Genomic DNA, 43,553 nt, shown 5'->3' on the forward strand with positions numbered 1-43,553 from the left:
CCGCCGTCCTGCCGCACGCGCTCCACGGCATGGGCGGTGTCGGCAAGTCGCAGATCGCCGTGGAGTACGTGTACCGCCACAGCGGTGAGTTCAACGTCATCTGGTGGATCCCCTCGGAACAGGAGAACCTGATCCTGGGCGCCCTGGCCGACCTGGCCCGCAGCCTCGGCCTGGAAGTGGGACCGCAGGCCAACGCCGCGGTGCCCGCCGTGCGCGAGGCGCTCCGCACGGGCAAGCCGTTCGACAACTGGCTGCTGGTCTTCGACAACGCCGAGGACATCGAGGCCGTCCGGTCGTACTTCCCGAACGGAGGGCCCGGGAAGATCATCGTCACCTCCCGCAACCGCGAGTGGGAACGCGTCGCCACGCCCCTCAGCGTCGACGTGTTCGACCGGGAGGAGAGCGTCGCGCTGCTGCAGCGCCGCGCCCGCGGCCTCAGCTTCCGTGACGCCGACCGGCTCGCCGCGGCGCTCGGTGACCTGCCTCTCGCGGTGGAGCAGGCGGGTGCCTGGCACGCGGCCACCGGTATGCCGGTCGACGAGTACCTCAGCCTGCTGGAGGAGCGACGACCCGAGATCCTCGAACTCGACCCGTCCCCCGACTACCCGCTGCCGGTCGCCGCGGTCTGGGACATCTCCCTGGGCCGTCTCTCGCAGGACAATCCGGCGGCACGCCAACTCCTGGAGATCTGCGCCTGCATGGCGCCGGAACCCATCCCCCTCAACCTCTTCAGGGGCGGACGCAACGTCGAGGTCACCCCCGAGCTCGACCCGGTCCTGCGCGATCCCCTGCTCCTGGCCCGCGCTACCCGGGACCTCAGCAAGCTGTCGCTCGTGAGGCTGGACCACAAGACCGCCACCCTGCAGATGCACCGGCTCATGCAGAACGTGATCGTGGCGAGGATGGACCCGGGGGAACGGGCCAGGATGACGCGGGCGGCCCACCTGCTGCTGACGACGGCCAAGCCGGGCGCGCCGGCCTCCCCCGACCAGTGGCCCGCCTACCAGGCGATCCTCCCGCACGTGATCGCGTCCGGGGCGGTGGAGAGCTCCGACGCGTGGGTCCGTGACCTCGTCTACGACATGGTGTTCTTCCTCTACTACTGGGGGGCGCACGAATCGGGTGCCGCTCAGGCCCGGCTGGCCTGGTCGGCGTGGCGCGCCCAGTCCGGTGACGAGGACCTGCACGTCATCCGGATCACCAAGCTCCTCGGGTTCTACCTGCGGCTGCTCGGGCGGCCCGACGAGGGCGTCGTGCACAACGAGCGCGCGCTGGCCATCTCGCGCGGTGCCGACATCCCCGACGAGGAACTCATCGACTCCATGTGGCAGATGGCCGGTGCGCTGCGGCACCGGGGGGAGTTCCAGCAGGCACGCGGTCTGGCTGAGGAGGCGTTCACCCGGGCGAGCGATCTGTTCGGGCCCGAGGACCCCACGACCCTGAGTGCGGCGCACGACTACTGCGTGACACTGCGGCTGAACGGGCGCTTCGGAGCCGCCCGGGAGATCGACGAGGAGACCGCGCGACAGCGGGAGCTCCTCTACGGTCCGGCGAGCGGACTCACCCTCAACACGCTCAGCGCCCTGTCCAGCGACATCCGGGAGGCGGGCGACTACCTCGGCGCGCGCGCCCTGCAGGAGTCCAACTACCTCACCTACGTGACCCATTTCGGTGAGACCAACGCGTCGACCATCCGCGCCGCCCTCAACCTCGCCGTGTGCCGGCGCAGGGCGGGCGTGGTGGAGGGCGGCGCGGCACTCGCCGAGCTGACCCTGGAGCGGTTCACCACACGCTACGGCCTGAACAACACCGACGCGCTGGGCGCCGCGATCCACACCATGGTCGAACGCCGGCTGAACGGCGACCTCGCGGGCTCCCTGGAGCTGGGCGAGCAGACGCTCGCCGCCTACCGCAAGGTGCTTCGCGAGCATCACCCGTACACGCAGTTCGCGAAGGTGAACCTGGGGGCGACCCTGCGGGCCCAGGGTGACGTCGACAGGGCCGAGGCGCTGGACACCGAGGCGCTGCGGGCGCTGGAGACCTCTCTGGGGGCCTCGCACATCAACACGCTCGTCACGGGGATGTGCAAGGCCAACGACCACTACGCGCGGCTTGACTTCGCGCAGGCCAAGGACGCGGACGCGGCCGTCCTGCCGAAGCTCGCCGAGACCGCGGGGGCCGCCCACCCGCTGGCCCTCGCCTGCACCGCCAACCTCTCCCTGGACCAGCGCGGACTGGGGGACACGCAGGAGGCGGACCGGCTCAACTCCCAGGCAGTGGAGGGTCTCGCCCGGGTGCTCGGTGCGAACCACCCCTGGCACACCGCGGCCAGGCTCCACCAGCGCATCGAATTCGACGTCACACCGCTGCCGATGTGACGCCCCGGAGCACGACCGGACGACCGTCGGTCCGTCCACCGCCCTCGGGCGGTGGACGGACCGCAGCGACAAGCAACGGGGGCGTACGTATGACCACGGTGGTCTTCATCCACGGCACCGGCGTGCGCGAGCCTCATCTGACCGCCCTGCTCGCACGGATCACGGCGGGCCTTGCGTCGACGGCTCCCGGCGCACGCCTGGCGGCGTACGACTGGGGCGGGCGGTTCGGGGCGACGCTTGCCGCAGGCGGTGCGAGCATTCCGGCCGGGCCCGAGGCCGGGTGGGGCCGGAGCACCGGCGGTCCCGAGGACAGCGACGAGGCGGAGGAGTGGGCCCGGCTGTACGCGGACCCCACGGCCGAACTCGCCCTCGCGTCGGCCGGAGCGTCCCCACGCGCGACACCACCAGGTGCGGCCTTTCCGGACGAACGTCCGAGGACGCTCCTCCGCCGGCTCGCCGTGGAGGGGGATCCCCGGGTGGCAGCGCTCGGCCCCGGGCTGAGGGAGGCGGCGGCCGCTCTCGCCCGCAGCCCCCTCCTCCGCCCGGCCGCCGAGGCACTGGACCGGGAGGACCTGGCCTGGATGCTGGCCCGGGCACTGACCGCCATGGTCGTCGCCGCGGACGTCGCGGCCGACAACCCGGTGCAGAGCGGCGGTGACACCAGGGACGCGGCTGTCACCGCGCTCGCCGAGCACCTGGGCGCAGCGCCGGCCGGCACGGGCCGCGGCCCACTGCTGCGGATGGCGGGGAGGCCGCTCGTGCGCCTCGGCAGCCGCTACGCCGTGCGCCGTCGCCGGGCACTCACCGACGCCGCGCACCCGGCGGCCGGCGACATACTCAAGTACCTGGCCAGGGGTGAGGACCTGCGTCAGGGACTGCGGGACCTCGTGGCGGCCCTGGAACCCCCGGTCGTGCTTCTCGGGCACAGCCTCGGCGGCATCATCGCGCTCGACACCCTCATATCCGGCTCCCAGCCAGGAGTCGCGCTCCTCGTGACCGTCGGCTCGCAGGGCCCCTTCCTGTACGAGACGGGCGCCCTGCCCTCGCTCGCCCATCCGGACCCCCTGCCCGGTCACGTCCCCCCGTGGCTGAATCTCCACGACCGGCGCGACCTTCTCGGCTACGCGGCCGAACCCCTCTTCCCCGGCCGGGCCCGTGACGTCGCCACGGACAGCCGGCAGCCCTTCCCCGTGGCGCACAGTGCCTACTGGACCGACCCCGGCGTCTACCGCGCGATCGGGGAGCGGCTGCCGTGAGCCGCCGAGCCGTCCCGCCCGACCGCGTCTTCGCCCTCGTCGTCGGAATCGAGCAGTACGCCGCCGGCTCCGGCTGGGACCTTCCGGGACCCGCCCGGGACGCCCTGCGCTTCCGCGACTGGCTGAGGGCCCGGGGAGTCCCGGACAGCCAGATCCAGCTCCACCTCGCGCCGCTGCCCGGCAGTGTCCCCGGGGTTCCGTTCCGCCCGGCCGACCACGACTCGCTGAGGCGCGCCTTCATCGAGGACATCCCGGACCGCGGGGACGAGGCGCTGTGGGTCTGGTGGGGCGGCCACGGCGTGCTGGACGCGGACGACAACACACGGCTCCACACCTGCGACGCCACGTCGGCGGACCGGCGCAACATCGACCTCGAGTCCGCCCTCGCCCGGCTGAGAAGTGACGTGACCCCCGGTCACGGTGTCCAGATGTGGATGGTCGACACGTGCCGCACCTTCGACGAGGCGCACCACTTCCCGCAGTCGCTGCCCACGGAGCGCTTTCCCACCGGCGCACGGGTCGCCGAGCACGAGCAGATACTGATGTTCGCGGCAGGCCGCGGACAGCGGGCCGGCAACGATCCGGAGCGCCGGCTCGGTGTGTTCTCGGACATCGTCCTGGACGCGCTTTCGGACGAACTGCTGCCTGACCCCCAGACCCTCTTCGGGACCGTGAAGGCGCGGATGGACGCTCTGCGGGCAGCGGGCCCGACCGGCCAGGACTCCGGACTGAGGCTGGAGAGCCCGCAGCACACGTTCATCAGGCGGCCGGCCCCGGCGCCTGCGCCCGTGGCACCCCTGGGGCGGCTGATCGACGCACTGATGGCGTATCCACTGATGAACGACCGTGACGAGCGGCAGACCCTGGTCAACGAGCTGCCCTCGGCCGTCGTCGCCAGGATGCCGAGACACCCGTTGCCCCGCACGGACGTGATCGGAATCGTGCGCACCCTCAGAAGACGGCCCGACGGGCTGCGGCACCTGTACGCCGCAGTGACACTGCTCGACGACGACCCCGACCGCGCCGCCGGACTCAGCTCAGCGGTCGATGACGTACTGGCCGGCCCGGGGCCGGGAATGTGATCGGCTGGCGTGATCACACGGGTTTCGGGAAGCGGTCTCAGTCGTCATGATGGAGTAAACGGTGGCATCCTGTGCCACCGCTCGCGAAGGGGGAGCGCGTTGTACCAGCCGGTACTCGCCGTCGGCACACCTGATCACCTCGAGTCCGACCTCATGGATCTGGCCGATGTCGGCGTCGCCGATCTGCGCCGCCTCCCGGCTCCCCACGCGGGGCCCCGGCTCCTCGCCGAACTGCGGCGTGCGCGGAGCAACGCCATGGGAGGCGGAGGCGAACCGGGAAGGGCGGAATAGCCCGCCGCGACGAGCCGTCCATGACAGGGAGCGATGTGTACGAGCCGATCCGTATGCCCGGCCCACTGTTCGACGAGGTCGCCGCCGGAGGCGGTTCGCCCGAGGCCGTCGCGTTCCTGGTGCGCGGCGAACGTACGCGACGTCTCCTGCTGCTGCGCGAGCTCCTCGATCTCCTCGACGCGGACCCCGGCGTTCTCGGCCCCCTCGACGCGCGGACGGTCTGGCCCACGCTGGAGTCCGCCGCGGCCCGGGCCCCGCAGCCGGTCGAGACGCTCCTGCTGAGCCCTCAGGTCGGCAGCTGGCTCGCCCACACACTGCGCAGGCTGCACGGGACGGCCTCGGGACCACCCCTGTGGGCCGATGCCGGACAGATCGCCGCCGTGGCGGCGGCAGCCGCCGTGCGCGCCGGCACGGACGCCGGACTCCTCCTGCCGGCCCGGGGGACGTCCGTCAGCATCCCGGCGCTGGGCATGGTCCGGCTGCCCGGCCCGGACGACGGCGCCTACCGTGCCGTACACGCGTCGGTGTCCGGGGGCCGCCTCGTCGTCGGCACCGCGCACGGGCGGAGCGTCTCCGTGCGCCCGCTCACCGAGCCGGAGTCGGCCCACTGGCTGCCCGTGCACCGGCTGGAGACGGTTCCGGGGGCGGAGCCCGTCCAGCTCGACGACCTCGACCCCTACCGCGACCTGGACGAGCCGATAGCCCCCGACCGGCTGCCGCCCGGGGAACTGCGCGCGTGGCAGCGCCTGTTCGCGGACGCCGTGGCCATCCTGCGACGCGGCGGCGGCACCGGTCCCGGCAGTCTGCGGCCCGAGGAGATCAGCCGCATCGTGCCCTGGCACGCCAAGGAGAGCGGCACCGGGCTCCCCGTGCCGGCGGAGGGGCTCAGCGCCTCCACGGGTGACGCCTTCGCCTCCATGGTGATCGCCCGGCCCACGGACGGCCTCGCCCTGGCGGAGACCCTCGTCCACGAATTCCAGCACAGCAAGCTCGGCGCGCTGCTCCACCTCTTCCCGCTGCTCGACGACGACCGGTCCGAGCTCCACTACGCGCCCTGGCGCGCCGATCCCCGCCATCTGCCGGGTCTTCTCCACGGTGCGTACGCCTTCGTCGGCGTCACCGGCTTCTGGCGGGAGCGGACCGGGGACACCGGCGCACAGCGGGCCGGACGGGCCTCGTACCTGTTCGCGCTGCTCCGGCTCCAGACGCGTATGGTCCTGCGCACCCTGGCGACCCGCGCCCGGCTGACCGGGCCCGGACTGCGGCTCGTCGCCCGGCTGACCGCCACCGTCGACGGCTGGCTGAGGGAGCCGCTGGAGCCCTCGGCCGTGGTCAGGGCGCGGGCGTCGGCCATGAGCCACCGGGTGGAGTGGCGGCTCCGCAACCTTCGCTGTGCCGAGGACGACAAGGACACCCTCGTCAAGGCGCTGCGGTCCGGCGCCGCGCCCGTACGGGGCGGTGAGCCGCTGGTGGCGCCCGACCCCGGCCGCCGGTACTGGCGGGACGACCGTGCCCGCCTCTACCAGGAGCGGGAGTTCGAGGCCGGACGGTCGCCGACAGCCGATGAGATGCTCGTCGCGGGCGACGCGGAAGGGGCTCGTGCCGCCTACACCGCACAGCTGCGCGGCCCCGGGCCGTCCGACCCTCACGCACTGTCCGGCTGGCTGCTGGCGCACGCGGCTCTGCACCCTCGCGACCGGCGTCTGCTCGCCCGTCCCGAACGGTTCGCGGCGCTGCTGGACGCGTCCTCCCCCGAACACTGGACGCGCACCGCCCACTGGCTGGCCGCCAACGGCGCCGTCGTGCGCTGACGGAGAACGGGCCGGGGAGAGACCGGTACGGCGGTCGGCGCCCAGGACGATCATGGTTCCTGCGTGGTGATCCCCGAGTTCGGGTGATGCGAGGCGGTCCGAGGGCTCAGCTCCGGTAGCCGTGGAGAAAGACGTGGATACCGGCCGCGATCCTGTCGTCGATGTCCTCCTGTGCGGGCGCGCCGGAGCCTGGGCGGGAGGGGGCCGTAGCTGAGATCAGCGGCATGAGGTGGACGGGGAGTCATGCCGGATCGACTGCTGGGCAGGACCGGACTCCGTGTCTCCGAACTGTTCCTGGGCGCCTCCGACACGCCGTCGGCGATCACGTCCGCTCACCGGCGGGCCAGTTCCTCGGGTGACCCGCGCCAGGCGCCTGCGCGAGCCCACCGGTACCGGGCCCGGAGAACGGGCCGGGGGCGTCCCCGGCCCGTCCCCCCACGGGGTCAGCTCGACGAGACGTCGAACCCGTTGGTGGTGAAGTCCAGGCCGCCGGACGACGAGGTGATCTCGTAGCCGAACTGGACGTCCCCGATGGTCTCGTTGCCCCACCATCCCTTGGTGTCCTTGATCCACTTCAGGATCGGCAAGATGTCCACGGAGCCGGAGGAGGAGTCGGAGGTCCGCAGGAACGAGAAGACCTCGTTGGCGCCGTTGTCACCCTTGTAGACGGCCCAGGTGTGGCCCCCGAGGCTGACCGTGCCCTGGGACGTGCCGAGGGGGCCGACCGCGCCGTTGTGGTTCACCCAGAGCATGACCTCGTAGTCGTAGTCCGTGTCCCAGATGTCGTACGACGTGTTGTACGCGCCCGACGACGGCACGGTCACGTTGTACCGGCTGGTCAGCGACGAGAGCGACGTGATCGGCTTGTTGACGATCTTCTTGGCGTTCGGGTACGACTTGATGCCGCCGGTGTTCGGGTGGTTCGCCGTCACGCCCCAGTTGCTCGACGAGTTGGCCCAGATGGTCTGGGTGCCCGCTCCGGAGCCCCAGATGTTGTTGTAGAGGATGTAGCCGTCGGACGTGGTGTGGTTGCCCCACTGCTCCGACGAGGTCCAGATCGCGGCGTGGGCGGGAGCCGCCGCGAAGCCGATCAGCGCGGCCACGGCTGCCGCGGGGGCCAGCAGCAGCCTGGTCAGGGTGGATCGTGCCATGGGTGTTCCTTCCATGTGGGGATGGAGGACTGCTACCGCGGCCCCAGGGTGAGGACGCGGTCCACGCCGGCTGCCAGCTCCAGGGGAGCCGGGGCATGTCCGGCAGAGGTCTCGGTGAGGGCGAGCCCGTCGCCCGTACGCAGGTCGACACGGGCGTCGCGGGTGGGACGCAGCACGGCGGTGGCGCCGTCCTGGGACCACCGGAGGTCGAGGTGGGCGCCGAACCGTGTGCGCACCCCCCGGAGTTCACCGGCCGGGTAGGCCGCCGGGACGGCGGGCAGCAGCACCAGGCGGCCGGGCGTCGACTGGACGAGCGACTCGATCACGGCGGCGGGCAGGGTGTGCGCCGCGTCGGCGTTGTAGACGTTCCGGGACGGGTAGTGGGCGCTCATCAGCGAGTCGTGGAAGAAGTCGCCGCCCAGCACCGCGTCCAGTGCCGCGGACACCCGCGAGGGGTCCCGGAGCCGGGCCGCGACCAGGGCGTGGTGCAGGTGCCCGTGGGCGGAGTCGTTCTCCGAGCCGCGCAGCTCCAGTGCGCGGTGCGCGGCCGCCGCCGGCTCCGGGGTGTCGTACGGGTTGATCTCGTCCAGCGGCCACACCGGGTAGAGGTGGCTCAGGTGACGGTGGTCGTACGTCTCCCGCAGGCCCGGCCACGCCCACTCGGCGAGCGCTCCGTCCTCGTTCACGAGATACGCCGGCAGCCGGGCCGCGAGTGACCGCCAGAGGCCGGCGGACGGGTGCCCCGGTGCGTGTTCGGCGGCCGTCGTCAGGGCGTGACGGGCCGCGGCGATGTCCATCGTGGCGTTCACCGTCCCCCAGCTCGCGTTCGCGGGCCGGTTCTCGGGGGAGTACGAGGGCACGACCACGACATGTCCGTCCGGGTCCTCGCGGCCGAGGAAGTCCTCGTAGAACAGCGCCGCTTCGACGAGGGCGCCGGTCAGGGCGGCGTCCGGGGCGCCCGTCGTGACCTCGGCGTGCTCCAGCAACGGCTGCAGCAGCCAGTCGGCCCCCGCCGTCCACAGATGGAGCGGATAGGCGCGCTGGAAGTGCCGGGTGTGGCCCGAGGCGCCGTCCGTGTGCGACGGGGCGACGATGCCCCGTGCCCCGAAGAGCGCCCGGGCGTTGTCCTGCCAGTCGGACAACTGCGCGTGCACGAGGGCGGCGTGCGCCTCCGTGACCTCGGGGAGCGCGGCCGCCGCCGCGGAGGCGATCTGGAGGTTGAGGTTGGCGTTCGTGGTGAAGGCCCCGGACCAGGCGGTGTCCCAGTCGCCGGTCCACAGGCCGGTCAGCCGGGGCGGGAGGACCCCCGAGGAGGACAGCAGGTGGTAGCGGCCTGCCGCGAAGAGCCGTTCGAGGAGCGCCGGGGACTTCGGGGCGCGCAGCAGCTCGCTGCCGGGCAGTGCCCGCTCGGGCGCCGCGTCCCGCAGGGTGAGGGACGCGCGCGCGTAGGCGTCCCTGTGCAGCGGCCGGTGGCGGTCCAGGAGGGTGGCGTAGTCGTCGCGTGGCAGAGCGGCCCACAGCTCGCCGAGGTCGGGGCGCCCGGCCCCGCGGACGACCCGGGTCGTGAGGGTGAGGCTCCTGGCCCCCTCGATCCGGATGCCCTCGCCGGCCACGGAGACACTGCCCCCGTCCACCCGCGCCACGGTGACGCCCGTGTAGCCGAGCCCGCTGTCCGGATAGTCCACCCGCAGCGCCAGGCGGGCGCCCTCCGGGGTCAGCACGGTGGAGCGGCCGACCGCCAGCCGCGCGGGGGCGCCGGGCAGGCAGTGGTCGAGGACGAAGCCGGCGGTCAGTCCGAGGTCCGTGACGTGCTGCACGATCACGTCGTCGGCCCGCGACACGAAGACCCTGCTGCTCCACGCCTCGTACGAAGCGGTCACCTCGCCCGTCGTGAAGTCGACCTCGCGTCTGTACCCGGCGACAGCCTCGTGCAGCCCCCTGCTACGGCGCACGCACGTCCGGAAAGCCGGATGGAAGGGCTGCACCCACACCAGCGGCAGTCCCGCGCCGAAGTCCTCGGCCGCCGTCGTGTCACCGGACAGGAGGGCGTCCTGCAGGCGGCCGAGCCGGTCGGCGAGCTCCGGCGGACGCAGGTCCTCACTGCCGTTGGGCCGCACCAGCGCGTGGTGGTTGACGATCACGCGGTCGTCCGCCGGGTCGCCGTACACCATCGCCCCGTGGCGGCCGTTGCCGCTGAGGAACGCGTCCTCCCAGCGGGTGGCGGGGCAGGGCTCCCAGGTGCCGTCGATCATGCGGAGACGTCTCTGAGCACGGCGACGCCGTAGCGGTCCAGCCGCACGACACCGTCGGCCTCGGCCCCCGTGAGCAGGTCGAGGTGCCGGCCCGGCAGCTCCACCACGGCCGGCGTCCGGCCGTGGTTCAGCAGGAACAGCAGCCCGCCGCGCCGCACCGCCTCGACCCCGGCGGGCAGCCCCTCCAGCACGGGGCGTACGCCGGCAGCGGCCGCCGCCCGGACGAGCAGGCCGCGCAGCGCCCCCGGCTCGGGCAGTGTCGAGAGGTACCACGCGCCGCCCTTGCGGAGGACCGAGGGAAGACCGTCCAGCTCGCCCCCGCGGTACGCGGCCACCGTCTCCGCGCTGCCGTCGGGCTCCAGCTCCTCCGACCACAGGGTGCCTCGGAAGCCGTCGCACTCCACTGCCGCGCCGGCGTCCAGCGGCCACCACTCGTGCACCGTGCGGATGCCGAAGAGCTCGCGCAGCCGGGCGTCCATGCCACCGGGCCTGATCCGGTCGTCGACGTCCACGACACCGGTGAAGAATCCGCACACGAGGGTGCCGCCGCCCCGCACGTAGGCGACGAGGTCGTCGACCGCCGCGTCCCCGAGCAGCTGGAGCTGAGGCACGAGCACCATCCGGTACCCGCTCAGAGCGGACCCCGGGCGGGCGAACTCCATGCCGATCCCGGCGTCCCACAGCGCGCCGTGCCAGGCCTGGACCAGCTCCGTGTACGACACCAGGGAGGACGGCCTGCCCTCCTGGGTGCTCGACCACCACGCGTCCCAGTCGTGCAGCACGGCAACCTCGGCCGGGACGCCGGTACCGCTCACCTCGGGGCCGATCACGGCGAGTTCGGCCCCGATGCGCTTGACCTCCCGGAAGGTGCGTCCGGACTCGCCGGCGTGGCTCAGCATCCCCGAGTGGAACTTCTCGGCCCCCTGACGGGACTGCCGCCACTGGAAGTAGCAGAGCGCGTCCGCGCCGCGGGCCACCGACTGCAGGGACCACAGGCGGTTGAGCCCGGCCGGTTTGGGGTGGTTGACAGCGCGCCAGTTGACCGGGCCGGCCGCCTGCTCCATCACCATCCACGGACCGCCGGCCTGCGAACGGGTCATGTCGGCGAGCATCGCGTTGTACTGGCCGCCGCGCGGGTCCTTCGGGTCCGGGTAGACGTCGACGGAGACGATGTCCTCCTGCTCCGCCCACGCCCAGGCGTCCTGGCCCGACCACAGCGGCATGAAGTTGGTCGTCACCGGGATGTGCGGGGTGTGCCGGGCGACGATGTCCCGCTCGGCGGTGTAGCACTCCATCAGAGCGTCGGAGGTGAACCGCTTGAAGTCCAGCTCCTGCGCCGGATTGCGCATGTACTGCGCCCGGCGCGGCGGCAGGATCTCCGCCCACGCGCCGTAGCGCTGGCTCCAGAACGCCGTCCCCCAGGCCGCGTCGAGGGCGTCCAGGGTGCCGTACCGGGAGGCCAGCCAGCGCCGGAAGTGGGCGGCGGTCTCGTCGCACCAGCAGTGCGTGCAGTACTCGTTGTTGATGTGCCAGACGGTCAGCGCGGGATGGTCCGCGTACCGTGCCGCGAGGTCCTCCGTGAGCGACGCGGCATAGCGCCGGTACACCGGTGAACTCGGGCAGAAGTGCTGTCGGGAACCGTAGTTGACGACCGATCCGTCCTCGGTGCGCGGCAGTGTCTCGGGGTGGAGGGCCCCCATCCACGGCGGTGGCGAGGAGGTCGGAGTGGCGAGGACGACGCCGATGCCGTGCGCGTGCACGAGGTCGAGCAGTCGGTCGAGCCAGCCGAACTCCCGTGCTCCTGGGCGGGGTTCGATCATCGCCCAGGAGAAGACGCCGATGGTGACGGAGTTGACCCCGGCCTCCTTCATCAGCCGGACGTCGTCGGCCCACACCTCCTCGGGCCACTGCTCGGGGTTGTAGTCGCCTCCGAAGAGGACGCGGCCACGGGTGGCGTCGCGCAGGGACGGCATGACGTCTCGTTCCTTCACCGGGGGTCCGCGTACTGGATGCCGCGGCCGTTGGTGCCCAGATAGACACGGCCGTGGACGCGGGGGTCGCCGGTGATGACCTCGCCGGTCCACCCCCACTGGTGGGCGTCGTCGTTGATCCGGACCCAGGTCGCACCCGCGTCGTCCGAACGCAGCACGGCCACGTCGTCGTGCGTCGCGGAGACCCGCCCGGTCTGGAAGACCGCCGGGTAGCCGGCCCGGCCCCTCCCCGGGGCGGCCTTGCCGAAGCCGAGCGCGTACGAGGCCTGGCAGCCGGACACCGGGGCGAACGTGCGCCCGCCGTCCTTCGAGCGCAGCAGCCCGTTGTCCTTGGCGGACAGCCACAGGTCACCGGAGCGCCCTGGAGCAGCGGCGACACGGAACTGCGTGTCCCCGGACGGCAGGCCGGTCGCACCCGCGGTGAAGGTCGCGCCCCTGTCCGTCGAGCGGAAGAGCGTGCCCGTGTCCGTGTCGTACACGTAGAAGCGTCGCGGGTCGAGCGGGTCGGCGACCGGAGTGCCGCCCTTCGGGAACGTGCCCACCTCGGCCCATGTCGCACCGCCGTCAGCGGAGCGGTGTGCCGCGTACTTGGTGCCGTCCCAGTGCGCGAACGACCAGAGCAGCGTCGCGCCGTCGGCGGAGACCGCCACCGGGCCGGGGGCCGAAGGGGCGATCGCGGGCTGGGAGGCGAACGGCTGCCAGCTCGCCCCGCCGTCGTGGGAGTACGCGCCGGCCGAGTCGGAGCCCGACGGCCAGCCCGTACGGACGACGTACGACGGTTTCAGGGCGGCCAGTGCGAGCCCGGTCGCCGTGCCGAACACCGGGTCGGACGCCATCCCCCGCGAGGGCGAGGTGGTCAGGGAGTCGTGGCGCATGACGCCGATGTCCCCCAGGCCGCTGAGGAGCCGGGTCCCCGTGGGAGGAGCGATCAGCTGCCGCACGGACGACTCCTCCAGTCCCCGGATCTCCGGGGCCCAGTGCACCAGGTCGCGCGTGCCGAAGATCGTCGCTCCGGTTCCGTACACGATGTGCCGCGAGTCGTGCGGGTCCACGGCCACGGCCTGGATCCACCAGCCGAACTTCGGCTCGCCGCCCCACTTCAGGTAAGGGGTCTCCGAGACGTCGAGGACCGCCGTGTCCTTGAGGGAGGTCCAGCTCGCCCCTCCGTCCGTGGAGCGGAACAGGGTGTCCACCGGGCCCCAGCGGTTGTTCGTGGAGACGACGACCGTCCCGGGGCGCGCCGCGTCCACCGCCACCCCGCCGTACCCGAACGCGTCGCCGGCGCCCGGGGCCACCGGCGTCACGTCCGCCCAGGCACCCGTCACCGTGTCCAGCTTGTGCACCGAGCCGTCGGCCTGGTTGTTGGGGCCCGGGCCGTCCGCGTAACTGACGTACAGCGCGCGGGTTCCCGCGTCGTAGGCCGCACGGACCGGTACGCGCGTCGCCGCCCCGGAAGGCTGCCCGGGGACGGCCTCCCAGCCGCCCGACGCGTTCGTACGGTAGAGGGACGTGCCGCCGTCCCCCCACCCCGCGTACACCGTCCGGCCGGCCGCCACCAGCAGGGTGACGCCCTGGCCGCTCGCCGTCGCGGTGGCGGGGAACGAGGTGTCGGCGGCCCAGGTGGCGCCACGGTCCGTGGAGCGCAGCAGCCCGTCGTGGCGTGTTCCGAGCCAGAGTGTCCCGCTGTCGCGCGGGTCGACCAGGAGCCGCTCGCCGCAGCCCCGGCCGTCCTCGTTCGCCCCGAGGCGGACGGTGAGATCCGTACGCGCCCAGGTCGCGCCGCGGTCCTCGGACCTGAGCACCGCACCCGGGGACGCGTACGCCTGTGTGTACGTCCCGAGGGCCAGGTAGAGGCGGTCGGGGTGGGCCGGGTCGACCGCCATCGCCTCGACGCCCATCAGGTTCCAGTCGTCCCAGCCGATGTGGTCGGTGAGCGCCGTCCACCGGGACCCGCGGTCGTCCCAGCGGTAGGCGCCGCCGATGTCCGTGCGGGCGTAGGCGAGACCCCGCACCGCCGGATGGAACAGGATGCCCGTCACGAAGCCCGTCCCGCCGATGGCCGCGGTGCGCCAGCGGTGCGGCTGGGCCCGCGCGGACCGACGGGCGGCGGAGGCCGTGCCTGCCGCCGGCAGCACGGAGGCCGAGGCCGCGACGACCGCGGCACCGGCCAGTACGGTCCTGCGCCGGGGGTGCGGGGCGGGTTCTGGCTGCGGGACGGACGAAGCGCGCATGACGAAGACCCTCCGGTGGGGGAGTGACGGGTGAGTGCGGTGCTTGAGGCGGTGCTCAGCCCTTGACGGCGCCGGTGAGCATGCCTTCCTTGAAGTGCTTCTGCACGAACGGTGAGAGGAACGCGACCGGGATCAGCGCCAGCACCATGACCGCCATCTGGATGGCGAGCAGCGACAGGTGTCCGGTGTTGATGACCTGCGTCAGACCGGTGGGCCGCTCCTGCTTGAGGACCAGCTGGTTCATCACGTTCTGCAGCGGCATCATCTCCGGGTCGCTGATGTAGATGGACGCGTTGAACCAGGCGCTCCAGTAGCCGACCGCGTAGAAGAGCGTGATCACCGCGATGACCGCGCGGGACAGCGGCATGATGATCTGCCACAGGATGCGGAAGTCGCCCGCCCCGTCGATGCGGGCGCTCTCGACGAGCTCCTGCGCCGTGCTCATGAAGAAGGCGCGCAGCACCAGGATGTTGAAGACGTTCAGCGCGCTCGGGAGGATCAGCGCCAGATACGAATCGGTGAGACCGAGTCCCTGGACCACCAGGTAGGTGGGGATCAGGCCCGCTCCGAAGAACATCGTGGCGAGCATGAACAGCAGCAGCGGACGGTGGAGCACGGATCCCGGACGGGACAGGCCGTACGCGCACATGACCGACACGGCCATGCTGAACAGCGTGCCGACCACGGTCACGCAGATGCTGACCACGGCGGCCCGGGTGACCTGGCCGCCGCCGAGGAGTTCCTCGTAGGCGACGAACGTGATGCCGCGCGGGATCACCACCAGCCCGCCCGCGTCGGTGATGGTCCGCACCGAGGACAGGCTGGTGACGATCACCACCCAGAGCGGGAAGAGCACGGCCAGACAGGTCAGGACCAGGACCACGCCCTTGGAGGCGAGGCCCGCCTTCGTCGGCTCCTCCTCCCACACCGGCCGCAGCCGGCCACGTGTGCCGGGCTTGACCCCGGCCACACCGGTCATTCGGTAGAGCAGGCCGCTCACTTCTTGTACACCCCCTGCTCACCCATGAGATGGGCGACCTTGTTGGCCCCGAGGACCAGCAGCAGACCGAAGATTCCCTTGACGATGCCGACGGCCGCCGCGTAGCTGAAGCCGCCGTTGGTGATGCCCACGTTCCACACGTAGGTGTCGAGGACCTCGGAGGCGCCCGGCCCGACGGCGGTGCGCTGGAGCAGGATCTGTTCGAAGCCCACGGTGAGCGCGTTGCCCACCTGGAGGACCAGCAGGAGGGCCACGACCGGGCGCAGGGCGGGCAGTGTGACGTGCCACATACGGCGCCAGCGGTTCGCTCCGTCCATCGCGCTGGCCTCGTAGAGCTCCGTACTGACCGAGGCCAGCGCGGCGAGGAAGACGATGACACCCCAGCCGGCGTCCTTCCAGATCATCTCGAAGGTGATCAGGAACTTGAACAGACCGGGGTCCGTCATCAGGTCGAAACCCTCGTGCCCGTGTTCCCGCAGCGTCTGCGCGATAAGTCCGGCGCCGCCGAACATCTGCTGGAACACGGTGATGACCAGGACCCAGGAGAAGAAGTGCGGCAGGTAGAGGATCGCCTGCGCCACCGCGCGGACCCGGGGCCGCACGAAGCTGTTGATGAACAGCGCGAGCAGGATCGGCACCGGGAAGAACAGCGTCAGCTGCAACAGGAAGATCGTCAGCGTGTTGCCCAGTGCCGACCAGAACAGCCGGTCGTTCACCATCTGCTGGAACCACTCGACGCCGACCCAGGGGCTCTGCAGAATCGCCTGGAAGGCGTTGTCCGCGATGTACGGGTCGTAGTCCTGGAAGGCGACGACGTTGCCCGCCAGGGGGATGTAGGCGAAGACCAGCAGCAGCAGCATCGCCGGCAGGGTCATCAGCAGCAGCGTCCGGTCGCGCCGCAGCCGGTGCCTCAGGGGCACCTTCGCGGTCACCCGTACGTCTCCGGGCGCCGCCCCGTCCTTCTCGGCCGGCGGCGACGCGGGGGAGCCCTGCGCGCGCCGGTCATCTGTGCTCAGAGACATGTCAGGAAGCCGACTCACCGGTCTCGTCGAGCAGCTTCTTGTACCAGTCGCGGAGCTTGTCGCCGCCCTTGGTCTTCCAGTCCGAGACCTGCTGCTGCATGTCGCTGACCTTCTTGCGCCCGCGCACGATGTCCTTCTCCAGGGACTCGAACTGCGCGTTGAGCTCGGTGTACCGGGTGGGCTCCTGGATCTGCATGCCGTGGAACAGCGGCTTCCTCAGGTGCGCGCCCTGGCGCTGCTGCCACTCGATGACGCCCTTGGCGACGTCCGGGTAGTCCGGGTACGCGCGGTACGGCTTGGAGGTGGCGATGTACTCGTAGGTGGCGAACACCTCGTTGTTGCCCTGCTCGTTCTTGACGAGCACCCCGTCCTTGAGGGTGTGGTGGGTGCCCTCCAGACCGTAGGCCCGCAGGCGCTGCTCCTTGCTCCCGTACGGAGCGGCGGTGAAGTTGGCCAGTGCGAGGAGGTCCTCGACGACCTTCTTGCCGGCCTTCTTGTTGACGAAGCACCAGATGTTCGAGGGGGAGGCCTCGTAGATCACCGGGTCACCGCCGTCGTGGGCGAAGAAGTCCATCGCCCCCATCCGGAAGTCCGGCTTGTCCAGCCGCTGGACGGCGGTCGCGGCGTACCAGTCCGAGATGTCGGCGTTGTACATGAGGACGTTGCCGGAGGAGAACGTGGTGCGCATGTCACCCGTCTCCGCCTTGGCGTCCGGGTGCACGAAGCCGGCCGAGTACAGGGAGCGCGACCACTCGAGCGCCTCCAGGTACTCCTGGGTCTCGTAGCGGTTCACCAGCTTCCCGTCGACCAGCTGCCAGTAGTAGGGCTTCTCCGGCAGCACCCCGAAGAAGACCCACGCCGACCAGGTCATGTCGCTGCACGCCCACACCTTGCTCCTGGGCGCGTTGATCTCCTTGCAGAGGTCGTAGAACTCCTGCGTGGTGGTCGGGACCTCGTACCCCTTCTCCTCGAAGATGTCGGCACGGTAGAAGGGGGTGATGTTGGGAGTGGCCTCGGCGGGCATGGGGATCCCCCGCAGCTGCCCCGCGAAGATGCCCCGCTGCCAGGCACCGGTGGGTATGGCGGCCAGGTTCGGGTACGCCTTTACCTTGTCGCCCGACAGGTAGGGGCCGAGGTCGGCGAACTTGTTGGCGATGGCGCTCGGGATCTTGCCGTTGAGCTCCCAGCCAGGCACGACGACGGCGTCCGGAATGGCGCTGGAGGCGAGCACCGCGCCCAGCTTCTGCCCGTAGACGTTGCCGTCCTGGTTCTGCCACTTGACCTTGACGCCGGCGGCCGCGTCCATGGCCTTCCAGTACGCGTTGCCCTCACCGGGCGAGGTGCCCCAGAGCGGCGCCATGATGCTGATCTCGCTGCCCTTGCCCAGCTTCTCGGGCACCGACACGGCCAGCTGGTTCGCGGGGAGTGCCGTCGTGAAGCCGTCGGCGGAGCCGTTCTTGCTGGGGATGTCAGGGGTGACGGCCTTCGAGGGGACATAGGCGGGAAGGATGTCCTTCAGCTTCTGACCCGTGGTCGTGCCCTCGTTCTTCGAGCCACCGGAACCGCCGCCGCAGGCGGTGAGGAGCGGCATCCCGCCGCCCACGGCTGCCGCGACGACCACGGAGGAGGCGAGGAATCGTCTCCGGCTGGGAGCGGAGGGGGAGTTCGGCGTCATTGCGTCAACCCTTCGTGGTGCAACAGGACGGCCCGCGGCGGCGACTGCCGCTCCGGCCCTGTGTCTGAGGTAGGGGCGTTACCGGCCGAGCCGGTCGGCACCGCACCGGCTGAGCTGAAGCGGTCAACAGGCTGCCTCGTCGAAGCGCTTCGATGTTGCAGCGAGGTTAAGTGAAGGGTCCCGGCCACACAAGAGTTCGTTTCGAGATTCCTCCGACCTGTGTCCGAACCGTTTCCAGGTGTGCTGCCGCACCAGTACGCCCCGGGGAGCCCGTTCGGGGCAGTCGCGCCCTTGACACCCACGGGGTCGGCCGCAGAGCATCGAAGCGCTTCGAAAGATCCTCTCCTCGCGTCGAAGGATGACTCGGCGCCCGCAGACCGGAATACCTCCCACCTCTCCAAGGGGACCCGCACGTGACGGACCATCCGCTTCCCTTCCGCGACCCGCAGCTGTCCTTCTCCCGGCGCACCGACGATCTGCTCGGACGGCTCACGCTCGATGAGCGGATCGCGATGCTGCACCAGTTCGCCCCGGCGGTGGAGCGGCTGGGGGTCGGCCCGTTCCGCACCGGACAGGAAGCCCTGCACGGGGTCGCCTGGATGGGGCCCGCCACCGTCTTCCCGCAGGCCGTCGGCCTGGGTGCCACCTGGAACGACGACCTGGTCCGCCGGATCGGCGAGGCCGTCGGCAGCGAAGTGCGGGCCAAACGCGCCCAGGACGACCGTGTCGGGCTGAACGTCTGGGCGCCGACGGTGAACCTGCTGCGCCACCCGCTGTGGGGCCGCGGCGAGGAGGGGTACTCCGAGGACCCGGCCCTCACCTCCGCCATCGCCGTGGCGTACACCCGGGGGCTGCGCGGGGACGACCCCCGTTACTGGCGCACCGCCCCCGTGCTCAAGCACTGGCTCGCACACAACAACGAGACCGACAGGGACACCGCCTCGTCCTCCGTGCGCCCGCGCGTCCTGCACGAGTACGACCTGCGCGCCTTCCGTGACGCGGTGCGGGCCGGGGCGGTGGCGGGGGTCATGCCCGCCTACAACCTGGTCAACGGCCGCCCCAACCACGTCTCCCCGCTCCTGGGGCAGTACCTGCGGCGCTGGACGGACCAGCCGCTGGTCGTCTGCTCGGACGCGGGCGCGCCCTCGAACCTGGTGGATTCCGAGCACTACTTCGACACCCACGAGGAGGCCACGGCGGCCTCCCTGAAGGCGGGGGTCGACAGTTTCACCGATCACGGCACGGACTCCACGGTCATGACGGGCCGCATCCGCGACGCCCTCGCCAAGGGACTCATCGACGAGGGAGACATCGACACGGCGGTACGGCGGCTGCTCGCCATGCGCCTGGCACTCGGTGAGTTCGACCCGGAGCTCGATCCCTACGCGCGTGTGGACGACCTCGACACCGAGGAGCACCGGGCCCTCGCGGTGGAGGCCGCCGAACAGGCGGTCGTCCTGCTCAAGAACGACGGCCTGCTGCCCCTGGAACCCGAGCGGGGCCGGAGGGTCGCGGTGGTCGGACTGCTCGCCGACGCCTGCAAGCTCGACTGGTACAGCGGGACTCTCCTGCACCGCTCGACACCGCTGGACGGAATCCGCGAACGGTACGGCGCCGAGAACGTCCTCTTCGCGGAGGGCGTGGACCGGATCAGGCTGAAGAGTCCGCACGGCTGGCTCCAGGTGCCCGTGGCCGACGGGGCCACGGACGGCGAGGCGCGGGCCCCCGAGGGCGCGCTCGACCCGGCGCTCCTGGCCGGCCGCACCGACCTGCCCCCGCTGACGGTCGGTTCCGAGGCCAGTGAACTGGCCGTCGTCGACTGGGGCGACGGTGTCCTCACCCTGCGGACCGACGCGGGGCTGTACCTCTCCGTCGCCGACGACGGATACGTCAGGGCCTCCGCGGACGAGCCGGGCGGCTGGGTCGTCCAGGAGACGTTCCGCTTCGAGGCGGTGGAGGGGCACGACGGCGGGCACCGCCTTCTGCACATCGGGACCGGTGGGTACGTGTCTGTCGCCACCGACGGCGTGAAGGTTGCCGCGTCCGGCGAGAAGATCTCCCGGGGCGACGCGACGGTCTTCGAACGGGAGACCGTCGAGCACGGGGCCGACACCGTGGCCCGCGTCGCCGCTGCCGCCGACACCGTCATCGTCGTCGCGGGCAACGACCCCCATATCAACGGCCGGGAGACCGAGGACCGTACGACCCTCGCTCTCCCCGCCCAGCAGGACCGGCTGTGGCGCGCCGCGCACGCCGCCAACGCGCGTACGGTCCTGGTGCTGACCTCCGCCTACCCCTACGCGGTCGGGGACGCGGCCGAAGGGCTGCCCGCCCTGCTCTGGACGGCGCACGGAGGCCAGTCCGCGGGCACCGCACTCGCCCGCGTCCTCGCGGGCGACGTGTCCCCGGCCGGCCGGCTCCCGCAGACCTGGTACGCGAGCGACGACGATCTGCCCGGCCTGTTCGACTACGACATCATCGGCTCCCGGCAGACGTACCTCTACTTCCGCGGCACTCCGCTCTTCCCGTTCGGACACGGTCTCGGCTACGCCGACTTCAGCTACTCCGCGCTGCGGGCGGAGGCGGACGGCGAGTTGCTCCGGGTGTCACTGACCGTCACGAACGAGAGCGGACCCGCGGCCGACGAGGTCGCCCAGCTCTACGTCCGCGCGGCCGGGCACGCGGAGGCCGGCCCTCCCGCCGAGGGGGTGGGACCCCGGCCGGCGGACCCCGGTGAACCCCTGGACCTGCCGTTGCGCAAGCTGGTGGGACACCGCCGGTTGCACCTCGCGCCCGGAGCGGCGGAGTGCATCGAGTTCCAGGTGCCCGTCGAGGAGTTGGGGCACTGGAGTGTGGCGCACGGCAGGTGGACCGTCGAGCCGGGCGCGTACGAGATCCTCGCGGGAGCGTCGAGCACCGACATCCGGCTCGTCGCGACGGTGGTCGTCGACGGGGAGGCGCAGGGCCCACGGCCGGTGGCGACGCTCGGTCTGGAGGCCGTCGACTACGACGGACAGAAGGACACGCAGATCCTCGACCGCACGAAGACGGACGGGGACGCCGTGGCGCCCGTCTCCGCCGACCGGGAGGGAAGTCTCGTCTACCGGGCCTGCGACTTCGGTGAGGGCGTGGACGGACTGACGTTCACGGTCGCGGGGGAGGGGAGCATCACGGTGAGCGCGGGCGGGCGCAGCGCGGACCTCCGGTTCCCGGACACCGGCGGGCCGTACACCTACCGGACCTTCGGCACCGCGCTCGGACTGCGCGGAGTGGTGGACCTGCGTATCGGCCTCACCGGGGCCGTGCGCCTCGCCCGTGTGGACGTCGTTCCCGGCAAGGAGACCGCATGAAGTTCACCGACGGCTTCTGGCTCATGCGTGAGGGCGTACGCGCCTCCTACGCGACCGAGATCCGCGACCTGCGCGTCGACGCCGACCGGTTCACGGCCTACGCCGCGGTCAAGAAGGTCGCGGCGCGCGGTGACACGCTCAACACCGCGCTGATCACGGTGGAATGCTTCTCCCCCGCCGAGGGAGTCATCGGCGTACGCACCACCCATCACGCGGGGAAGGCGCGGCGCGGGCCCGACTTCGCCCTGTCTGCGGACGGCGCCACGGCGCCCGCCGCCCGCACCCGCCGGGACGGGGCGGTCACCGAACTCACCAGCGGGCCGCTCACGTTGCGCATGGACGGTGACGGGCCCTGGGGCATCACCTTCCACGACGCCGGCGGACGACGCCTCACCGGAGTGGACCCCAAGGGCACGGCGTTCGCGACCACGGCCGACGGCGCCCACCACATGATCGCCCAGCTCGCCCTGGACGTGGGTGAGAACGTCTACGGCCTCGGTGAACGCTTCACTCCGTACGTCAAGAACGGCCAGACCGTCGACATCTGGCAGGCCGACGGCGGTACGAGCAGCGAGCTGGCCTACAAGAACATCCCCTTCTACCTGTCCTCGCGCGGCTACGGCGTCTTCGTGAACCACCCCGGCAAGGTCTCCTTCGAGGTCGGCTCGGAGTCCGTCGGCCAGGTGCAGTTCAGCGTCGAGGACCAGTCGCTGGAGTACTACATCGTCGCCGGGCCGACGCCGAAGGACGTCCTGTCCCGCTACACCGCCCTGACCGGCAGACCCGCGCTGCCGCCGGCCTGGTCCTTCGGCCTGTGGCTGACCACCTCCTTCTGCACCTCCTACGACGAGGAGACCGTCACCTCCTTCGTCGACGGCATGGAGGAACGGGGCATCCCGCTCAGCGTCTTCCACTTCGACTGCTTCTGGATGCGCGAGTACCAGTGGTCGGACTTCCTCTGGGACCCGGAGGTCTTCCCCGACCCGCAGGGGATGCTGGCCCGCCTCAAGGCGCGCGGACTGCGCGTCAGCATGTGGATCAACCCCTACATCGCCCAGAAGTCGTCCCTGTTCGCGGAGGGGGCCGAACGCGGCTACCTCGTACGGCGGGCCGACGGTGACATCTGGCAGTGGGACCTGTGGCAGCCGGGGATGGCCCTGGTCGACTTCACCAACCCGGCCGCCCGTGACTGGTACGACGACAAGCTGCGTGTCCTGCTCGACCAGGGCGTCGACTGCTTCAAGACGGACTTCGGCGAGCGGATCCCCACGGACGTGGTCTGGCACGACGGCTCCGACCCGCAGCGGATGCACAACTACTACGCGCAGATCTACAACCGCACCGTCTTCGAACTCCTGGAGAAGGAACGCGGCGCGGGGGAGGCGGTGCTGTTCGCGCGGTCCGCGACGGCGGGCGGACAGCAGTTCCCGGTGCACTGGGGCGGTGACTGTTTCGCCTCGTTCACGGCCATGGCCGAGTCGCTGCGCGGCGGACTGTCGCTCTCCCTGTCCGGGTTCGGCTTCTGGAGCCACGACATCGGCGGCTTCGAGGGCACGCCCGACCCGGCGGTCTTCAAACGCTGGCTCGCCTTCGGCCTGCTCTCCTCGCACAGCCGCCTCCACGGCAACGTCTCCTACCGGGTGCCGTGGGAGTTCGGCGAGGAGGCCGTGGACGTGACCCGGAAGTTCACCCTGCTCAAGCACCGGCTCATGCCCTACCTCTACGGAGCGGCAGCCGAGACGCACCGCACGGGCGTCCCGATGATGCGGCCCATGCTGGTGGAGTTCCCCGGGGACCCCGCCTCCCGCACCCTGGACCGGCAGTACATGCTCGGCCCGGACCTCCTCGTCGCGCCGGTCTTCACCGAGGACGGTGAGGTCGAGTACTACGTCCCCGAGGGCACCTGGACCTCGCTGCTCACCGGCGAGCGCGTCACCGGCCCCGCCTGGCGGCACGAGACGCACGGCTTCGACAGCCTGCCGCTGCTCGTCAGGGAGGGTGCCGTACTGCCCTGGGGCGCGCACGACCAGCGCCCGGACGGCGACTGGCTGGACGGTCTCACGCTGCGGGTCTTCGGCACGGGTCCGGACGAGCGCACGGTCACCGTGCCGGATCCGACCGGCGCCCCGGCGGCGACGTTCCGTGTCGTACGGGACGGAGCCGGGGTCCGCGTCACGGCGGAGGGGACCGACCGGGTCTTCCGGGTGGTCGTGGACGGATCCGGCGCACAGGGGGAGGGGGCCGGGACGGTCGTCGTCTGACCTCCGCCCACCACCACGGCAGCCCGCCGGCCGCCCCGCCCGGGGAGCCCGGCGGGCTGCTCGCTCCATGGAACGCCCGCGCCCCTGCCCGCCTGTGCGAAACCTCCACAAGGTGGGGGGTGGTCCTCTACTCTGCCTCTACACGGAGGGGGATCGGTGTGGCCGGCTTCATGCTGTTCGTCGCTGCGGTACTGAGTGTCGTCGGAGCGGTGTCCGGGCGGGACGTGTTCACCCAAGTGAGCTGGATCGTCTGGGCGCTGGGCATTCTCCTGCTCGTCAAGTGGTTCCTGCGGCACAGGAAGTACGGAACCCCCGAACGTCTGATGGCCTCGGTGGCGGCCGGTGACCCCCGCGCCCTGCGGAGCCTGGCGATGATCGCGAAGATCGGGGACGACTACGACGAGGCCGAGCGCCTGCTGCGCATCGGTGTCGACGGAGGTGACGTCGAGTCCATGTGGGAGATGGGGCGACTGGTCGAGCATCGCGACGGCCTCGAGGCTTCCGAGCCGTGGTTCCGGATGGCTGCCGAACGGGGACACTTCGTCGCCAAGCGGTTCTTCCGGCCCGGGAGCGCCCTCAACATGGACGGCCGGAACCCGCTGTAAGGGCCTGCTCGCCCGCGGACCGCCGTCCCTGCCGCAGGTCGCGGGCCCAAGGTGGACGACGCGAGCGGAGCCTGCTACGCGCCGCTCACCTCCGTGCCGTCCCGGTAGTGAGACATGTCACTGGCCGTGAACCATTCGGCATACATTCCGTCTGCTCGGAGAGGGTCCTGGCTGCCGGTGTGCGCCGAACCCGTGGCCCGCCGGTCCGGAACAGCGCTCCGCTTCCACGACCGGTGCGGAGCAGCCCAGGCACGGAAGGCAGACCCCCCACATGTCGGCTACCCCTTTGTCGGCCACTCACGCCGAAACTCCCGCCACGGCGGCGCTCGAAACCGTCCACATCGACGGAACGTGGCTCCCCGCCGTCTCCGGAGCCACGCGGGAGATCCTCGACCCCGCCGACGCCACCGTCCTTGCGCTCGTCTCCGAGGGCGGCACCGAGGACGCCGACGCCGCCGTGGCCGCCGCCCGCCGCGCCTTCGACGACGGCCCCTGGCCCCACAAGCCCGTCGCCGAGCGGGCCGACCTGCTGCGGAGGGTCGCCGGCCTCCTCCAGCGGGACCGCGAGGAGATCGCGATCACCGAGAGCCGCGACACCGGCAAGACCCTGGAGGAAGGCCGGGTCGACGTGGACGACGTCACCCACGCCTTCCGCTACTTCGCCGACCTCGTCATGAACGAGAGCGGGGGCCGCGTCGTCGACGCCGGCGACCCCGACGTGCACAGCGTCGTCGTGCACGAGCCGGTCGGTGTCTGCGCCCTGATCGCGCCCTGGAACTACCCGCTGCTCCAGGCAAGCTGGAAGATCGCCCCCGCGCTCGCGGCGGGCAACACCTTCGTGCTCAAGCCCAGTGAGGTCACCCCGCTCTCCACCGTGCACCTGATCCGGCTGCTCGCCGAGGCCGGGCTGCCCGACGGCGCGGCCAACCTCGTGACCGGTGCCGGAGACCCCGTCGGCGCACGGCTCTCCGAACACCCGGACGTCGACCTGGTCTCCTTCACCGGCGGCCTCGCGAGCGGCACGAAGGTCGCCCAGGCCGCGGCTCCCACCGTCAAGAAGGTCGCCCTGGAACTCGGCGGCAAGAACCCCAACGTCGTGTTCGCGGACGCGTGCGCCACCGACGAGGGCTTCGACACCACCGTCGACCAGGCGCTGAACGCCGCGTTCTTCCACAGCGGCCAGGTCTGCTCCGCCGGGGCCCGCCTCATCGTCGAGGAGTCCGTGCGCGACCGCTTCGTCACCGAACTCGCCCGCCGCGCGGACGCGATCCGGCTCGGCCGCGGCACCGTCGACGGCGTCGAATGCGGTCCGCTGGTCTCCGCCCAGCAGCTCGCCAAGGTGGAGGCGTACGTGGCGTCGGCCCGCGAGGAGGGTGCGATCGTCCGCTCCGGCGGGGCGCGGCCCGAGCCCTCCGGGACCCGTCCCGCGAGCGGCTACTTCTACCGGCCCACCGTGCTGGACGGCTGCCACCGGGAGATGAAGGTGGTCCGCGAGGAGACCTTCGGCCCGATCCTCACCGTCGAGACCTTCCGTACCGAGGAAGAGGCCGTCACCCTGGCCAACGACACGGACTACGGACTCGCGGGCGCCGTGTGGACCACGGACGCCGGCCGCGCCAGGCGCGTCGCCGGGCGGCTGCGGCACGGCACCGTCTGGATCAACGACTACCACCCCTACCTCCCGCAGGCCGAGTGGGGCGGCTTCGGCAAGTCGGGCACGGGCCGCGAGCTCGGACCCACCGGACTCGCGGAGTACCGGGAGTCCAAGCACATCTACCAGAACCTCAACCCGCGCCCGCAGCGCTGGTTCGCCGGCTGACCGGAACCGCCCCCTCCCGCCCGGCTGTTCGCAGCACCACGCACACGCCAGCACCTTGCAGAAGGAGCAACCGATGCCACCGTCCCCCAGTACCGCATGCCCCGAACCCGTCGACTACGTGATCGTGGGAGGCGGTACAGCGGGATCGGTCATCGCCTCCCGCCTCACCGAGGACCCCGACGTCCGTGTCACCCTCGTCGAGGGCGGCCCCACCGACATCGACCGCGAGGACGTCCTCACCCTCCGCCGCTGGCTCGGCCTCCTCGGCGGTGACCTCGACTACGACTACCCGACCACCGAACAGCCCCGCGGCAACTCCCACATCCGGCACAGCCGCGCACGCGTCCTCGGCGGCTGCTCCTCGCACAACACACTCATCAGCTTCAAGCCGCTGCCCGGCGACTGGGACGAGTGGGCCGAGGCAGGGGCCGACGGCTGGGACGCCGCCGCCATGGACCCCTACTTCGACCGGCTGCGCAACAACATCGTGCCGGTCGACGAGAAGGACCGGAACGCCATCGCCCGTGACTTCGTCGAGGCCGCCCGGGCCGCGGCAGGGGTCCCGCGCGTGGACGGCTTCAACAAGCAGCCCTTCCACGAGGGCGCCGGCTTCTTCGACCTGGCCTACCACCCCGAGAACAACAAGCGCTCGTCCGCGTCCGTCGCCTACCTCCACCCGCACATCGAGGCCGGCGACCGCCCCAACCTCTCGATCCTGCTGGAGACATGGGCGTACCGGCTGGAGTTCGACGGCAACCGGGCCACCGGTGTGCACGTGCGCACCAAGGACGGCGAGGAGGTCCTGCTGCGCGCCGCCCGCGAAGTGATCGTGTGCGCCGGCGCGGTGGACACCCCGCGGCTGCTGATGCTCTCCGGAGTCGGACCGGCGAAGGACCTCGCGGACCTCGGGATCCCCGTCGTCCACGACGCACCGGGCGTCGGCGAGAACCTGCTCGACCACCCCGAGTCGGTCATCGTCTGGGAGACCGACGGGCCGATCCCGGAGAACTCCGCGATGGACTCCGACGCCGGCCTCTTCGTACGGCGGGACCCCGAGTCCCGGGGCCCTGACCTGATGTTCCACTTCTACCAGATCCCCTTCACCGACAACCCGGAGCGCCTCGGCTACGAGAAGCCCGAGCACGGCGTGTCGATGACCCCGAACATCCCCAAGCCGCGCAGCCGCGGACGGCTCCGCCTCACCAGCGCCGACCCCGAGGTCAAGCCGGCCCTGGACTTCCGCTACTTCACCGACAGCGACGACTACGACGGCCGCACCCTGGTCGACGGGATCAAACTCGCCCGCGAGATAGCGCGGACCGAACCCCTGTCCCACTGGCTCAAGCGCGAGGTGTGCCCCGGGCCCGAGGTCACCTCCGACGAGGACATCAGCGAGTACGCACGCAAGGTCGCGCACACCGTCTACCACCCGGCAGGCACCTGCCGGATCGGCGCGGTGGGAGACCCGGCGGCCGTCGTCGACCCGCAGCTGCGCGTCCAGGGGCTGGACGGCATCCGGATCGCCGACGCGTCCGTCTTCCCGGCCATGCCCGCCGTGAACCCCATGATCGGCGTCCTGATGGTGGGCGAGAAGTGCGCCGAGCTGCTCCGAGCGACCCCGACCACCGGAGGCGATGTCCGATGAGCGAAGCCGGTACCCCCGTGTTCAGCGTCCGCAACCTCTGGAAGGTCTTCGGACCCAAGGCCGACCGCGTCCCCGGCACCGAACTCGCCGGCCTGCCTCCCGCCGAACTGCGCGAGCGCACGGGCTGCACCGCCGCCGTGCGCGACGTCTCCTTCGACGTGGAGAAGGGCGAGGTCTTCGTGGTCATGGGCCTCTCCGGCTCCGGCAAGTCGACCCTCGTACGCTGTCTGACCCGGCTGATCGAGCCGACCAGCGGCACCCTCGCCATCGACGGCGAGGACGTCCTGGCCATGGACACCACCCGGCTGCGCGAACTGCGCCGCCACCGCGCCGCGATGGTCTTCCAGCACTTCGGGCTGCTGCCGCACCGCACGGTCCTCGACAACGTCGCCTACGGCCTGGAGATCCAGGGGCTCGGCAAGGCCGAACGGCGCGCCAAGGCCGCCGGACTGGTGGAGAAGGTCGGCCTCGCGGGACTCGAGGACCGCCGCCCGGCCCAGCTCTCCGGGGGACAGCAGCAGCGGGTGGGCCTGGCCCGCGCGCTCGCCGTCGACCCGTCCGTCCTCCTCTTCGACGAACCGTTCAGCGCGCTGGACCCGCTGATCCGCCGCGAGATGCAGGACGAGGTCGTGCGGCTGCACCGCGAGGAGGGCCGGACCATGGTCTTCATCACCCACGACCTCGGCGAGGCGCTCCGCCTGGGCACCCGCATCGCGCTGATGCGCGACGGCGGCATCGTCCAGGTCGGCACCCCCGAGGAGATCGTCGGCTCGCCCGCCGACGACTACGTACGCGAGTTCGTCCGCGACGTACCGCGCGAACAGGTCCTCACCGTCGCCACCGCCATGCGCCCGCCGGCCGCCGGCGAGAGCGAGCACGGCCCGGCCCTGCGCCCCGGGGCGACCGTGTCCGAGGCCATCGAGGCGGTCTCCCGCTCCGGCGACCCCGTCGCACGGGTGATGGAGGACGGCAGGCTGCTCGGAGTCGTCGACCACGCGTGCCTGCTCGACGTGGTCGCCGGGGTGCGCGGGACCCCGGAAGCCCGTGAGGTGGCCGTCTGATGGCCACCGCCCAAGCCGCCGCCCGTGGCGTCACCGGAACCCCGGGGAGCGGCCCGCTCGCCGCCCTGCGCGGCCGGCCAGCCCTCGGCAAGCTCCTCCTGCTGCTGGTGATCGCCGCCGTCGCCGTACCCTTCGCGCACGCCCGCTGGGGCGGCGGAGCGTGGCCCGCCGCACTGACCGTCGACCTGGCCGGGCCGCTCGGCGAGGTCAACGACTGGATCATCGCGAACCGCGACAGCCACCCGCTGTTCCTCTACTTCTTCGGCCACATCAGCAACGCCGTCGTCCTGTCGGTCCGCGGTGTCTACCTGGCGCTGCTCGCCCTGGGCTGGGCCGGCGTCACCGCCGTCGCCGCGCTCGTCGCCTGGCGGGCGGCCGGCTGGCGTCTCGCGCTCACCGCCGCACTGTCCTTCCTGGTCTGCGGGATGCTCGGCATGTGGGTGCCGACCATGCAGACCCTCGCCCTGATGACCGTGGCCGTCCTGGCCTCCGTGGTGCTCGGCCTTCTCCTCGGTCTCGCCGGCGGGCTCTCGGACCGTACGTTCCGGGTCCTGCGGCCCGTCCTGGACACCATGCAGGTGCTGCCCGCCTTCGCCTACCTGCTGCCCGTCGTGCTCGTCTTCGGCATCGGCGTGCCCGGCGCGGTCCTCGCGACCGTCGTCTACGCGGCACCCCCGATGGCCCGGCTCACCGCACTCGGACTGCGCGGCGCCGACGCGGGCGTCATGGAAGCCGTCGCCTCACTCGGCGCGACCGGCCGTCAGCGTCTGCTGAGCGCACGGCTGCCGCTGGCCCGCAAGGAACTGCTGCTCGGCCTCAACCAGACCATCATGATGGCGCTGTCCATGGCCGTCATCGCCTCGGTCATCGGCGCCGGCGGCCTGGGCGACCGTGTCTACCAGGCGCTCTCCTCCGTCGACGTCGGCGCCGCGCTCGCCGCGGGCGTCCCCATCGTGCTGCTGGCCGTCGTCATGGACCGTACGACCGAGGCGGCCGGCCGCAAGGCCGGTACCGAGCCCACCGGTCCCGCCGCCCTGCGCGGAGCGCGCGGCTGGGTCCTCGCGGTGCCGGCCGCCGCCGCCGTCGCCGTGGCGGGCCGCTTCACGGGCGGACGCATCTGGCCCGAGAGCGGCATCGTGGCGATCGCGGAACCTGTCAACACCGCCAAGGACTGGATGGTCGACCACCTCTACACCGGCATCCCCGTCATCGGCGGGACCGCCGACTGGGCAGCCCACTTCACCAGCTGGGTACTCAACCCCCTCCGCAGCGGACTGCAGGGGCTGCCCTGGTGGTCCGTACTGGTGATCGTCGCCGCCCTCGCCTGGACCATCGGCACCTGGCGCACCGCGCTCACCGCCGTGCTGGCCATGGCCGCCATCGGCGTGCTCGGCGTCTGGGACCTGTCGATGGACACGCTCAGCCAGGTCGTCGCCGCCGTCGCCGTCACACTGGTCCTGGGCTTCGGCATCGCTGTCGGCGCCGCCCGCAGCCTACGCCTCGAACGGCTGCTGCGACCTGTCCTGGACGTCTTCCAGACCATGCCGCAGTTCGTCTACCTCATCCCGGTCGTCGCCCTCTTCGGCGTCGGCAGGGCGCCCGCCGCCGCCGCGGCGGTCGTCTACGCGCTGCCCGCCGTCGTCCGCATCACGACCCAGGGCCTGCGGGGCGTCGACCCCGCCGCGATGGAATGCGCACGCTCGCTCGGGGCCACCAGCAACCAGCAACTGCGTCAGGTCCAGATCCCGCTGGCCAGGCCCGCACTGCTGCTGGCCGTCAACCAGGGCGTCGTCCTGGTCCTCGCCGTCGTCATCATCGGCGGGCTCGTCGGCTCGGGGGCGCTCGGCTATGAGGTCGTGTTCGGCCTGGCCCAGGGCGATCTGGCCACCGGCCTCGTCGCGGGCGCCGCCATCGTCTGCCTGGGGCTGATGCTGGACCGCGTCACCCAGCCCACCACCCGCCGCCAGCGGAAGGAGAGCTGACATGGCTCGCACCCCTGCCCGAGCCCGTCTCCGTACGTCCGCCGTCGTCGCCTCGGCCGGGGCGCTCCTGGCCGCCACCGGCTGCGGGGCAGCGGACATGACCAAGCAGGCATCCCCGTTCGCGGCCCCGGCGGACATCAAGACCGTCACCCTCTCCGTCCAGTCCTGGGTCGGCGCGCAGGCCAACGTGGCCGTCGCGCAGAAGATCCTGGCGGAGAAGCTGGGCTACCGCGTCGACCTCGTACAGACGGACGAGGTGCCCGCGTGGGACGCCCTCAGCCAGGGGCGGGTGGACGCCATCCTGGAGGACTGGGGCCACCCCGACCAGGAACAGCTGTACGTCAAGGACAAGAAGACCATCGTCCCGGGGGGCGACCTCGGGGTCACCGGGCACATCGGCTGGTACGTCCCCAAGTACTGGGCCGACGAACACCCCGACGTCACCGACTGGAGGAACCTCGACAAGTACGCCGACGAACTGCGGACCCCGGAGAGCGGCGACAAGGGCCAGCTCATGGACGGCTCGCCGTCCTACGTCACCAACGACAAGGCGCTGGTGAAGAACCTGGGCCTCGACTACAAGGTCGTGTTCGCCGGTTCGGAGGCCGCGCAGATCACCCAGATACAGCAGTTCGCCAAGGAGAAGAAGCCCTTCCTCAGCTACTGGTACCAGCCCCAGTGGCTGTTCAACGAGGTGCCGATGGTCGAGGTGGAACTGCCGGAGTACTCCGACGCCTGTGCCGCCAAGGACCCGGCGGACATCGACTGCGCCTACCCGAGGACCCCCCTCCAGAAGTACCTCAACGCGGACTTCTCCGAGCGGGGCGGGGACGCGGCGGCCTTCCTCAAGAAGTTCAAGTGGTCCGAGCAGGACCAGAACGAGGTGTCCGAGTCGATCGCCTCGCAACGGCTGACGCCCGACGAGGCCGCATCACGCTGGATCGAGAAGCATCCGGACACCTGGAAGAAGTGGCTGGAGCGGTGACGTAGGCCCTCGTCTCCCCTGCCCTCAGCCGCCGCGGCCCCCGCCGCGGCGGCTGAAGTGCGTCCAAGGGCTCCCTGGGTGACTATTCACTCAGTACATGTACTGAGGATATAGTGCGGCGCATGAGTACCCGTCATGTCCTCCTGGGGCTGCTCGCGGCCGGGCCCTGCCATGGCTACGACCTGAAGCGGCAGTACGACGCCCGCTTCCCGCAGGCCCGACCGCTCGCGTACGGGCAGGTCTACACGACGCTGCAACGCCTGGTACGCGACGGTCTGGCCGAGATCGACGGCACCGGCTCCGACGGCGGCCCGGAGCGCACCCTCTACCGCACGACGGACGACGGCTCGCACGAACTGGCCCGGTGGGCACAGGAGATCACCGCGCCCGCTCCCTTCGTCACGAACGAGATCTTCGCCAAGGTCGTGGTCTCGATCCTCGTCGCGGCAGCCGGCGCACGCATGGGCCAGGACGGGCCGGAGCCGGACGCCGCCGCACATCTCCGGGCCCAGCGCGCGGCGCACATGGAGCGGATGCGGGAGCTCACCGCACTCAAGACCGCACCGGACGCCGACCTCAGCACGGTGCTCGCCGCCGACTACGCCCTTGTCCATCTCGATGCCGACGTGCGGTGGATGACCACCACCACGGCCCGCATCGACACCCTCACCGCGGAGGTATCCGCAGCATGAGTCCATGGCAGGAACAGCGCCCCTCGGGGGCGAACGCGCTGATCTCGGCGCGCGACCTGAGGAAGTCGTACGGAAGGACCGAGGCGCTGCGCGGCGCGTCGGTCGACCTCCACCAGGGCGAGATCCTCGCCGTCACCGGTACGAGTGGCAGCGGAAAGTCCTCCCTGCTGCACTGCCTGGCGGGAATCGTCCGCCCCGATGAGGGAGCCGTCACCTACGCCGACGAGCGGCTGGACCGGCTGCCCGAGAAGCGGCTCAGTGAGCTGAGGCGCAGTGACTTCGGGGTGGTGTTCCAGTTCGGGCAGCTGATCCCCGAACTCAGCGCGCTCGACAACGTGGCCCTGCCGCTGCTGCTCGCCGGAAAACGCCGCAGGGAGGCGAACGAGAAGGCCGGGGAGTGGCTGGAGCGCTTCGGCGTCCGTGGGCAGTCGGACGTGCGTCCCGGCGAGATGAGCGGAGGTCAGGGCCAACGGGTCGCCCTGGCAAGGGCTCTGGTCACCGAGCCGAAGGCGGTCTTCGCGGACGAGCCGACGGGAGCCCTCGACTCGCTCTCGGGGGAACAGGTGATGACGGCTCTCGCGCACACCGCGAGGGAGTCCGGCACGGCGGTACTGCTCATCACCCATGACGCACAGGTCGCAGCCTACGCGGACCGCGAGGTGGCACTCAGGGACGGCGTGGTCCACCTGGATCCGGCCGGTACCGTCGGTCAGGAGGCCGTACGCCATGAGGGCTGACATCCGTATCGCCTGGATCCTCGCGCGCGGCTCGGAGCGCCGCGAGTGGTGGGGAATCTCGCTCACCCTCCTGGGGGCCCTGCTCGCCACGGGTTTCGCCCTCACGGCAGTGACGATCGCCGCCGTGCGGGGGCAGGTCTCGACCCCCTACGCACACGGCCTGCTGAACCAGCCCGGCCAGCGGGCCGGGGTGGTGCTCGCACTCGTGCTCCTGCTGATCCCCGTGCTGGGGTTCCTCGGTCAGTGCGCCCGTGTCGGCGCCGTGCACCGCCATCGGCGGATGGCCGGCATGCGGCTCGCCGGGGCGTCCCCCGTCCAGGTGCGGAGAGTCGCCGCCGCGGAGTCCGGAATCGTCTGCCTGGCCGGGTCGGCGGCCGGGTCCGCCACTTTCGCCGTGCTCCTCGCCGTGACGGGGCACACCCCGCGTCCGGCGGCCTGGGCGGCCTTCCTGGTGGTCGTGCTCACCGTTCCGGTGATCGCCGCGCTGGTGAGCGTGTTCGCGCTGCGCCACGTGGTCGCTTCGCCGCTTGCCCACGTGCGAAGGACGAACCCGGACCCGGGACGCCGGGCGGCGCTCGGATTCATGCTCGCGGCCGGTCTGATCGCCACGGCGGGACTGCTCTTCCTGTTCCCCGACGGCAAGGGCGTCGCGCCGTTCGTGTTGCTGGTCCTGGGCCTGGTGCTCCTCACCGGGGCGGGCGCGATCTGGGTGGCGGGGGCGTTCGCGGCGTTCATGGGCCGTCAGCTCACCCTCCGTGCGAAGAGCCCGACGGCGCTCATCGCCGCGAGCCGCCTCGCCCACGATCCGTGGGCGGCCTCGCGCACCCATGCCGCGCTGCTGCTGGTCACGGTCGTCGGCGTGGGCTTCGTGGGAGTGCGCGGCGTCCTGCTGACCTCGCTGGACGACAGCCTCCGGCCGGTGGACCCGGCCTTCTACACCACCGGCATCGACCTGGCCGCAGCCGCCGTGCTGGTCGCCCTGGCGCTCAGTCTCTGCGGCCTCGCCGTCGGCACCGCCGAGTCGCTGGCCACCCGCCGCAGGGGCCTGGCGGCGCAGGCCGCCGCCGGGGTGCCGTACACGGTCCTGGCCCGCGCCACGCTCCTGGAGACGGCGCTCCCTCTGGCGCCCGCGCTCCTGCTCGCGGGTGCCGGAGGGTCGGCGGTTTACCTGGCGTACGCCGCTATCGTGGGCGGGCCTGTGCCTCTGCTGCCGCTCCTCGTCCCCGTGGCCGTCTACGCCGCCTGTCTGCTGGCCGCGGCCACCTCACTGCCGCTCCTGCGGCGCGTGGCGAATCCGGCTGAGCTGCGGTTCACGTAGCGCCCTCCGCGAGATCCGCCCCGCCGCGTGCCCGCGCCGCCACCACCAGCGTCGCGGCGACGAGGGCGGCGGCGACGATGCCGGTGCCGAGGACCGGGACCGGCGTGAACGTCATCGCCAGGACGGCGAGCACGGCCACGGGGTGGATCAGGTCGTTGCGGCTGCGCAGTTCCTCCCTCCGGTGGTGGAGCAGCCACACCAAGGTGATGAAGACGGCCACGGGGACGGTGAACGTCGCGGCGGCGGCACGGTCGGAGAGATGGCCGTGGCCGGTGGTGTGGGCTACGCCGACCGCGAGTCCGGCTCCGACCGCGGCGGCCGAGGCGAAGACGGCGTAGTGGCCGTAGCCCCACAGGATCGCCGCCTTGAGACTGGTGAGCCGCCGGGGCGCGTTCTGCGAGAAGTACAGCCACCACAGGGCGAACACGGTCAGTACGCCGCCGACGACCAGGGTCGCGATGTCACCGAGCGCCGTCTCGTCGTCCAGGGCCGTACGGACGGCCGCGGTGGCCGCGGTGATGGTCTCGCCGAGGACGATGAGGGTGAACAGGCCGTACCGTTCGGCGATGTGATGCGGGTGCCAGGTCGTGTTGGCCGCGCTCTCCGCCCAGACGGGGACGGCGATCTCGGCCAGGACCAGGACGGCGAACAACGGCAGCCCCCAGTCGTCCGGCACGGCCAGGCGGGCGACCCAGCCCGCCTGCACGACCAGGATGCCGACCGCGTAGCGCACGCAGGAGCGCCGGCGTTCGGGGTCGGAGCGGGCGGCGCGCAGCCACTGGGTGACCATGGCGAGCCGCATGACGACGTAGCCCCAGGTGATGACGGTGAAGTCGTCGTGCTGGAGTGCCTCGGCGGCGCCGGCCGCCACGACGAGCGCACCGGTGATCTGGACCAGCGTGAGCAGCCGGTAGGGGACGTCGTCGGTGTCGTACGCCGAGGCGAACCAGGTGAAGTTCATCCACGCCCACCAGATCGCGAAGAAGACCATCGCGTAGCCGAGCACCCCGTGCCCGATGTGCCCCTCGACGAGTTCGTGCTCGAAGGCGACCGACGCCTGGGCCACGGCGGTGACGAAGCACAGGTCGAAGAACAGCTCGAGCGCGGTCGCCGTGCGGTGCTCCTCACCGGCGCGGCGGGCCGCCATCGGCCGGATCCAAGCACCGAAGGCGGATTGTGACTGACTCATGCGTACCCGGTTTCAGCGGTGGGAGGGGGAGTCCGGGCCCGGCCGGTCCCGAGGGCGGCTGAGCCTGCCGACACCGACTGTGCAGGCCGCGGCCGGGTCTGCCGGCCCGCAGGACACGGGTCACGTTACGAGCAGGCCGTGAACGAGCGCAACGCCGACAGGCCACCGCCCGGTGACCCGGACCCGGGCCGCGCACCTCGCCGGCGAGGAAAACCCCCGTGCGGCGGGCCGGCGCCTCGCCGCCGCGACGGACCGGAAGCCCCGCCCCGGGGTCGCCTCAGGGGTGGGCAGGAGTGGTCGCGGACGCGCGGACGCGGGCTCCTCCTCCGGGCGCCTGGGCGCACGGGCGGGAGCCCGCCTTCATGTCCTCGGCGCGCGGTCAGTGGACGGGCCGGGCCGCCTTCGCCGCTCCCGGCCGTCCGAACTGGGTGCGGTGCAGCTCCTCGTACCGGCCACCGGCGGCCAGCAACTCGTCGTGCGTACCCCGTTCGACGACCCTGCCCGCTTCGAGCACCAGGATCAGGTCCGCGGCCCTCACCGTCGACAGCCGATGGGCGATGACCACGGCCGTACGTCCCTCCAGGGCCTCGGCCAGCGCCTCCTGGACAGCGGCCTCCGAGGTGGAGTCCAGATGGGCGGTCGCTTCGTCCAGGATGACCACGCGCTGACGGGCCAGCAGCAGCCGGGCGATGGTCAGCCGCTGGCGTTCGCCGCCCGAGAGCCGGTAGCCGCGTTCGCCGACGACCGTGTCCAGCCCGTCGGGCAGTGAGGCCACCAGGCCGTCGAGACGGGAGCGGCGCAGCGCGTCCCAGATCTCCTCCTCGGTGGCCTCCGGCCGGGCGAGCAGCAGATTGGCACGCACCGACTCGTGGAAGAGGTGGCCGTCCTGGGTGACCATGCCGAGCGTCTCCCGGATCGAATCGGCCGTCAGGTCCCGTACGTCGACACCGTTGAGCCGTACGGCGCCGGCGTCGGTGTCGTACAGCCGGGGGAGCAGCTGCGCGATCGTCGACTTCCCGGCTCCCGAGGAGCCCACGAGTGCGACCATCCGGCCGGGTTCCGCCCTGAAGGAGACGTCGTGCAGTACCTCCACGCCGCCCGCCGAGTCGAGCGTGGCGACCTCTTCGAGAGAGGCGAGGGAGACCTTGTCGGCGGAGGGGTAGCCGAAGGAGACACCGTCGAACTCCACGGACACCGGCCCGTCCGGCACCCGGCGGGCGTCGGGCTTCTCGGCGATCAGCGGCTCCAGGTCGAGGATCTCGAAGACCCGCTCGAAGCTGACCAGTGCGCTCATCACCTCGACGCGCGCCCCTGCCAGCGCTGTCAGCGGTGCGTAGAGCCGGGTGAGGAGGAGGGCCAGTGCGACGACGGCTCCCGGCTCCAGGCTGCCGCGCAGCGCGTAGTAGCCACCGAGTCCGTAGACCAACGCGAGGGCCAGTGCCGACACGAGGGTGAGCGCCGTGATGAAGGTGGACTGCAGCATCGCCGTACGGATGCCGATGTCGCGGACCCGTCCCGCGCGGGCGGCGAATTCGGCGGACTCGTCGGCCGGACGGCCGAAGAGTTTGATGAGCGTCGCGCCCGGCGCCGAGAAGCGCTCGGTCATCTGGGTGCCCATGGTGGCGTTGTGGCCGGCGGCCTCCCGCTGGAGGTCCGCCATCCTGGAGCCCATCCTGCGGGCCGGGACGACGAACACCGGCAGCAGCACCAGGGCGAGCAGGGTGATCTGCCAGGAGATCGTGAGCATCACGACCAGGGTCAGCAGCAGGGTGACGAGGTTGGAGACCACCCCGGACAGTGTGTTGCTGAAGGCCCGCTGCGCACCGATCACGTCGTTGTTGAGCCGGCTGACCAGCGCTCCGGTCCTGGTACGGGTGAAGAAGGCGACCGGCATCCGCTGGACGTGGTCGAACACGGCGGTACGCAGATCGAGGATCAGCCCCTCGCCCAGCGTCGCCGACAGCCACCGCACGAGGAGCCCGAGCCCCGCCTCGGCCACGGCGATCAGCGCGATGAGCAGGGCCAGCCGTGCGACCGTCCCGGTCTCCTTGCCCCGCACGATCGCGTCGACGACGCTACCCGCCAGCACCGGTGTGGCCACCGCCAGCAGTGCGGTGACCACGCTGAGCAGCAGGAAGCGCAGGATCCGGCCCCGGTGCGGCCGGGCGAACGCCCCGATGCGGCGCAAGGTCGCCCGGGAGAAGGGCCGACGGTCCTTCTGCGCGTTGAGGGAGCTGTGCAGTGAATGCCACGCCGTGACTTCCATGTCCATGCGGTGCCTCCGGAGTAGATCGGTATGCAGAGCACGCTAGGACCTCAAGCAAACTTGAGGTCAAGTGTTCCCGTCCGGCTTCACCCGTCGGCGCGTTCAGCGCGCCCGTACGGTCGCCATGACGTCCCGGTCCGGCTGCAACGTCAGCGTCGGCACGGGTCCGATGGGGCCGGCGTCCACCTCCAGCTCGAAACGGCGCGCCAGGACGGCGAGGACCAGCACCGCCTCGACCATGGCGAACCGCGTGCCGAGACAGACCCGGGGGCCGCCGCCGAACGGATACCAGGCGTACTCGGGGATCTCGTCACCGTCCTCCGCGTCCCAGCGCTCCGGGCGGAACGCCCCGGGTTCCGGGAACCACCGCTCGTCCCGGTGCGTGACCCACTGGCTGCTCCACACCCGTGTCCCCTCCGGTACCGGGACACCGCCGATCCTGGCTCCCTCCTTGGCGACCCCGGTGACGAGCCAGATCGTCGGATACAGCCGCAGGGTCTCCTTCACCACCGCCTGCGCGTACGGCAGCCGTGCGTAGTCGTCGATGCCCGGCTCCCGGTCACCGAGGACCCGGTCCAGCTCCCCGGTGAGTGCCGCGAGCGCGTGCGGGGTGCGGGAGAGCAGGTACCAGGCCCATACGAGCGTCGAACTGGTCGTCTCGTGACCGCCGATGTACAGCGTGACCGTCTCGTCGCGGATCTCCTGGTCCGAGAGGCGGGCCCCGGTCTCGTCCACCGCGGTGAGCAGCCGGCTCAGCAGGTCGGGGCGCTCCCCGTCCCCGTCGCGATGGCGGGCGACCACGCGCGCGACCTCCGCGTCGATCACCGAGGCGGCCTTCTTGATCCTGCTCCGCCCGGGAGTCGGCACCCAGTCGGGAAGAACGGCGCCGAGGCCGCTGAACTCCTTGCCGATCTCCTGCTGGGCGATGTCCATGGCGCGGCCCATCGACTCGGCGTCGGCCGGTGTGTCCACGCCGAAGATGGTGCGGACGGCGATCTTCTGGGTGAGGGCCGCCATCTCCCGCTTGACGTCGACGCGTTCGCCCCCGGACCAGGTGTCGGCCAGCTCCACCGCGCAGGCGGTCATGGTGGACGCGTACGACCTCACCTGCCTGGGCCGCACCGAGGGCTGTACGAGTGACCGCTTGCGCCGCCAGTCACTGCCGCGCGCGACGACGACCCCGTTGCCCATGACCGTACGGAAGGCGATGCCCAGCAGGGGCTGGTCGAAGGTGCGTTCCGTCTCGGTGAGCAGTTCGCCGATGCACTCGGGGTCGGCGACGAACACGCAGTCGTTGCGGCCGAAGCGCCAGTGCACCATGTCCCCGTAACCGCGCAACCGTTCGAAGAACGCGAGGGGGTCCCTGCCGAACTGCGGCAGGCTCCCCAGCAGGGGAAGGCCCCTGGGTCCCTGGACGATCCGGTGGCCGCTCGGCTCGGCGTCGAGCGCCGCGCCGGTTTCCATGGACATGGGAACTCCCGTCATCTGCCTTACGCAGTAGGTGAGTTGCCGAGCCTAGCGGCAGCCGCCCAGGAGCGACGCGGGGATCTCGGGCGGCGGGGCCCGGATGGCCGAGGGCCGCGGGCCATGGCCCGCGGCCCTCGACGCCGTGCCACGCCCTCAGGCCCCCGGCGGCATCCTTGACGGGCGCCCGCCGCCGCGCGTCAGGGAGTAGCCGGACACCGCCGCCAGCGCGGCGAGCACCCCGCCGCCGACGGTCCACAGCCAGCGGTCCGTCCACCAGCCGGAGGACCAGCCGCCCTCGGGCTCGACGCCGGTCGTCCCTTCCCGCGCCTGGACGGCGGACGCGCCCGGCACCAGCGGCTCCGCGAGGGCGCCGTCCACGTCGTGGGCGCCGCCCTCGCCGGCCGAGGTCACCCGGGTCTCCACGTGGACCGGCAGACCCAGGTCCTCCTCGGCCAGGCCGACCACCGTCAGGCGTACGTAGTAGCTGCCGGGCAGGGGGTCGGACGCCCACGGCTCGGACCAGGCACGCACCGTACGCAGGACGCAGGACAGTTCGACGGCGGCCGCGTCCGGCGCGGCCTTCCTCGTCTGGTGGCCGTACACGCAGGCCTGCCGGCGGCGGAGACCGTCGTACACGTCGATCTGCCAGGTCGACGCACCGTGCCGCGCCGCGCTGTCCGGCAGGCTCACCTTCGCGCGGACGGTGGGACGCCGGCCAGCGTCGGCGGGGAAGACCCAGTACAGGTAGTCGCCGGTGGACGCGTCCGCGGTGGCCGTCCGGTCCTGCTGGATCTCCGTCGCGGTACGGAAGGTGGTGCCGGCCTCCGTGGGCCCCGGGGCCTCGTCGCCCCGCGCCGGGCCGGCGCTCGCGGACGGGCCGTCGGCGACGGCCGCTCCCGCCGGCATGAGAAGGGTGACCGCCGCCAGCAGCGCGCCCACACATCCGCGCGCCACGGTGTTCCTGCGGGGGGTACGCATCAGTTGGTCCTCCATACGGCGACGCGCCAGCGTGAGATCCAGCCGGACAGCAGGCCGGCGACCAGCCCGGTCAGCACCATGACACCCAGCAGCCACCAGCCACGCCCCAGCCCGAACGCGGCGGCGTCGGCGGCCTCGTCGGGAGCGGCCACCAGGTCGATGGTCAGCTCGACGGGCATACCGGGAGTGGTCTTCACGGACGTCGGCGCCGAGAAGGAGTTGCCGAGCTGAAGGCACACGGTCTCGGGGGCGGGCTTCACGTCGGTGTCGTCGGCGGCTTCCTCGTCGGGCTTCGGGTAGCGCAGCCCCGTGGAGACGGCGTCCGTGCGCCCCGTGCCGGACTCGTCACCCCGGACGATCTCCCGTCCGTGCGTGGTCAGGGCGCGCAGCAGTACCCCGTAGTCGTTGTTCACCGCGCGGTCCGCCGAGACGCTCACCGAGGCGCGCAGTTCCTGGCCGGGCAGGACGTCCACCCGGTACCAGCGGTGCTTGCCGGTCTCCTGGCGGTCCGTGTACAGCCCGGCCTTCAGCTCGGGAGCCGCGGAGCAACTGCCGGCGCCCTCGGTCGCCACGGGGGTGACGACGGGCTCGGCGGCGCGGTCCACCAGCTGTTTGACACGGCCCGAGAGTTCCTCGGTGTGCTGGACCGCCGTGTAGGTGCCGCCGGTCGCCTCCGCGATGCAGGTCAGCTGCTGCCTGATTTTGGCGTTCGGCACCAGGCCCAGGGTGTCGATGACCAGGTGGATTCCCCTGGCGGCGATGTCGCGCGCGACCTCGCAGGGGTCGAGCGGGCCACAGGTGTCCTCGCCGTCGGTGATCAGGACGATCCGCCGGGTGGCGTCCCCGCCCTCGAGGTCGTCGGCGGCACCGAGCAGAGCGGGGCCGATGGGGGTCCAGCCGGTCGGTGCCAGGGTGGCGACGGCGGTCTTGGCCTCGGTGCGGTCGAGCGGGCCGACCGGGTAGAGCTGCGCGGTGTCCTTGCAGCCGACCTTCCGGTCGTCTCCCGGGTAGTCGGCGCCGAGCGTGCGGATGCCGAGCTGTACCTCCTCGGGCACCGCGTCCAGGACGTCGTTGAAGGCCTGCTTGGCGGCGGATATCCGGGACTCGCCGTCGATGTCCCGGGTGCGCATGGAACCGCTGACGTCAAGGACGAGTTCGACCTTGGGCGCGTCGGTGGAGGGTTCGCCGGCGGCGGCCGGAAGGGCGGTCCCGAGCCCGGCGGCCAGGGTGGCGAGCAGGACGCACACCCCGGCCGTCAGCCGTTTTCTTGTGATCATCGCCGGATCCTATTGAAGATCCGCAGTCATCCCCAAACGCGTCGGACGCACGCGATCGCGGGGTACTCCCTCATCCGCCCAGCAGGGGCGCCGCCGCCCTGTCCAGCACCGAGCCGACGCGTTCCCAGGTCTCGGTGTCCCGTTCCGACGGCGGGAGTTCGGCGTCCTGCGCCTTCGCGTTCCACCGTGTGGCGATGGCGACAGGATCGCCCCCGCCAGCCGCGGAGGCGGCGAGTGCGGCCGCGCCGAGGGCGACCAGTTCGCCGCTGCCCGGCACGATCAGGGGCCGGCCGGAGAGCCTGCGCACGGTCTCCACCCAGGTGCGGCCCTGGGCGCCGCCACCGATCAGGCGCAGCGGCCGGCCGGCGACCTCGGGGTCGGCCGGATCGAGGCCGCACGCGCGCAGGAGTTCGTCGAGTGCCCGCAGCACGGTGAACGCCGCGCCCTCGTACGCGGCGCCCAGCAACTGCTGCGGCGTGGTGTCGTGCCGGAGACCGGTGAGCAGCCCCGCGGAGGTGGGCAGGTCCGGGGTGCGTTCGCCGTCGAGGTAGGGGAGGAGCACGGCCTCACCACCGGGCGTCGCGTCGTCGCGGTGCAGCCCCAGCAGGCCGGCCACCTTGTCGACGGCCAGCGTGCAGTTGAGGGTGCAGGCCAGCGGAAGGTACGTACCGTCGGCCGCGGCGAAGCCCGACAGGGCCGTCGACGCCGGGCGGGCCAGTGAGGCGGCGAACACCGTGCCGGACGTGCCGAGGCTCAGGACGGGATGGTCCAGCAGCCCCGCCCCGCCGAGGCCGAGCCCCACCGCGGCGCTCATGTTGTCCCCGGTGCCGGCCGCGACGGCGATCCCGGCCGGCAGGCCGAGCGACTCGGCCGCAGCCTCGGTCAGCGAGCCGATCCGGGTTCCGCCCGTGGCGGCGACCTCCGGCAGCATCGAGACGTCCAGACCGAGGAGGTCCAGGAGCTCCCGGTCGTACGCGCCCGTGGCGGTCGAGTACCAGCAGGTGCCGGACGCGTCTCCCGGGTCCGTCGCCGCGACCCCCGAGAGCCGCTCCGTGAGGAAGTCGTGGGGCAGGCGGACGGCGGCCGTCGCCTCGGCGTTCGCCGGGTCGTACTCGCGCAGCCACCGCCACTTCGTCGCGGTCATGGAGGCGACCGGCACCGTGCCGGTGCGCGCGGTCCACGCCTCGGGGCCGCCCAGCTCGGTGACGAGGGCCGCGGCCTGGGGCGCGGAGCGCGTGTCGTTCCAGAGGAGCGCGGGGCGCAGCGGACGGCCGGCCGCGTCGAGGGTGACCAGGCCGTGCTGCTGCCCCGCGACGGCGATGCCGGTGACGGAGGACGCGGAGAGGCCGGACTCCTTGAGCCCGGCAGCGACGGCATCGCACAGCGCCCGCCACCACACCTCGGGATCGGTCTCGCGCGCGCCGCCCTCACCTGTGACGACGTGCGGGGCGCGGCCGACGGCGAGGAGCTCGCCGGTCTCGGCGTCGGTGACTGCAGCCTTGGTGGACTGGGTGGAGCTGTCCACGCCGATGACGACGGTACGCGGCGGCATGGGCTACCTCTTCTCGTGCGATGTCCGGTGGTGCGGGTTTTGGGAGTGCGACAAACAAATTACGTGATCGGCGGCCTGCAGGCCAGGGGTCACCGTCGTTCAGTCGTCCGGGGGGTTACGTCCGCGCGGTGCCGTGTGCATAATTAATCATGTCAGTGAACAAATAGGCCCGGGTGCGGACGGCGACTCCGGGCTCCCGGCAGGCGAAGGCGGACACACCATGACGGAA

At 71.8% G+C, this 43,553-nt stretch carries 29 protein-coding genes (1 of these 29 cut by a window edge); 16 read left to right on the plus strand and 13 right to left on the minus strand.

Annotated features, from left to right (window positions below; translation table 11 throughout):
- From fxsT to ACHFIV_RS10375, 5 genes are all read left to right on the plus strand, one after another.
- A protein-coding gene (fxsT, locus tag ACHFIV_RS10355; RefSeq protein WP_398965849.1) for an FxSxx-COOH system tetratricopeptide repeat protein crosses the window boundary here: on the plus strand, window positions 1-2,378 show its 3' portion. 1,960 nt of this gene lie to the left of the window's left edge; the window shows 2,378 of its 4,338 coding nt (coding positions 1,961-4,338); the start codon falls outside the window, past its left edge; it ends in the stop codon at window positions 2,376-2,378.
- Window positions 2,379-2,467: 89 nt separating this feature from the next.
- Window positions 2,468-3,634, plus strand: coding sequence for a hypothetical protein (locus ACHFIV_RS10360; protein ID WP_398965852.1), 1,167 nt, complete (start codon window positions 2,468-2,470; stop codon window positions 3,632-3,634).
- Window positions 3,631-4,716 (plus strand): effector-associated domain 2-containing protein, encoded by a 1,086-nt coding sequence (locus ACHFIV_RS10365; protein ID WP_398965855.1) that lies wholly within the window; start codon window positions 3,631-3,633, stop codon window positions 4,714-4,716. Before ACHFIV_RS10360 ends, ACHFIV_RS10365 begins: the two co-directional genes overlap by 4 nt.
- Window positions 4,717-4,815: 99 nt before the next feature.
- Window positions 4,816-5,007: an aldo/keto reductase gene (locus ACHFIV_RS10370; protein ID WP_398965858.1), complete on the plus strand. Its 192-nt coding sequence runs from the start codon at window positions 4,816-4,818 to the stop codon at window positions 5,005-5,007.
- Window positions 5,008-5,027: 20 nt separating this feature from the next.
- On the plus strand, window positions 5,028-6,818 hold the full coding sequence (locus ACHFIV_RS10375; protein ID WP_398965860.1) for an aKG-HExxH-type peptide beta-hydroxylase: 1,791 nt from the start codon (window positions 5,028-5,030) through the stop codon (window positions 6,816-6,818).
- Window positions 6,819-7,261: 443 nt separating this feature from the next.
- Here the strand turns inward: ACHFIV_RS10375 and ACHFIV_RS10380 are convergent, their stop codons facing one another.
- From ACHFIV_RS10380 to ACHFIV_RS10410, 7 genes are read right to left on the minus strand one after another with little or no spacing between them, the layout of a single operon-like run.
- Window positions 7,262-7,969, minus strand: a complete 708-nt coding sequence (locus ACHFIV_RS10380; protein WP_398965863.1) for a GH12 family glycosyl hydrolase domain-containing protein — start codon at window positions 7,967-7,969, stop codon at window positions 7,262-7,264.
- 32 nt (window positions 7,970-8,001) lie between these two features.
- Complete coding sequence (locus tag ACHFIV_RS10385; protein WP_398965866.1) at window positions 8,002-10,221, minus strand: glycosyl hydrolase family 95 catalytic domain-containing protein; 2,220 nt, start codon at window positions 10,219-10,221, stop codon at window positions 8,002-8,004.
- Window positions 10,218-12,194 (minus strand): beta-galactosidase, encoded by a 1,977-nt coding sequence (locus ACHFIV_RS10390; RefSeq protein ID WP_398965869.1) that lies wholly within the window; start codon window positions 12,192-12,194, stop codon window positions 10,218-10,220. Before ACHFIV_RS10390 ends, ACHFIV_RS10385 begins: the two co-directional genes overlap by 4 nt.
- 14 nt (window positions 12,195-12,208) lie before the next feature.
- Window positions 12,209-14,443, minus strand: coding sequence for a 1,4-beta-glucanase (locus ACHFIV_RS10395; RefSeq protein WP_398965872.1), 2,235 nt, complete (start codon window positions 14,441-14,443; stop codon window positions 12,209-12,211).
- Between the two features lie 55 nt (window positions 14,444-14,498).
- Window positions 14,499-15,422 carry a carbohydrate ABC transporter permease gene (locus tag ACHFIV_RS10400; RefSeq protein ID WP_398966010.1) on the minus strand — a complete coding sequence of 308 codons (924 nt, stop codon included), beginning with the start codon at window positions 15,420-15,422 and terminating at the stop codon, window positions 14,499-14,501.
- Between the two features lie 17 nt (window positions 15,423-15,439).
- Window positions 15,440-16,465 carry an ABC transporter permease gene (locus tag ACHFIV_RS10405; RefSeq protein WP_398965875.1) on the minus strand — a complete coding sequence of 342 codons (1,026 nt, stop codon included), beginning with the start codon at window positions 16,463-16,465 and terminating at the stop codon, window positions 15,440-15,442.
- 1 nt (window position 16,466) lies between these two features.
- Window positions 16,467-18,140, minus strand: coding sequence for an extracellular solute-binding protein (locus ACHFIV_RS10410; RefSeq protein ID WP_398965878.1), 1,674 nt, complete (start codon window positions 18,138-18,140; stop codon window positions 16,467-16,469).
- A 413-nt stretch (window positions 18,141-18,553) separates the two neighbouring features.
- Here ACHFIV_RS10410 and ACHFIV_RS10415 point away from each other — a divergent pair, with 413 nt between their 5' ends.
- The 11 genes from ACHFIV_RS10415 to ACHFIV_RS10465 all read left to right on the plus strand — a co-directional run bounded on the left by ACHFIV_RS10415 (window position 18,554) and on the right by ACHFIV_RS10465 (window position 34,595).
- A complete protein-coding gene (locus ACHFIV_RS10415) occupies window positions 18,554-21,490 on the plus strand; it encodes a glycoside hydrolase family 3 C-terminal domain-containing protein (protein WP_398965881.1) in 2,937 nt (978 codons plus the stop codon).
- Entirely contained in the window at window positions 21,487-23,751 is a 2,265-nt protein-coding gene (yicI, locus tag ACHFIV_RS10420) for an alpha-xylosidase (RefSeq protein ID WP_398965883.1), read from the plus strand. Before ACHFIV_RS10415 ends, yicI begins: the two co-directional genes overlap by 4 nt.
- 158 nt (window positions 23,752-23,909) lie before the next feature.
- Entirely contained in the window at window positions 23,910-24,356 is a 447-nt protein-coding gene (locus ACHFIV_RS10425; protein WP_398965886.1) for a sel1 repeat family protein, read from the plus strand.
- A gap of 271 nt (window positions 24,357-24,627) precedes the next feature.
- Window positions 24,628-26,175: an aldehyde dehydrogenase family protein gene (locus ACHFIV_RS10430; protein WP_398965889.1), complete on the plus strand. Its 1,548-nt coding sequence runs from the start codon at window positions 24,628-24,630 to the stop codon at window positions 26,173-26,175.
- Window positions 26,176-26,248: 73 nt separating this feature from the next.
- Window positions 26,249-27,820, plus strand: a complete 1,572-nt coding sequence (locus tag ACHFIV_RS10435; RefSeq protein WP_398965892.1) for a GMC family oxidoreductase — start codon at window positions 26,249-26,251, stop codon at window positions 27,818-27,820.
- Complete coding sequence (locus ACHFIV_RS10440) at window positions 27,817-28,881, plus strand: glycine betaine/L-proline ABC transporter ATP-binding protein (protein WP_398965894.1); 1,065 nt, start codon at window positions 27,817-27,819, stop codon at window positions 28,879-28,881. The genes ACHFIV_RS10435 and ACHFIV_RS10440 overlap by 4 nt, the downstream gene beginning before the upstream one ends.
- Window positions 28,881-30,863: an ABC transporter permease gene (locus tag ACHFIV_RS10445; protein WP_398965897.1), complete on the plus strand. Its 1,983-nt coding sequence runs from the start codon at window positions 28,881-28,883 to the stop codon at window positions 30,861-30,863. The genes ACHFIV_RS10440 and ACHFIV_RS10445 overlap by 1 nt, the downstream gene beginning before the upstream one ends.
- A gap of 1 nt (window position 30,864) precedes the next feature.
- Window positions 30,865-31,848 carry an ABC transporter substrate-binding protein gene (locus tag ACHFIV_RS10450; protein WP_398965899.1) on the plus strand — a complete coding sequence of 328 codons (984 nt, stop codon included), beginning with the start codon at window positions 30,865-30,867 and terminating at the stop codon, window positions 31,846-31,848.
- A gap of 122 nt (window positions 31,849-31,970) precedes the next feature.
- Entirely contained in the window at window positions 31,971-32,540 is a 570-nt protein-coding gene (locus tag ACHFIV_RS10455; RefSeq protein ID WP_398965902.1) for a PadR family transcriptional regulator, read from the plus strand.
- Window positions 32,537-33,277: an ABC transporter ATP-binding protein gene (locus ACHFIV_RS10460; RefSeq protein WP_398965904.1), complete on the plus strand. Its 741-nt coding sequence runs from the start codon at window positions 32,537-32,539 to the stop codon at window positions 33,275-33,277. The genes ACHFIV_RS10455 and ACHFIV_RS10460 overlap by 4 nt, the downstream gene beginning before the upstream one ends.
- Entirely contained in the window at window positions 33,267-34,595 is a 1,329-nt protein-coding gene (locus ACHFIV_RS10465) for an FtsX-like permease family protein (RefSeq protein WP_398965907.1), read from the plus strand. Before ACHFIV_RS10460 ends, ACHFIV_RS10465 begins: the two co-directional genes overlap by 11 nt.
- Here the strand turns inward: ACHFIV_RS10465 and ACHFIV_RS10470 are convergent.
- The 6 genes from ACHFIV_RS10470 to xylB all read right to left on the minus strand — a co-directional run bounded on the left by ACHFIV_RS10470 (window position 34,588) and on the right by xylB (window position 43,324).
- Entirely contained in the window at window positions 34,588-35,784 is a 1,197-nt protein-coding gene (locus ACHFIV_RS10470) for a low temperature requirement protein A (protein ID WP_398965910.1), read from the minus strand. The two genes, ACHFIV_RS10465 and ACHFIV_RS10470, sit on opposite strands and share 8 nt — an antisense overlap.
- A gap of 379 nt (window positions 35,785-36,163) precedes the next feature.
- Window positions 36,164-38,056: an ABC transporter ATP-binding protein gene (locus ACHFIV_RS10475; RefSeq protein WP_398965913.1), complete on the minus strand. Its 1,893-nt coding sequence runs from the start codon at window positions 38,054-38,056 to the stop codon at window positions 36,164-36,166.
- Window positions 38,057-38,152: 96 nt separating this feature from the next.
- On the minus strand, window positions 38,153-39,520 hold the full coding sequence (locus ACHFIV_RS10480) for a cytochrome P450 (protein ID WP_398965916.1): 1,368 nt from the start codon (window positions 39,518-39,520) through the stop codon (window positions 38,153-38,155).
- Between the two features lie 150 nt (window positions 39,521-39,670).
- Entirely contained in the window at window positions 39,671-40,495 is an 825-nt protein-coding gene (locus tag ACHFIV_RS10485; RefSeq protein WP_398965919.1) for a hypothetical protein, read from the minus strand.
- Entirely contained in the window at window positions 40,495-41,772 is a 1,278-nt protein-coding gene (locus ACHFIV_RS10490; RefSeq protein ID WP_398965922.1) for a VWA domain-containing protein, read from the minus strand. Before ACHFIV_RS10490 ends, ACHFIV_RS10485 begins: the two co-directional genes overlap by 1 nt.
- 70 nt (window positions 41,773-41,842) lie before the next feature.
- A complete protein-coding gene (xylB, locus tag ACHFIV_RS10495) occupies window positions 41,843-43,324 on the minus strand; it encodes a xylulokinase (protein ID WP_398965924.1) in 1,482 nt (493 codons plus the stop codon).
- Window positions 43,325-43,553 lie beyond the last annotated feature (229 nt).

The sequence above is a fragment of the Streptomyces sp. ALB3 genome (assembly GCF_044385685.1).
Classification (GTDB): Bacteria; Actinomycetota; Actinomycetes; order Streptomycetales; family Streptomycetaceae; genus Streptomyces.

Excerpts from the sequence above, each read along its gene's own strand:
- ACHFIV_RS10440 (WP_398965894.1), top strand. The coding sequence starts at position 27,817 with ATGAGCGAAGCCGGTACCCCCGTGTTCAGCGTCCGCAACCTCTGGAAG.
- ACHFIV_RS10470 (WP_398965910.1), bottom strand. The coding sequence starts at position 35,784 with ATGAGTCAGTCACAATCCGCCTTCGGTGCTTGGATCCGGCCGATGGCG.
- ACHFIV_RS10475 (WP_398965913.1), bottom strand. The coding sequence starts at position 38,056 with ATGGACATGGAAGTCACGGCGTGGCATTCACTGCACAGCTCCCTCAAC.
- ACHFIV_RS10430 (WP_398965889.1), top strand. The coding sequence starts at position 24,628 with ATGTCGGCTACCCCTTTGTCGGCCACTCACGCCGAAACTCCCGCCACG.
- ACHFIV_RS10480 (WP_398965916.1), bottom strand. The coding sequence starts at position 39,520 with ATGTCCATGGAAACCGGCGCGGCGCTCGACGCCGAGCCGAGCGGCCAC.
- ACHFIV_RS10445 (WP_398965897.1), top strand. The coding sequence starts at position 28,881 with ATGGCCACCGCCCAAGCCGCCGCCCGTGGCGTCACCGGAACCCCGGGG.
- ACHFIV_RS10380 (WP_398965863.1), bottom strand. The coding sequence starts at position 7,969 with ATGGCACGATCCACCCTGACCAGGCTGCTGCTGGCCCCCGCGGCAGCC.
- ACHFIV_RS10435 (WP_398965892.1), top strand. The coding sequence starts at position 26,249 with ATGCCACCGTCCCCCAGTACCGCATGCCCCGAACCCGTCGACTACGTG.
- xylB (WP_398965924.1), bottom strand. The coding sequence starts at position 43,324 with ATGCCGCCGCGTACCGTCGTCATCGGCGTGGACAGCTCCACCCAGTCC.
- ACHFIV_RS10460 (WP_398965904.1), top strand. The coding sequence starts at position 32,537 with ATGAGTCCATGGCAGGAACAGCGCCCCTCGGGGGCGAACGCGCTGATC.
- ACHFIV_RS10395 (WP_398965872.1), bottom strand. The coding sequence starts at position 14,443 with ATGCGCGCTTCGTCCGTCCCGCAGCCAGAACCCGCCCCGCACCCCCGG.
- ACHFIV_RS10450 (WP_398965899.1), top strand. The coding sequence starts at position 30,865 with ATGGCTCGCACCCCTGCCCGAGCCCGTCTCCGTACGTCCGCCGTCGTC.
- ACHFIV_RS10410 (WP_398965878.1), bottom strand. The coding sequence starts at position 18,140 with ATGACGCCGAACTCCCCCTCCGCTCCCAGCCGGAGACGATTCCTCGCC.
- ACHFIV_RS10455 (WP_398965902.1), top strand. The coding sequence starts at position 31,971 with ATGAGTACCCGTCATGTCCTCCTGGGGCTGCTCGCGGCCGGGCCCTGC.
- ACHFIV_RS10405 (WP_398965875.1), bottom strand. The coding sequence starts at position 16,465 with ATGTCTCTGAGCACAGATGACCGGCGCGCGCAGGGCTCCCCCGCGTCG.
- ACHFIV_RS10490 (WP_398965922.1), bottom strand. The coding sequence starts at position 41,772 with ATGATCACAAGAAAACGGCTGACGGCCGGGGTGTGCGTCCTGCTCGCC.
- ACHFIV_RS10485 (WP_398965919.1), bottom strand. The coding sequence starts at position 40,495 with ATGCGTACCCCCCGCAGGAACACCGTGGCGCGCGGATGTGTGGGCGCG.
- ACHFIV_RS10375 (WP_398965860.1), top strand. The coding sequence starts at position 5,028 with ATGACAGGGAGCGATGTGTACGAGCCGATCCGTATGCCCGGCCCACTG.
- ACHFIV_RS10465 (WP_398965907.1), top strand. The coding sequence starts at position 33,267 with ATGAGGGCTGACATCCGTATCGCCTGGATCCTCGCGCGCGGCTCGGAG.
- ACHFIV_RS10390 (WP_398965869.1), bottom strand. The coding sequence starts at position 12,194 with ATGCCGTCCCTGCGCGACGCCACCCGTGGCCGCGTCCTCTTCGGAGGC.
- ACHFIV_RS10400 (WP_398966010.1), bottom strand. The coding sequence starts at position 15,422 with ATGACCGGTGTGGCCGGGGTCAAGCCCGGCACACGTGGCCGGCTGCGG.
- yicI (WP_398965883.1), top strand. The coding sequence starts at position 21,487 with ATGAAGTTCACCGACGGCTTCTGGCTCATGCGTGAGGGCGTACGCGCC.
- ACHFIV_RS10360 (WP_398965852.1), top strand. The coding sequence starts at position 2,468 with ATGACCACGGTGGTCTTCATCCACGGCACCGGCGTGCGCGAGCCTCAT.
- ACHFIV_RS10385 (WP_398965866.1), bottom strand. The coding sequence starts at position 10,221 with ATGATCGACGGCACCTGGGAGCCCTGCCCCGCCACCCGCTGGGAGGAC.